The organism is Kribbella sp. NPDC054772 (assembly GCF_053611945.1).
Map to the genome: position 1 here is coordinate 394,898 of NZ_JBSHBJ010000001.1, position 44,629 is coordinate 439,526.

Genomic DNA, 44,629 nt, shown 5'->3' on the forward strand with positions numbered 1-44,629 from the left:
CGCCACCCAGCTGGTCGACGACCTGCGGGACGGCACCGAGGTGAAGTCGCCGCGCGGTGCGACGATCTGCACCTGGCGCGAGGCCGAGCGGGTGCTCGCCGGATACCCGGACGGCCGCGCCGACGAGGGCCCGACCGGTGGCAAGGCCTCGCTGGCCGGCCTCCGCCTGGCCCGCGAGCGCAACTGGTCGGCCCCGAACGGCTCCGAGACCCCGAAGGAGGGCTGACCATGACCGACGTGCTGACCCCGGTGCTGTCCGACAACTGGGACCAGATCAACGCCTGGCAGCTGGCCTCGTACCAGCGCACCGGCGGGTACGACGCCCTGCGCAAGGCGCTCACCATGCAGCCGGCCGATGTCGTTGCCACGGTCAAGGACTCGGGACTGCGCGGCCGTGGCGGCGCGGGCTTCCCGACCGGCATGAAGTGGTCCTTCATCCCGCAGGACAACCCGAAGCCGAAGTACCTGGTCGTGAACGCGGACGAGTCCGAGCCGGGTACCTGCAAGGACATCCCGCTGATGATGGCCTCGCCGCACACGCTGGTCGAGGGCGTCATCATCGCGTCCTACGCGATCCGCGCGTCCGCGGCGTTCATCTATGTCCGCGGTGAGGTCCTGCACGTGATCCGCCGGCTGCAGCAGGCGGTCCAGGAAGCCAAGGACGCCGGCTACATCGGCCAGAACATCCTCGGCAGCGGCTACGACCTGGACGTGATCGTGCACGCCGGCGCCGGCGCCTACATCTGCGGCGAGGAGACGGCGCTGCTGGACTCGCTGGAAGGTCGTCGCGGTCAACCTCGGCTGCGTCCGCCGTTCCCCGCGGTCGCGGGCTTGTACGGCTGCCCCACTGTCATCAACAACGTCGAGTCGATCGCATCCGTTCCCGTGATCATCAAGAACGGTGCGGACTGGTTCGGTTCGATGGGCACCGAGAAGTCCAAGGGCATGACGCTGTACTCGCTGTCCGGGCACGTCACCCGCCCGGGGCAGTACGAGGCCCCGATGGGTATCACGCTGCGCGAGCTGATCGATCTGGCCGGCGGTGTCCGCGCGGGCCACGAGCTGAAGTTCTGGACGCCTGGTGGTTCGTCGACGCCGCTGCTGACCGCGGAGCACCTCGACGTACCGCTGGACTACGAGGGTGTCGGCTCGGTCGGTTCGATGCTCGGGACGAAGGCGCTGCAGATCTTCGACGACACGGTCTGCGTCGTGCGTTCGGTGCTGCGCTGGACCGAGTTCTACAAGCACGAGTCCTGCGGCAAGTGCACCCCGTGCCGTGAGGGCACCTGGTGGCTGGTGCAGATCCTCGAGCGCCTCGAGCGCGGTCAGGGCACCGAAGAGGACCTGGCCACCCTGCTGGACCTGTGCGAGAACATCACCGGCCGCTCGTTCTGCGCGCTGGCCGACGGTGCGACCGCGCCGATCAGCAGCTCGATCCGGCACTTCAAGGACGAGTACCTGGCGCACTTCGAGAACGGCGGCTGCCCGTTCGACCCGATGGCAAGCACTGTCTTCGCGACTGCTGGAGCTAGCGCATGACGATCCAAGCGAACCCGCCGGCCTCCACGGAGGTGGAGCGCACCGACCTGGTGACCGTGACCATCGACGACATCGAGGTCAAGGTTCCGAAGGGCACCCTGCTGATCCGCGCCGCGGAGCAGATCGGGACCCAGATCCCGCGGTTCTGCGACCACCCGCTGCTCGACCCGGTCGGCGCCTGCCGGCAGTGCCTGGTCGAGATCACCGACGCCGGGAACGGCCGCGGGATGCCGAAACCGCAGGCCTCCTGCACGATCACCGTCGCCGACGGCATGGTGGTCCGGACCCAGGTGAGCTCGCCGGTGGCCGAGAAGGCTCAGCGCGGGCAGATGGAATTCCTGCTGATCAACCACCCGCTGGACTGCCCGGTCTGCGACAAGGGCGGCGAGTGCCCGCTGCAGAACCAGGCGATGACCAACGGCGGCGGCGAGTCCCGGTTCCACGAGTCGCACGGCATCAAGCGGACCTACCCGAAGCCGATCAACATCTCGGCCGAGGTGCTGCTGGACCGCGAGCGCTGCATCCTCTGCGCGCGCTGCACCCGCTTCTCCGAGCAGATCGCCGGTGACCCGTTCATCGCGCTGATCGAGCGGGGCGCGCTGCAGCAGGTCGGCATCTACGAGAAGGAGCCCTTCGAGAGCTACTTCTCCGGCAACACCATCCAGATCTGCCCGGTCGGTGCGCTGACGAGTGCGGCGTACCGCTTCCGCTCGCGGCCGTTCGACCTGGTGTCGGTGCCGTCGGTGGCCGAGCACGACTCGTCCGGTGCGGCGATCCGGGTCGACTACCGGCGCGGCAAGGTCATGCGCCGGCTGTCCGGTGACGACCCGCAGGTCAACGAGGAGTGGATCTCCGACAAGGACCGCTTCGCGTTCCAGTACGCGACCACCGGTGACCGGCTGACGCACCCGATGATCCGCGAGAACGGCGAGCTGCGGCCGGCGTCCTGGCCGGAGGCGCTGACCTTCACGGCGGAGAAGCTGACCGCGGCCCGCGGCAACGCGGCGGTGCTGACCGGTGGCCGGCTGCCGCTCGAGGACGCCTACGCGTACTCGAAGTTCGCCCGGGTCGCCCTGGGCAGCAACGACATCGACTTCCGGGCCCGCCCGCACTCCGCGGAGGAGGCGGACTTCCTCGCCGCCGCGGTGGCCGGCGCCGGCCTGGGTACGACGTTCGCGGATCTCGAGAAGGCCGACTCGGTGCTGTTCGCCGGGTTCGAGCCCGAGGAGGAGTCGCCGTCGGTGTTCCTCCGGGTCCGCAAGGGCGTGAAGAACCACGGCACCAAGGTGTTCACGATCGCGGCGTACGCGTCCCGCGGTGTGGAGAAGCTGGACGGCGTCGTCGTCCACACTTCGCCGGGCACCGAGGCTGCCGTACTCGGTGATCTGGGGAACGCCGGTGAGGCTGGGGCTGCTGCCCGGGCCGCGCTCGGTGCGGACTCGGTGATCGTCGTCGGCGAGCGGCTCGCGTCGGTGCCGGGTGGGTACTCGGCCGCGCTGCGGCTGGCGCTCGACACCGGTTCTCAGCTGGCCTGGATCCCGCGGCGCGCGGGTGACCGGGCCGCGCTCGAGGCCGGTTGCCTGCCGGGCCTGCTGCCCGGTGGCCGGCTGGTCAGCGACGCGCACGCGCGGGTCGACCTGCAGGCCGCGTGGGGTATCGACAACCTCCCGGGCGAGAACGGCAAGGACCTGACCGAGATTCTGGCGGGTGCCGGTGCGCTGGGTGCGCTGGTCGTCGCGGGTGTCGAGATCGACGACCTGCCGGACCCGGCGGCGGCGCTGGCCGCACTGGCGGCGGCACCGTTCGTGGTCAGCCTGGAGGTCCGCAACTCGCAGGTGACCGAGTACGCCGATGTCGTCTTCCCGGTCGTTCCGACGGTGGAGAAGTCCGGCACCTTCGTGAACTGGGAGGGCCGCGAGCGGCCGTTCCCGGTGGTGCTCAAGGTGCCGACCGCGATGCCGGACGTCCGTGCGCTGGCCGCGCTGGCGCAGGAGATGGGCCACTCGCTCGGCTTCAGCACGCCGGCCGGCGCGAAGCAGGAGTTCGACGAGCTCGGGCGCTGGGACGGCGACCGCGCGCAGGAGCCGACGTACCAGGCTGCTCCGGCGCTCGGGGCGTTCGACTCGACCCGGCTCGCGACCTGGCGGATGCTGATCGACGACAGCCGCGCCTGCGACGGTGAGCCACACCTGACCGCGACCGCGCGCAAGCCGGTCGCCCGGATCTCGCTCACCACCGCGCACCGCGCCGGTGTCGTCGACGGGGACGAGCTGGTGGTCAGCACCGACGCCGGGAGCATCCGGCTGCCGGTGGTGGTCACCCCGATGACCGACAACGTGGTCTGGCTGCCGACCAACTCGGCCGACTCCCACGTCCGCCGGTCGCTGCACGCAGACCATGGCTCGATCGTGACGATCGCCGGAGGGAACTCATGAACGAGCGTAGCGAGTTCATCATCCAAGCCAGCATGCCCGCATCATGCGCGCCCGCAGCGAAGCGAGGACGGGCATGATGGCTTTGGCGGTACCCGACGCAGGGGTCGGTCACGACCCCTGGTGGGTGATCCTCATCAAGGTCCTCTTCATCTTCGTCTTCCTCGTGGTGCTGACACTGTTCAACATCTGGTGGGAGCGCCGGGTGGTCGCGCGGATGCAGCAGCGGATCGGCCCGAACGTGCACGGCCCGCAGGGTCTGCTGCAGTCGCTGGCCGACGGTGTGAAGCTGATGCTGAAGGAAGACCTGATGCCGAAGGGTGTCGACCGGCTGGTCTTCATCCTGGCGCCGGCGATCGTCGCCATCCCGGCCTTCCTCACCTTCGCGGTGATCCCGTTCGGCCCGACGGTGCGGATCCCGTTCACCGACACCTACACCCGGCTGCAGCTCACCGACCTGCCGGTCTCGGTGCTGTACGTGATGGCGGTCGCCTCGATCGGTATCTACGGCATCGTCCTCGGTGGCTGGTCGTCGAACTCGACGTACTCGCTGCTCGGTGGTCTGCGGTCCAGCGCGCAGATGATCTCGTACGAGGTCGCCATGGGCCTGGCCCTGGTGACCGTGTTCCTGTTCGCCGGCTCGATGTCCACCTCGGAGATCGTGGCGGCGCAGTCGCACCAGACCGTGCACTGGTTCGGGGCGTCGATCCCGCTGCCCGGGTGGTACGCGTTCCTGCTCTTCCCGTCGTTCGTGATCTACGTGGTCTCGATGGTCGGCGAGACGAACCGCGCGCCGTTCGACCTGCCCGAGGCCGAGGGCGAGCTGGTGGCCGGCTTCCTGACCGAGTACTCCTCGATCAAGTACGCGATGTTCTTCCTGGCGGAGTACATCAACATGGCGACCGTGTCGGCCCTGGCCACCACGCTGTTCCTGGGCGGCTGGCGGGCTCCGTGGCCGATCTCCCTGTGGGACGGCGCGAACTCGGGCTACTGGCCGGTGCTGTGGTTCATGGGCAAGCTGATGTGCTTCATCTTCTTCTACATCTGGCTGCGCGGAACGCTGCCGCGACTGCGCTACGACCAGTTCATGAAGCTCGGCTGGAAGATCCTGATCCCGATCTCGCTGGCCTGGATCCTGCTGGTCGCCACCGTGCGCGCGGTCGGCCGGGAGACGAACTTCAGCCGGACGACGCTGCTGGTCGCCGCCGCGGTGGTGCTGGTGATCGCGATCGTCACGATGTTCATCCCGCAGAAGCCGAAGGAAGACAACACCGAGGTCGCGGACGGCGAGGAGTTCGACGCCTTCGCCGGCGGCTTCCCGGTGCCCCCACCGCTCGAGAACGTCCCGAGCCGAAGCGAGACCGACAGCCGGAGCAAGGAAGGCAGCCGTGGCTAGTGTCAAAGAGTCCCTCTGGGACCCGGTAGCCGGGTTCGGGGTCACCTTCCGGACGATGTTCCGGAAGGTGTTCACCGAGGAGTACCCGTTCGAGAAGAAGCCGACCGCCCCACGCTTCCACGGCCGGCACCAGCTGAACCGCTGGCCGGACGGGCTCGAGAAGTGTGTCGGCTGCGAGCTGTGCGCGTGGGCCTGCCCCGCGGACGCGATCTACGTCGAGGGCGCGGACAACACCGAGGGCGGCCGGTTCTCGCCGGGCGAGCGGTACGGGCGGGTCTACCAGATCAACTACCTGCGCTGCATCCTCTGCGGTCTGTGCATCGAGGCCTGCCCGACCCGGGCGCTCACCATGACCAACGAGTACGAGCTGGCCGACACCAGCCGCGAGTCCCTCATCTACGAGAAGAAGGACCTGCTGGCGCCGATGCTCCCGGGCATGCAGGAGCCGCCGCACGAGATGCAGCTCGGCGCGACCGAGAAGGACTACTACCTCGGTCTCACCGGCGCGGCCGCACCGGCCGAGGGGAGTGACGCCAAATGATGCCGTTGGTCACCGGCCCGCAGGTCGCGTTCTGGATGCTGGCTCCGGTCATGATCCTGGCCGCGATCGGCATGGTGCTGGTCCGTAAGGCGGTGCACTCGGCACTGCTGCTGGCGACGGTGATGATCTGCCTGGCGGTGCAGTACGCCGCCCAGGACGCACCGTTCCTGTTCGCGGTGCAGATCATCGTCTACACCGGCGCGATCCTGATGCTGTTCCTGTTCGTGCTGATGCTGGTCGGCGTCGACGCGTCCGACTCGCTGGTCGAGACGATCCGCGGGCAGCGACTGCTCGCCGGCATCGCCTTCCTGGGCTTCGGCATCCTGCTGGTCGCCGCGGTCGGCAGCGCGGTCTACGGCAACCCGCTGGGGCTGACCGACGCGCAGCCGGACGGCAACCCGAAGGCGATCGCGGCACTGCTGTTCGGCAAGTACGTCTGGGCGTTCGAGGTCACCTCGGCGCTGCTGATCACCGCGGCGATGGGCGCCATGATGCTGGCCCACCGCGAGCGGCTGACCAAGAAGAAGACGCAGCGCGACCACGCCGAGGAGCGGATCCGCAAGTACGCCGACCAGGGGATCCACCCCGGTCCGCTGCCGACTCCCGGCGTACTGGCCCGGCACAACGCCGTCGACACGCCGGCCCTGCTGCCGGACGGGTCGATCGCGCCGACCTCGGTTTCGCGCGTGCTCCAGGCACGTGGCACCGTGTTCCCCGAAGCCGAAGAGCGTGCGGACGTCGACGAGGTGCGCGAGCTCACCAACGACGGCGAGTACCCGGTTGAGGAGGACGACAAGTGAGTACCGAGCCGTACATCGTGCTCTCGGCGATCCTGTTCAGTATCGGCGCGCTCGGCGTGCTGGTCCGCCGGAACGCGATCGTCGTCTTCATGTGTGTCGAGTTGATGCTGAACGCGACCAACCTCGCGTTCGTCAGCTTCGCCCGCCAGCACGGCAACCTCGACGGCCAGATCGCCGCCTTCTTCGTGATGGTGGTGGCCGCGGCCGAGGTCGTGATCGGGCTGGCGATCATCATGGCCATCTTCCGCACCCGTCGCTCGGCCTCGGTCGACGACGCCAACCTGCTCAAGTACTGAGGTAAGCACCGATGAGTCATGAGCTGACGTGGCTGCTGGTCGCGGTACCGGCGGTGTCCGCGGCGATCCTGCTGCTCGGTGGCAAGGCCACCAACGCGTGGGGTCACCTGCTGGGCACCCTGGCGCCGTTGATCTCCTTCGCCTGCGGCGTCGTGCTGTTCTTCCAGATGCGCGGCCTGTCCGGTGACGAGCGGTCCGAGACGGTCAACCTGTTCGAGTGGTTCTCGGTCGGCCACATCAAGGTCGAGTTCAGTCTGCTGATCGACCCGCTGTCGATCCTGTTCGTGCTGCTGATCACCGGTGTGGGTTCGCTGATCCACATCTACTCGATCGGCTACATGGAGCACGACCCGCGGCGGCGGCGGTTCTTCGGGTACCTGAACCTGTTCGTCGCGGCGATGCTGCTGCTGGTGCTCGCGGCCGACTACCTGCTGGTGTTCGTCGGCTGGGAGGGCGTCGGTCTGGCGTCGTACCTGCTGATCGGGTTCTGGCAGCACAAGAACTCGGCCGCGGTCGCCGCGAAGAAGGCGTTCGTGGTGAACCGGGTCGGTGACATCGGCCTCTCGCTCGCGGTGATGAGCATGTGGGTCGTCTTCGGCTCCTCGGCCTTCAGCACCGTGTTCGCGGGTGCCGACCAGCTGACCAAGACCTGGGCCACGCTGCTCGGCCTGATGCTGCTGCTGGCGGCCTGCGGTAAGTCCGCGCAGGTGCCGCTGCAGTCCTGGCTGCTGGACGCGATGGAAGGCCCGACCCCGGTGTCGGCGCTGATCCACGCGGCGACCATGGTCACCGCCGGCGTCTACCTGGTGGTGCGCTCGGGCGCGATCTACCAGCAGACCGAAGCGGCCTCGACCGCGGTGGTCATCGTCGGTACGGTCACCGCGCTCGCCGGTGCGATCATCGGTTGCGCCAAGGACGACATCAAGAAGGCGCTGGCCGGTTCGACGATGAGCCAGATCGGCTACATGATGCTCGCCGCGGGCCTCGGCCCGGCCGGGTACGTGTTCGCGATCTTCCACCTGCTCACGCACGGTTTCTTCAAGGCGAACATGTTCCTCGGTGCCGGCTCGGTGATGCACGGCACGAACGACGACGTGAACATGCGCCACTACGGTGCCCTGCGGACGCCGATGAAGATCACCTTCGTCACGTTCGCGTTCGGTTACCTGGCGATCCTCGGCATCCCGCCGTGGGCCGGCTTCTTCAGCAAGGACAAGATCATCGAGGCCGCGTTCGCGGACAACACGGTGATCGGTCTGTGCGCGCTGCTCGGCGCCGGTATCACCGCGTTCTACATGACGCGGGTGATGATCATGACGTTCTTCGGCAAGAAGCGCTGGGACGAGGACGTGCACCCGCACGAGTCGCCGAAGCTGATGACCTGGCCGCTGATCATCCTGGCCGCGCTGTCGCTGGCCGGCGGTGCGCTGTACTTCGCCGGGCACTGGATCGTGAACTGGCTCGAGCCGGTGGTCGGCCACGAAGAGGCGCACGCGCCGGTGAGCGCCGTGGTGATGACGATCATCACCCTCGCGGTGGTCGCCGTCGGAATCGCGATCTCGGTGCTGATGTACCGCCGGGAGGTGCCGCGCGAGGCGCCGGCCGGTTCGCCGATCACCAAGTTCGCCCGTCGTGACCTGTACGGCGACGCGCTGAACGAGGCGGTCTTCATGCGCCCGGGGCAGTACCTGACCCGGACGCTGGTCTGGCTCGACAACCGGGGCATCGACGGCCTGGTCAACGGGCTGGCCGCACTGTTCGGCGGTCTGTCCGGCCGGCTCCGCCGGGTCCAGACGGGCTTCGTCCGTTCGTACGCACTCAGCATGGTCTTCGGCGCCGCATTCGTGGTCGTCGCCCTCCTCGCGGTGAGGTTGTCGTGAACATCGGTTGGCTGACCCTGTTACTGCTCCTGCCGTTCGTCGGGGCCATCGCGACGATGCTGGTGCCGAAGGCGAAGGCGCTGACGGCCAAGCAGGTCGCGCTCGGGTTCTCGCTCGTGACGCTGGTGCTGGCCGCGATCATCGCGATCGGCTACCACCGCAACGGTCCCGAGGACTACTCGGTGACGCACACCTGGATCAAGGCCTTCGGCGCGCACTACGCGCTCGGCCTCGACGGTGTCGGTGTGGTCCTGGTGGTGCTCACCGCGCTGCTGTCGCCGATCGTGATCATCGCGTCCTGGAACGACGCGCAGCACGGCCGCTGGTCGGAGAAGTCCTTCTTCGCCTGGATCCTCGGCCTCGAGGCGCTGTCGATCGGCGTGTTCTCCGCGACCGACGTGTTCCTGTTCTACGTGCTGTTCGAGGCCACGCTGATCCCGATGTACTTCCTGATCGGTGGATTCGGCGGCCCGCAGCGTTCGTACGCCGCGGTGAAGTTCCTGCTGTACTCGCTGCTCGGCGGTCTGCTGATGCTGGCCTCGGTCGTCGGCCTGTACGTCGTCTCGGCCAAGCAGGGCGCACCGTCGTACCTGCTGAGCGACATGATGAAGCTGGACATGAGCCAGAACACCGAGCGCTGGCTGTTCCTCGGGTTCATGTTCGCGTTCGCGGTGAAGGCGCCGATGGTGCCGTTCCACACCTGGCTGCCGGACGCGGCCGGTGAGGCGACGCCGGGGACGTCGGTGCTGCTGGTCGGCATCCTGGACAAGATCGGCACCTTCGGGATGATCCGGTTCTGCCTGGGCCTGTTCCCGAACGCGTCCCAGTGGGCCACCCCGGTGGTCCTGGTGCTGGCGCTGATCTCGGTCCTGTACGGCGCCCTGCTGGCGATCGGCCAGACCGACATCAAGCGGCTGATCGCGTACACCTCGATCTCGCACTTCGGCTTCATCGTGATGGGTATCTTCGCGCTGACGTCGCAGGGCCTGACCGGGTCGACGCTGTACATGTTCAACCACGGTCTCTCCACCGCGGCACTGTTCCTGGTGGCCGGCTACCTGGTCTCCCGGCGCGGGTCCGCGCGGATCGCCGACTACGGCGGGGTGGAGAAAGTCGCACCGGTGCTCGCCGGGACGTTCCTGTTCGCCGGCCTGTCCAGCCTGGCGCTGCCGGGGCTGTCGCCGTTCATCTCCGAGTTCATGGTGCTGGCCGGGACGTTCAGCAAGCACCGGGTGATCGCGGTGATCGCGGTGCTCGGTATCGTGCTGGCCGCGCTGTACATCCTGCTGATGTACCAACGCACGATGACCGGCCCGGTCCGCGACGGGATCGAGAAGCTCAAGGACCTGAACAAGCGTGAGATCTTCGCGATCGCACCGCTGGTCGTCCTGATCATCGGGCTCGGGATCTTCCCGAAGCCGATCGTCGACATCATCAAGCCGGCGGTCGACGCGACCATGCAGCATGTGGGCGTCACCGACCCGGCCCCGGAGATCCCCGCGACGGAGGGACAGAAGTGAGCGCGTTGTTGCTGCCGTTGGCGGATTTCACAGCGCCGAAGATCGAGTACAACGAGCTGTCGCCGTTGCTCGTGCTCTTCGCGGCGGCGTGTATCGGCGTGCTGGTCGAGGCGTTCCTGCCGCGGCAGCTGCGGCACCTGGTGCAGCTGGCGATCGCCGTGGTCGCGATCGTCGCGGCCGGCATCCTGACCGGCATCCTGATCGACGGTAAGAAGGAACTGATCGCCGCCCAGGGTGCGATCGCGGTCGACGGACCGGCGCTGTTCACCTGGATCATCCTGCTGGCGCTGACGCTGATCAGCGTGCTGCTGTTCGCCGAGCGTTCGGTCGACGGTGGCCTGTCGGCGTTCGCCGGCCAGGCGGCCGCCGTACCGGGCTCCGAGGCCGAGCGCGAGGGTACGGCGGCGCGCATCGAGCACACCGAGATCTTCCCGCTGACGCTGTTCGCGGTCGGCGGCATGATGCTGTTCGCGGCGTCGAACGACCTGCTGGTGCTGTTCGTCGCGCTCGAGGTCTTCTCGCTGCCGCTGTACCTGCTCTGCGGGCTGGCGCGCCGCCGCCGGCTGATCTCGCAGGAAGCCGCGATGAAGTACTTCCTGCTCGGCGCCTTCTCCTCGGCGTTCCTGCTGTTCGGCATCGCGCTGCTCTACGGGTACTCCGGCACGATGTCGCTGGGCGGGATCTCGGACGCGCTGGCCACGCAGACCGGTGGCGACACGATCCTGCTGGCCGGAACCGGTCTGCTGGGTGTCGGCCTGCTGTTCAAGGTGGGCGCCGTACCGTTCCACTCCTGGACGCCGGACGTGTACCAGGGTGCGCCGACGCCGGTCACCGGGTTCATGGCGGCCTGCACCAAGATCGCCGCGTTCGTCGGTCTGATGCGGGTCTTCTACGTCGCCCTCGGCGGCACCCGCTGGGACTGGGCGCCGATGATGTGGATCGTCGCGATCCTCACCATGGTGGTCGGTTCGATCGTGGCGATCACCCAGTCGGACGTGAAGCGGATGCTGGCCTACTCGTCGATCGCGCACGCGGGCTTCCTGCTGACCGCGTTCGTCGGCCTGTCGCAGGTGAGCAGCGGCAACCACAACGGGATCACCTCGACCCAGGCGGTGCTGTTCTACCTGGTCTCGTACGGCTTCCCGACGATCGGCGCGTTCGCGGTCGTGACGCTGGTCCGCGACGCGGGTGGCGAGGCGACGCACCTGTCCCGCTGGGCGGGTCTGGGCAAGAAGTCGCCGCTGCTGGCGGGGATCTTCGCGTTCTTCCTGCTGTCCTTCGCCGGCATCCCGCTGACCGCGGGCTTCACCGGCAAGTGGGCGGTCTTCAGCGCGGCCTGGTCGGGTGGCGCGTGGCCGCTGGTCGTGGTCGCGGTGCTGTCCAGCCTGGTCGCCGCGTTCTTCTACGTCCGCGTGATCGTGCTGATGTTCTTCTCCGACCTGCCGGCCGACTCGCCGGACGTGGCCCTGCCGGGATGGCAGACCACGAGCGCCGTGGCGCTGGGTCTCGCCGCCACTGTCGTCCTCGGTCTGGTCCCCGGACCGGTGCTGGACCTGGCGGCCCGAGCTGGTGAGTTCATCCGTTGAGTCCGACCCCGCTGCCGGCCGAGAGCCTGGGATTCGAGTTCGCCGATGCGGCGCTCGAGTCCCGGGTTCGTGCTGGGCTGGAGGCCGTCGAGCAGGCGCTGCGTGACTCCACCCAGTCCGAGGCACCGTTCGTCACGGCCGCCGCCCAGAACGTCATGTTCGTCGGTGGCAAGCGGTTCCGGCCGATGCTGGTGATGCTGGCGGCCGAGTTCGGTCCGGAGCCGGCCTCTCCGGAGGTCGTGACGGCCGCGGCGGTCGTCGAGCTGACGCACGTCGCGACGCTGCACCACGACGACGTGATGGACGAGGCGGCGCTGCGCCGTGGCTCGGCGACGGCGAACGCCCGCTGGGACAACTCGATCGCGATCCTGTCCGGCGACTGGCTGTTCGCCCGCGCCTCGGACCTGGTCGCCGATCTCGGCCCGGAGGCGGTCCGGATCCAGGCCCGCACGTTCGGCCGGCTGGTCGAGGGTCAGATCCGCGAGACCCTCGGCGTCGGCGAAGGCCAGGACCCGCTCGAGCACTACCTGTCGGTGATCGCCGACAAGACCGGTTCGCTGTTCGCGACGTCCGTCCACTTCGGTGCCCGCTTCGCCGGTGCCTCGGTGGAGATCCAGGAGTCGCTGCGGACGTTCGCCGAGGAGATCGGCGTGGCCTTCCAGCTCGCCGACGACATCCTCGACATCGCCTCGGAGTCCGACCAGTCCGGCAAGACCCCGGGCACCGACCTCCGCGAGGGCGTACCGACACTTCCGGTGCTGATCTTCCGCGCCCAGGCGGACCCGGCGGACCCCGCCGACGCCCGTCTGCTGGAGCTGCTGGACTCCGATCTGTCCGACGACGCCCGGTTGTCCGAGACACTGGAGCTGCTCCGCTCGCACGCCGCGTTCCGCCAGGCCGAGGACGACGTACGCCGCCGCGCGGCCGACGCCCGCAAGCTCCTGGCCAGCCTGCCCGACGGCCCCGGCCGCCAGGCCCTCGACGCCCTCTGCGATCTGGTGGCTGCCCGCAGCGTCTGACGCGAGGTCTGTCCGGCACGGCAACGGTGTGCGATGCTGTGCCGACTATGAGTAAGGCTGCGGGTCAGGACGTCGCGCTGCCGGTGACGTCACTGACGGTGGAGTCGCTGGCCGAGAGCGTGCTGCTGCACCTGCCCGCGCTGACCGATGCGCTGGTCGAGACGATCTACGAGCAGAACCCGGCGTACCGCGAGCTGGATTCGGTGCCGCAGCAGGATCTGTGGCGGTCGTGTCATGACAACGTGGCCCGGGTCGTGCAGATGGTTGCCGCGGGGGATCGCCCCAGCGTGCACCTGTTCGACGCCGCGCTCGCGACTGGGCGGCGCCGTGCCGAGCAGCGGATGCCGTTGGACGACGTACTGAAGTCGTTCCGGCTCGGTGGGCGGTTGGTGTGGGAGGCGTTGATCGACGAGGCCCGCGCTCAGGGTGTGGTCGATTCCGAGGCGTTGCTCGAGGTTGCGAGCAAGGTCTGGGAGGTCGTCGACCGTACGTCGTCGCAGGTCGCGGCCGCCTATCACGCTGCTGAACGGCATGCGGTGCGTGCGGACGAGCGGCGGCGGTCGACGCTCTGGGAGGGATTGCTGCACGGGCGGGCGAAGGATCGCGCGTTCGTGCAGGAGGCGGCCACGGTGCTCGACGTACCGGTGGCCGGTCCGTACCTGGTGGTTGCGATCGACAACCTGGTCGACGACGAGTGCACGACGGCTTCACTGCAGCGCCGGCTCGCTGGAGTCCGCGTTGGTTCGGCGTGGCAGGTGCGACCGCAGACAGTCGTCGGTCTGCTTGCTCTGGGCACGGAATCCGCGGAAACGGTACTGCGGAACCTGCGCGACGCCGTACATGCGCCTGCGGGGCTGTCCGGTGTCGTCTCCGGCCTGGCCGAGGTGGAAGTCGGGTACCGGCAGGCGATGCTCGCGCGGCGGACGCTGCCGGCCGGTCAGGTCGACGTGGTGACCTTGACCGAGCGGCTGCCCGAGGCGTTGTTGCTCAGCGCACCGGAACTCGCCGAGCAACTGGTCCATACCTGGTTGGTGCCGCTGACAACGATCGCCGCGGCCGAACGTGAGCTACTGCTCGACACCCTGGACAAGTGGGTGACGGCGGCCGGATCCGTCCGTCGTACGGCGGAGCTCGCGCACTGCCACCGCAACACGGTGCTGAACCGGCTGCACCGGATTCATCAGATCACCGGACGCGACCTGACCGACGACGGCTTCCACCTGGAGCTCGGCCTGGCGTTACGCGCGGTCCGGCTGTTCCCGCTCGGCTGACCGAAGCCTGTGCGTTGTGCACAGCGAAGCAGGAGAAAACGTGGGCATCTTGGCCATGCCGCCGCGGCGCCGGCGCTGCCAGACTGCGTTCCCAGCATTGCTCGAGCAGAGGAACCTTCATGGCCGAACATCGTCGTTGGTCGCACCCATCAAGCGAGACGCCGGCCGACAGACGCGGTTTGCTGGGCCGGCGGCGCGTCCTCGGCTACCTGATCGCCGCGCCGACGCTCGCGGTCGGCGTGAGCTGGCTCGCCGATTCGCACGACCCGCGCCCGGCCGACGCCGCGGTGCCCTCGATTCCGCAGCCGGTGGACGCTTTCGACCTCGGTGACCTGCAGAACCTCGCGGCCGCACCGACCTCCGGCCTGATCACGGTCGAGCTGCGCACCGACGGTACGGCGTACTTCGCGGTACCCCGGGCCGAAGTCGGTCAGGGCATCACGACCGCGTTCGCGATGATGGTCTCCGAGGAGCTCGACCTGCCGATCGAGAAGGTCGAGATCGGTCTCGCGGACGCCCGGCCCGAACTGTTGATGAACCAGCTGACCGGCGGCTCCAACTCGATGCGCAGCATGTACCTCCCGGTGCGTACGGCGGCTGCGATCACGCGGCAGCGCCTGGTCGACACGGCCGCCGCGCGGTGGGGTGTCGGGGCCGCTCAGGTGACCACCCGCAACGGCGTACTGAGTGGCCCGGGCGGGCGAACCGCGACGTACGGATCATTGGCCAAGGCGGCCGCGAGTGCCACGACGATCACGGTTTCCGCGGAGCTCAAGTCCGCTTCCGAGTTCACCGTTCTGGGGAAGCCACGAAGCCGGGTCGACGCGCACGACATCGTCACCGGGCGCAAGCAGTTCGCGATGGACATGCAGGTCCCGCACGCGAAGCCGACGATGGTGGCCCGGCCGCCGACGATCAACGGCACGCTGCGTTCGGTCAACAACCTTGCGGCGCTGCGGGCGCTGCCCGGCATCACCGACGTGGTCGCGATCGCGCACGGTGTCGCGATCCGCGGCGAGACCTTCGGTCAGTGCATCGACGCGATCCAGAAGGTCGACGCGACCTGGGGACCGGGCACCGTGGACGACGAGTCGGATGCGACCGTGCTGGCGAAGCTGCGCGCGGCCCAGCTGCCGATGGCCGTGCCGCCGTTGCTGTCCAAGACGATCGATGCCGAGTTCGTCTTCGCCTTCGCCAGCAACAGCCCGCTGGAGCCGGACTGCGCGATCGCGGACGTCCGCGCGGACAGCGCCGAGATCTGGGCGAGCCTCAAGGTCCCGATCGTGGCCCAGGAGGACATCGCGAAACAGCTCGGTCTGCCGATCGACGCGGTCACGGTGCACGTCGTCCAGGGCGGCGGTTCGTTCGGCCGGCACCTGTTCCACGACGTGGCGGCGGAGGCAGCGGAGATCTCGCAGAAGATGGGCAAGCCGGTGAAGCTGTCCTGGTCCCGGACCGACAACTTCCGCCAGGGCCGCACGCACCCGATGAGCACGTCCAGGGTCCGGGTGAACTATCTGGCCGGCAACGTGCTCACCTACGAGCAGCGGCATACGAGCGTGCAGACCGACTTCGGTCACGGTCTCGGCGAGATGATCACGGCGTTCGCCGCGGACCTGCCGGTCGGGGGCAACCTGTCGTTCGCCGAGACGATCTTCGAGCTGACGCAGTCGTCGCCGTACAACTTCGGTGTCACGACGCAGCTGCTCAACGAGGTGCCGCTGAAGTTCAACACCGGCAGCATGCGCAACATCTACTCGCCGAACGTGGTGTGCGCCGAGGAGTTGGTGGTCGACCAGTTGGCCGCGAAGCTCGGCCAGGACCCGGTGCGGTTCCGTCGCAACTTCCTCAAGGACAAGCGGTTGCTCGCGGTGCTGAACAAGGCGGCCGAGGTCGGCAACTGGGGCAAGACGATGCCGAAGGGGATGGCGCAGGGTGTCGGCGTGCACTCGGAGTACCGGGCCGCGGTCGCGACGCTGGTCGAGATCGACTGCCGGCCCGAGACGGTGAACCGGCCGGTCGAGGGCGAGGGGGTGACCGGACCGCGGGTGACCAAGGCGGTGATCGTGGTCGACCCGGGGTTCTGCATCAACCCGCGCGGTCTGGAGGCGCAGATGTTCGGCGGCCTGCAGGACGCGATCGCCCTCGCGCTCACGTCGAGCCTGCACATCAAGAACGGCATCCCGCTCGAAGGCAGCTGGGACAACTACTTCTACACCCGCGAATGGAACTCTCCGCTGGACGTCGAGGTGGTGATCATGCCGAACACGAGCGACAGCCCGGGCGGTGCCGGTGAGCTCTCGGTGGCTCCGGCGTTCGCCGCCGTCGCGTGTGCCTACGCGCGGGCGACCGGCACGATGCCGACGTACTTCCCGATCAACCACGGCAAGCTCGGGTTCGAGCCGTTGCCGGTGCAGCCGTCCACTCCGCAGTCGCCGACCGACGGCCTCGACCACACGTTCTGAGGAACCCATGCCCACTCACACTTTCAAGCTCAACGGCAAACAGATCAGTGTCGACGCCGAGGACTCCGTGCGGCTGCTGTGGGTTCTTCGCGACCTGCTCGGCGTCACCGGGCCGAAGTACGGCTGCGCGCTGAACGTCTGCAAGTCCTGTACTTCGCACATCAACGGCAAGGCGTTCAACCCGTGCTCGGTGCCGGTGAAGGACATCGCGGCGACCGACGAGATCACCACGATCGAAGGACTGCCGGACACCGTCGGCAAGGACCTGCACCCGATGCAGGAGGCGTGGCTCGAGTACGACGTCGCGCAGTGCGGGTACTGCCAGCCGGGCCAGATCATGGCGGCGGTCGCGAAGGTGAAGCAGGCCCGCGCGGAGGGTCGCGACATCACCGAGGCGGACCTCGACGAGCTGCGCAACATCTGCCGCTGCGGCACGTACTCGCGGATTCGTGACGCCGTCAAGGCCGGCGCGGAGAACATGCGTGCGTGACGTTCTCCCGCACGTCCGCCAGTGGTACGCCGACGGCGCGCGGTTCGCGATCGCCACGGTGATCGACACGTTCCGCTCGGCGCCGCGTCAACCAGGTGCCGCGATGGCGGTGTCCGGTACCGGTGTCGCGGTCGGCAGCGTGTCCGGCGGTTGCGTCGAGGCGGACGTGTACGAGGTCGCTCGGGAAGTCATCCGGACCGGCGTACCGGCGGTCCGCAGGTACGGCGTCTCGGACGAGGACATGTTCGCGATCGGCCTGACCTGTGGCGGAATCATCGAGGTGCTGGTCGAGCCGGTGGACCGGGCTTCGTTCGCGGACTTCGAGGCGGTGACCGCCGCGGTCGACTCGGGGCGACCGGTGGCGGTGGCGACAGTGGTGCGTGCGGACGACGGCCTGGGTCGGCGTCTCGTGGTCGGGCCGGACGGAGTCGCCGGGAGTCTCGGGAATCCCGGGCTCGACGCGGCCGTGGCCGAGGACGTCGTCGGCCTGCTCGACACCGGCACCACGGCGATCCGCGAGTACGGCGCGCACGGCGAATGCCGGCGTACCGAGGTCGCGGTGTTCGTGCAGTCGTTCACCCCACCGCCACGGATGTTCGTGTTCGGGGCGATCGACTTCGCGGCGGCCGTGGCGCGGGTCGGCAAGTTCCTCGGGTACCACGTGACGGTGTGCGACGCGCGCGGCGTGTTCGCCACCCGAGCGCGGTTCCCCGAGGCCGACGAGGTCGTCGTCGACTGGCCGCACCGGTTCCTCGCCGGTGCGCTCGACTCGGTGGATCGCCGTACGGCGCTGTGTGTGCTGACGCATGACCCGAAGTTCGACGTACCGCTGCTGGAGTTGGCGTTGCGGACCGACGCCGGGTACATCGGCGCGATGGGGTCGCGTCGCACCCACCACGACCGGCTGTCCCGGCTGCGCGCCGCCGGCCTGACCGAGGGCGAGCTGGCCCGGATGTCGTCCCCGACCGGCCTCGACCTCGGCGCCCGCACCCCGGAGGAAACCGCGATCTCGATCGCCGCCGAGATCATCGCCACCCGAGCCGCCGCCACCGCCCGCCCGCTGTCCACCACCACCGGCCGGATCCACGGCGCCCCGGTCTGAAAGCGATCTGAAAGTCCGCGTCGGTTTACTGCTCCGATGAACACAGCAGGGGTACGGCGGCCGTGGATCGTGCGGCGGTGGCCGGCGGGGGCCGGGGCGGCGATGGCTGCCTTCACGTCGGTGGGGCTGGCGAGTGGGGCCGACGTGGCCGCGGTCGTGACGGCGTCCGGATTCGTGTACCTCGGGGCCGCGGCGCTACGGAGGCGGGGTGCGGCGTGGCCGGTGTTCGCGGTCAGCTTCGTGCTGGTGGGGATCGGCTCCCGGGTCGAGACCGTCAACGCGAGCTGGCTGATGCTGGCGCTGGCCGCTGTCCTCGCGGCGTACGGGGTGATTCGCGGGGCACTGCGGCCGGCCTGGGGGTTGCCAGTGCAGTCCGTGGCCATGATCGTTCTGGCCGCGGCTGCATTGGTAGCGCTCGAGGTGAACCAGACAGTGGCGGGGCTGCTGGTCGCCGGTGGGCTACTGGTGCACGCCGGGTGGGACGTGTACCACCATCGCGTCGACCGGGTCGTCGTCCGGTCGATGTCGGAGTTCTGCTGCGTGCTGGACACCGTCCTGGCCGCGACCGTCCTCATCGTGACATTCGCTGACCGTTAGCTGCTGCTCCGCCCCGCGTGGCACCCCGTCACGGCTAGGGTCGATCCGGTGACCGACCGCACCCTCGCCAACGGCCGATACGTCCTCAACGAACCACCGCTCGGTGTCGGCGGGATGGGGACGGTGTGGAAGGCGTTCGACACCGTCCTGCACCGCGAGGTCGCGGTGAAGGAGCTCCGGATCCCGGACGGGCTGAACCCCGAGGAGCAGGAGAAGCTGCGGATGCGCGCCGTACGCGAGGCGCGGGCGGCGGCCGGGCTGGACCATCCGGCGATCGTGACGATTCACGACGTCGTGGACGAAGCGGGTAGCCCGTGGATCGTGATGCGGCTGCTGCCGGGCCGGACGCTCGACCAGGCGGTGCGAACGAACGGTCCGCTCAACCCACGCCGGGCGGCCGAGCTCGGCGTACGGCTCATCGAGGCGCTGACGGCCGCGCACGCGAACGGCGTACTGCACCGTGATGTGAAGCCGCAGAACGTGATGCTCGGCGGCGACGACCGCTGGATGCTGACCGACTTCGGGATCGCCTCGGTCGCCGGCGCCACTCGGACACTGACCGGGACCGGGCTCGTCACGGGGACGCTGGGGTACGTCGCCCCCGAGCGACTGTCCGGCGCCGAGCCCGGGGCACCCGCCGACCTCTGGGCGCTCGGGGCGACGTTGTACTACGCGGTCGAGGGGCGGCACGCGTACGACTTCGACGACCTGCCTGCGATGATCGGGGCGGTCCTCACCCGCGACCCCGAACCGATGCGCCTGGCCGGCCGGCTCGCACCGGTGATCGTCGGCCTGATGCAACGCGACCCGGCCCGCCGCCTGGACGCTCGCACGGCCCGGGAACAGCTACTCGCGATCGCCGGCGGCTACCCGACGTTCGAGAACCCGACGGTCGTTGCCGACAACAACAAATCCACCGACAAGGTCCGCAGCGGCACCAAGCTGATGAACGAACCTCCTGAGCGGGTCGTCCCGGAAGACTTCCCCCAACTCGACTCGGGCGTACGGGTACTGCGAGCACTCCGTGCGCTGCTGTTCGCGTTGAACGCTGCGGTAGGAGCGTTCACGGCCCTTCTCGTCTACTCGTTGAGTGACGGGATGCCGGTCTGGATCTTGGCCGCTCTGGGCCTCGTGTGCGCCGCGGGCGCTGCACTCGGCGCTCAAGTGACGCCCCGTCTCGCCCGCTGGATCGGACTACCCACCGCCTTGTCGGGAACTGCGCTCGTGACCGGCGAGGCGATGGCCGGCGGCGGTCTGGTGGTGGTTCCCCAGCTCCCGATCGCAACGATCATCCTGTTCGGCATCGCCTTGTTGGCCTTCGCGATCTGCCAACGGCTCTGCAAGGCGGCCCGCCGTCGGCTGGTCCCGGCCGAGGAGCTCAAACGGGCGACCAGGAAGGTCCGGTGGCTCGGTTTCGCCGCTTTCCTGTTCGGCGCGCTCGCGGCGGGCGGGTTCCTCGGGTTCATCGAGGAGAACCGCCACGATTTCCGCGACTTCAATTACGTCGAGGCCATCCTCGCCGCCGGCGGCGTACTCATCGTCCTGACGGCGTTGCTGACGATCCCGGCGATCCGCGGCGCGCAGACCCCGAACGACCGGCGGCCTCCGCCCGCGGTACTCGTCCCCGCCGCGGTGGTGATCCCGGTCGTCGTGGCGATCGTCTGGGGGATCGGGTTCGTCGCCCGCCTGAACGACTTCACGTCGACGCCGGACACGTGCGGCTCGGCGATCCTGTCGGACAAGCGCGTCCAGGCAGTGCTGGGTGGCTCGGGCGGCGAAGACGGGTATGACGGCGACGACTACGTCCGCTGCAGCTGGGAGAACCTGGACGGTGACAGCTCGACCGAACTCGAGGTCGATGTCGACCGGTACGACGGGGTGGCGGAGGCCAAGCAGGTGATGCAGCGGCACCGGACGCGGACGACAGTGGACGGAAAGAGCCACGCCGAGCTGCAGCTCGGCGACGAGTCCTTCCGCCGGGGCTACGCGGGTTCCATCGCGTCCCACGACTCGACCGGTCTCTCGGTGGAGGTTCGGATCGAGAACGTCGTCCTCGAGGTGACGCTCGAACACGGCGAGGATCTCGACTCTCCCGACCCGGCCAAGGTCGAGGCGCTGGCGGACGAGTTGAGCCGCGAGATCAAGAGTCAGCAGCCGTAGCCGTCCTCATCGTGACATCCGGATGACCGCAAGCTGCTGGTCCGCGTTCGGTGGTACCGCGCGCGGCTAGGGTCCTCTGGTGACCGACCGCACACTCGCCAACGGCAGGTATGTCCTGGGAGATCAACCGCTCGCCGTCGGCGGGATGGGGACGGTCTGGAAGGCGTTCGACACGGTCCTGCAGCGTGAGGTCGCCGTGAAGGAGCTGCGGATCCCGGACGGGCTGATCCCGGACGAGCGCGCGAAGCTGCGGTCGCGGGCGCTGCGTGAGGCGCGGGCCGCGGCCGGCCTGGATCATCCGGCGATCGTGACGATCCACGATGTGGTGGACGACGGCGAGCGGCCGTGGATCGTGATGCGGCTGCTGCCCGGCCGAACGCTCGACCAGGCCGTGCGCGCGAACGGTCCGCTCAGCCCGCGCCGTACGGCGGAGCTCGGGGTGCGGTTGCTCGAGGGACTGGCCGCGGCGCACGCGAACGGCGTACTCCATCGGGACGTGAAACCGCAGAACGTGATGCTCGGTGGTGACGAGCGCTGGATGCTGACCGACTTCGGGATCGCCTCGGTCGCCGGCGCCACGCGCACCCTGACCGGTACCGGCATCGTGACCGGCACCCTCGGGTACGTCGCCCCCGAGCGACTGTCCGGCGCCGAACCCGGCGCACCCGCTGACCTCTGGGCCCTCGGCGCGACGCTGTACTTCGCTGTCGAAGGACGGCACGCGTACGACTTCGACGACCTTCCCGCGATGATCGGTGCGGTCCTCACCCGCGACCCCGACCCGGTGCGCCTGGCCGGCCCGCTCGCCCCGATCATCGCCGGCTTGATGCACCGCGACCCGGCCCACCGCCTCGACGCGAGGACCGCCCGCGAGCAACTCCTCGCCGTCGCCGGCGGCTACCCCACCTTCGAGAACCCCACCGTCGTTGCCGATCACAACCGCCAGACCGAGAAGCTCCGCAACGGCACAAAGCTGATGCCGCCCGCCGGCGGACCCGGCCCGGGGACTCCGGGCGCTGCTGCCCATGAGAACGCGGACGGATCGGCTGGGGGCGGGCGGGTACTGCGTGCGCTCGGCGTGCTGCTGTTCGCGTCGAATGCCGCGCTCGGGGGGGTCCTGGCGCTCCTGGGGAACTCCGTCATTTACGGGATGCCGCTCTGGATCCTCGCCGCACTGGCAGTGGTCTGTGCTGCCGGCGCCGCGCTCGGTGCACGGTTGGCTCCGCGACTCGTGCGATGGATCGGCCTGCCCGCCGCGCTCTCGGGAGCAGCAGTGGTGACGGGCGAGGCGATCGCCGGGGCCGGTCTGGTGGTGAATCCTCGACTCCCGATCTCGACGATCGTCCTGGTCGGCCTCGCGCTGTTGACCTTCGCGATCTGCCAGCGGCTCTCGCGAGCAGCGCGCGGTCGGGTGGTCCCGCCGGAGCTGCTCAAACGTGTGACCATGACCTTCCGGCTGATCGGTTTCGCCGGTTTCCTGTTCGGCGCTCTGCTGGCGGTCATCTTCTTCTGGGGCGTCTACGACCACCGCATCCGCCTCCACGACCTCAACTACGTCCAAGTCATCCTCACCGCCGGTGGCGCGATCGTCGTCGTAGCTGCCCTGCTGACGATCTCCGCCATCCGTTCTGCGCGGTCGGCGGAGGACGCGCGACCGCCAGGTGTCCTGACCTCGGTTCTCTTCGTGATCCCGGTCGTCGTCGCCATCGTGTTCGGCATCGGCTACGTCGCGCGGATGAACGACTTCACCACCCTGCCGGACATCTGCGGCTGGGACACCCTCTCCGAGGACCAGGTCAGGGAACTGACAGGCGGCTCGCCGGAAGCGGACAACGACGCCTCCGACAGCTGGGTCGACTGCGACTGGAAACGGGTCGGCGACGACGACTCCGCGGAGCTCGAAGTCGAGCTCACGAAGTACGAGGACGTGAGCTCCGCGAAGCGCACCCTGCAGCAAAGCCGGGAGACGGCGGCTGAGCTCGGCAAGACCGTCGCCGAGCTCTCACTCGGCGACGAGTCCTTCAGCCGGCCGTACGACGGCTCGATCGACAGCGAGGACACGCTCGGCCGATCCGTGTACGTCCGGATCGAGAACATCGTCCTGGAGGTCGCGCTCGACCAGTCGGAGTCTCGCGGCGCTCCCTCCACCAGCGACATCGAGTCTGTGGCCGATGAGCTGACCAGCAAGCTCGAGAACGTGCAGCCGCACCGCTAGTGTCCTGAGTCGATCCATCAGAAGGTGTTCTGACGGCGGGCTGTGCGGGAGCGGGCGTCGGGGTCGTAGAGGTGCTTGGCCAGTCGGCCTGCCCAGAGGGACTCCAGCCGGGTGAGGGGCTGCGGGTGGTGGGCACGGATCCGGCCGGATGGTCGTGGCCCATGGCAACCATTGGCGTGCCAGTCGTCCAGGACCGCGGCCGTCGTACGCCACTGGGCGATGTCGTCGAGGTCGGGATCGGGACGGCCGAGGTGCTCCGACCAGAGCTCGGCCCGCAACGACCGGGCCAGGTCGGGGGAGTCGATCGCGCAGGTCAGTTCGCTGTCGTTCGTCCAGGACCGGCGGTTGAAGTTGTCGGATCCGCAGGTCATCCAGGCGTCGTCGACGATGCAGATCTTCGCGTGTACGTAGATCGGTACGCCGGCCTCGTTCTCCAGGTTGCAGACGGTCACCCGGTCCGTGTCCAGCAGTCGTAGAGCCTCGAGCTGGGCGTAGCGAGCCGGCGGTCCGCTGAGTCGGCCGTCCTGATCGGGGTACCGCGGTACGACGGCGACGATCCGCAGCTCGGGTGAGCGGACCAATGCCGCACGCAGGCTCCTGACCACCGCGGCCGACCACAGGTACTGGTCCTCCACGTAGATCAGCGACTGCGCCCGCGCGAACGCCTTCAGATAGCCGCGGGCCACGCTGCGTTCGCCCTGCGGCGCGAACGGGAACCCCGGGTGCTTCGCGGCGTACGTCCGCAACACCTGGACCGCGTGCGGCCCGGCGGGTGGTGGGTCGGGCATCGCCTCCGGCAGTTTCTCGGGGTGCCGCGGCATCCGGGCCAGCCGTTGCCGGACCATCCGGTACGGCGTCCGCCGGTCCAGCGGATGCGGATCGTCCCAGCGTTCGACGAACGTCCGCAGCAGGTCGCCCACGACCGGTCCACGGAGTTCGAGCATCACGTCGTGCCACGGTGCCCGCGGCCCGTACCGCGAATCCATCGGCGCGGTCTGCGGATCGCCCTGGTGCCGTACGTCGTCGCGCCGGCCGTGACACAGGTCAATACCGCCGGCGAAGGCGACGTCGGCGGCCGGGTCGTCGCGATGCCTGATCACGAACAGCTTCTGATGATGCGACGCAATAAAACGGACCCGCTGATCCAGCAGGACCTCGCCGCCGGCCTCGTTCAGCTCGGTGCCGAAATGCCGGTTCTGCTTCGCGTTGAAGTTCAGAAAATCGGAGTGCGAGCGCCACAGCAGCGCCCGGACCTCGACGCCGGCCCGGGCGAGATCGCACAGTACGTCGCCGATCGCCGGGCCGTCGTCGCGCAGCTTCTCGTCCGGGTCACCGCGCCAGTCGGTGAAGTAGACCCGATCTCCGGGCCGCAGGGTGCACAGTTCGTCGTACAAACGCTGGAAGTACGTCGCACCGTGCACCAGCGGCCGGACCAGGTTTCCTTCGGACCAGGGCCCGTCGGAGTCGATGCCGGTCGAAGGGTTGCCCCTTTCGCCCGGGCCGAGGAACCAATCGTGCTGCATCTGTCCATGATGCCCAGAAAACGGTCAGGTCATGAGTCGCGCGTCTGCCAGACCTCGCTCTCGACGTAGTGGTTGTCGTAGAGATCGCTGGTCGCGGCGACCTCGGACCAGTCGGTCTCGCCGCGGTACGCGCCTTCGAGCAGGCGGTAGTAACCGAAGCGCGGCTTGGCCTGGGTGAGGACGAAGAGCACCTCGGCGGGCTCGTCACCGGCTGCCTCGAAGGCGTGCGGCGTGTTCGGCGGGACGAGGAGGAAATCGCCCTGGTGCAGGGTGACGAGCTCCTCGCTGACGAGCACGCGCAGTGAGCCCTTGAGGACGAAGAACAGCTCGGCGGACTCGCGGTGCTGGTGCGGGGGAGCACCTTCCTTGCCGGCCTGGAAGACCGAGCGGTGGCTGGTCAGGTGCCCACCGGTCTCGGGTACGTCGGCCAGCAACGTCACGCCACTCGCGGACAGCACCTCGGCCTCGGCGGCCCGGATCAGAACAGTCATCGGAAACTCCTTGTCTTGGACGTTCAATGTCCAGAATCAACACCGCAGGAAACGGTGTCGGAAAACGGTTTCGGAAACGGTGGTGGCGGTCAGGTCTTCAGGTTCGCGAAATGGTTCCGGGTGTTTTCCGGCGCCTTCGGTGTCTGGCGCAGGACCCGTCCGGCGATGTCCGCGATGCTCTGGCCGGCGAGTTCGCGGCGGTACGCGAGTTCCGCCGTACGCATCGCCTGGGAGATCAAGCAGGCCTTCGTGTAGTCGGCCTTCTGGTCAGCGCCGGGGCCGGCCTTGAGGATCTCCGTGCAGCGGAACGCCTCATCCGGCCCGTCGATCGCGACCACGATGTCCAGCAGCGAGATGTTGCGCGGATCGCGAGCGAGCTGGAAGCCACCCTTCGGCCCGGAGACCGACGTGAGGATGCCGGCCCGGGTGAGCGCCTGGAGCTGCTTGTTCAGGTACGCCGTCGGCAGGTCGTAGAAGGCGGCGAGGCGCTTGGCGGTGACCGCCGCACCGGGCATCCAGCTGAGATTCACGCAGCTGTGCAGTGCCCACTCGACCCCCTCGTTCATCTTCATAACCTGGATACTAGATGTCCTGAATAGCTGCCGTCAAGAGGAATCGTGGTGCGCTGCCGAGGTGGACTCAGACGGCCGAAGCGGTGACCGCGGCGCGCTCGAGGGCGATCGTCCGGCGCCGGTTGTGCATGCCGTCGAAGGTGAACAGCGCCAGCGCGACCCACACCAGCCCGAAGCCCGCCCAGCGCATCGGCGTCATCTGCTCGTGGAAGATCACCAGACCACAGATGAACTGCATGATCGGCGCGATGTAGTTCAGCAGCCCGAGCGTCGTCAGCGACACCCGCGTCGCCGCCGCCCCGAACAGCAGCAGCGGTACGGCGGTGATCGGACCGGTGAGCAGCACCAGCACGAGGTACGCCGTGCCGTGGTGCGTGACCGTGGCGTCGCCCTGCATCCCGAGGATGACGATCGCCGCGAGCGCCAGCGGTGCGACGGTGCCGGACTCGATCGCCATACCCTCGATTGCGCCGGCGCCGGCCTGCTTCTTGGTGAGCCCGTAGAACCCGAACGAGAACGTCAGGATGATCGCGACCCACGGCGGCTTCCCGTTCTCGATCGCCAGGCCGATGACCGCGACGAACGCGATCGCCAACGCGGTCCACTGGACCGGGCGCAGGCGCTCCTTCAGGACGAACACGCCGAGCAGGACGGTGAACAGCGGCGTGATGAAGTACCCGAGCGAGGTCTCCACGACATGCCCGTGACCGACGGCCCAGATGTAGGTGCCCCAGTTCGCCGAGATCAGGAACGCCGCCGCGATCAACGGCCAGCGCCGCCGCGGCTCCGCGAGCAGCGCCTTCACTCGCCCGAACTTCCGCAGTACGGCGACCAGGATCACGATCGTGACGAGTGACCAGAGCACTCGGTGGGCCAGCAGCTCAATCGCGCCGGAGTGGTCGAGAAGCTTCCAGTACAGCGGGAAAAGACCCCAGATCAGGTACGCGGCGAATCCGTAGGTGAATCCTTTTCGCTGTTCTGGCACGGCAGCCAGCGTAAGCCTGCGCGACAGTCGCATCCAAACGGTTTGCTCATGACGTGAGACACCCTGCCGCGCCCTCCTCCGTCGCTACGCTGTCCGGCAACCTGTAGGAGGTGCTGGATGGTGGAGTCGTCGGCGTCCCGCCGCGAGTTGCTCGACACCCTGGTCGCGCAGATCAGCCGGGAGACGGCCGGATCGGCCGGTCTCACGCCCGAGGACCGGGCGCTTGCCGGCCAACGGATGCAGAAGGCGATCAAGGACGCGGTGGGGCAGGCACGCGTAGATGTGGCCGCGCTGGCGTCCGACCATCCTGAGGGGCCTGCTGCGGACCGGTTCGTCGACTACCTGGACAACACCTATCGGGAGCAGGACGCACAGGACCAGGCCCGACCGGCTGGCGAAACCTCGGCGGCGCGCAGGATGGCTGCCGAGATCGTCGCCTCAGACGACGCGATGAACAGGTACGCCCCGGAGCTGAAACGGCGGGCCGAGTTCTACATCGCGCATGCGGCGACTGTCGCGGCCGAGGCCCAGGTGCGGAAGAGCCCGGGGGGCCCGTCCCAGGCGCCCGCGGCGGCCGCTGGCCCGGCGTCCGCACCGGTGGTCGCTGCGGCCTCCGGGTCGACGTCTCCGGCGCGGCGCGGACCGGCCATTGGCTGAGTGCTGTCCCACGATGTCTCGCCGGTGTGGAGTGGCTGGTGCGATGCGGTTGGATAGAGGGGTGCAGACGAGGAGGCCCGCGTGGGTGTGAGGACCGGTCTGGTCTCGGTGACGTTCCGCCAGTTGCCGGTCGACCAGGTGGTGGAGGTAGCGGCGAAGTCCGGGCTCTCGGCGATCGAGTGGGGCGGTGACATCCACGTCCCGCTCGGCAACCTGGTGAACGCGAAGCGCGTCCGGAACCTGACCGAGGTGCACGGGCTCCAGGTCGCGGCGTACGGCTCGTACCTGCGGGCCGGCAACGTCGACCGCGAGGAGATGCGGTCCGCGGTCGCCACCGCCCAGGCGCTCGGTGCGCCCCGGATCCGCGTCTGGGCCGGCAACGTCGGTACGGCGGAAGCGGGCGTCGGCGACCGGATGGCCGTGACCCGCGGGCTCAGCGAACTGGCCGACATGGCAGCCGGTGCGGGGATCGAGATCGCGATGGAGTTCCACCGCAACACGCTCACCGATGAGGTCGACTCGACGATCACTCTGCTGCTTGACGTGGGCGCGCCGAACCTCACGACGTACTGGCAGCCGCCGGTGGACCTCGACGACGCGCAGTGCCTGCAGCAACTGGAGTCACTGATGCCCTGGCTGAGCACGGTGCACGTGTTCTCCTGGTGGCCGTCGAACAACCGGCTGCCGCTCGCGGCCCGGGAGTCGCTGTGGCGCCCGGTCCTCGACCGCCTCGCCGCCGAGCCGCGCGACATCAACGCCCTGCTCGAGTTCGTCGCGGACGACTCACCCGAACAGTTCACCAAGGACGCCGCCGACCTGCACAGCTGGGTCTAAGCAGGTAGGTAAACAGCCAGGATCAGCCGGCCCTTGGTCGGTTCTCCCGTCGTGACGATCAGAGTGGCGTGGTCGGCCGGGCCGGCGGCGTGTGTTTCGTAGCTGGTCCCCAAGCTCCCGCCGCTGTCAGATCCGGAGCCGCTCGCGCTCTCGGTTCTGCCGACCTGCAGGGTGCCGATGAGCTCGCCGGAGTCACCGAGCGGCGAGCTGCTGTACGCGACGACGTACGGGGTGCCGGCGGGGGTGTTCATGGTCAGTCGCTTGGTCGGGCCGGCCGCCGTTCGGACGTCCGTGAGGCGGTAGTCGTACCCGCCGCGCTCGATCCGCTCCGGCAGTTGTACGCCGTCGACTGTCCGCTGAGCGCCCTGGAAGTAGACCCCGAGACCTAGTCGGACATCGGGCGGGACGGCGGGTCCGTTCGGTTTGGCCTGCACGACCTGCGCGACCACGTCGACCTGCTGCCCGGCCGGCACTGGAGTGGCGACCGTCAGGCTGCTGCCGGCACCTGCATCGGTCGAGTTCGCCTCGCACGTGGACTGGTGCGGTGCCCCCGGGCCGACGCGGATCGACACGGAGTACGGCTGGTCCTGGCCGTCGGAGCCCGCGTTCGCCGTACAGAAGTCATGCAGGACGAGTGGGCGGCCGGTGGAGGTGAAGCTGAAGCGGACCTCGTTCCGGCCGGGGTCGGCGACCGTCGCGGCGGCCAGCGTGTCGCCGCCGATTTGGTGCCGGTAGACGACGCCGTCCTTGGTGTAGTCCTCCGGTCCGCCCACCGGCCAGCGGGTCGGTGCGCCGTTGGCCGCGGGCGCCATGGCCGGCGTGGAGTAGAGGCCGAACGCGATCCGGGCGTGCGGCGTGACCACCTTGCGCGTCGCCAGATCGATCAGGTCGGCGGACACCTGAGCCGGTTTCCCGACCGGGGAGGTCAGCCAGAAGGGCGAGTCCGGAAGAAGCGACACGCTGCTCCCAAACGTCCAGGAGTCGGGCCCGCTGAGGCAGCTCGCGTCACCGACGTACCAGCCGTTGATCTTGAAGCGGATGGCGTACTCGCCGCCGTCCGTCGTGCAGTTGGCGTGCACGGTGAGCGAGTTCGTGGTCGGTGTCCAGGAGAACGCGGCGCTGTCCTGGCCGCGGTCGCCGATCCATGCCTTGAGCAACTTGTCGCTGCCGACCGTACCGGGAACCGTGAGGCCGTCGCGGGTGTAGTCCTGCGGCGAGTCGTCAGCGGGGGCCGTCTGCGTCGAGCGCAGTGTCGGCACGAGGCCGACGGCGACGGCGGCGAGTACGGCGACCACGCCGAGAGCCCCAGCGGTACGGCGCTGCTTGGTGCGGCGGATCCGCTGCTGGACACCCGGGAGTACGTCGACTGGGCGCTGATCGGTGGCGCGGGTGCTGAGTTCGTCGCGCAGGTCTTGGAGGTTCATCGCGGGGTCTCCAGGTCTGCCGGAGTACTCGGGGTCAGGGACGGGTCGACGCGGAGCTTCGCGAGGGCCTTGGCGGTCTGGCTCTTCACGGTGCCGACGCTGCTGCCCATCAACCGAGCGGTTTCGGACTCGCTGAGGTCCTCGTAGAAGCGCAGTACGACGACCGAGCGTTGCCGGCGGGGGAGCCGGCCGATCGCGTCCCACAGGTCGAGGCGGTCCGCGCCGTCCGGGGCGGGCCCCTCGGGCAGGTCCTCGGTCGGGATCTCGTGGTTCCACTTCCGTCGCCACCAGGACGAGTACGTCGTGACGAGGATCCGCCGGACGTACGGCTCGGGGTTGTCCTCGCGGATCCGCGACCAGTGGAACCACGCCTTCGCCAGCGCGGTCTGCACCAGGTCCTCGGCGAGCGCGTGGTCCCGGGTCAGCAGGTACGCGGTCCGGAGCAGGGCGGGGGAGCGTGCGGCGACGAACGCGTCGAAGCTGTCCACGGTCGCCACGGCCGCCACCTCTCGCACTGTCAACACACCGTCGTCGATGCTCACATCCTGCAGGACCGGCTGGGTCCCGCGAATGGTTGCCTCGCCCCGCGATCGGAGCGTGTCGGCTGACGGCAGCGGCCGATGCAGGTGGCGGGTCAGGTGGCGCGTTCGGAGGTGCTGCGGCGGCCGGTGAGGCGGTCGGGTGGCGGTAGGTTGACGACGCGGTTGAGCTGGCCCATGTCCTGGATGTGCGTGTGGGACGCGGCTGCGGCCGCGGCGCCCGGCTGGAAGCCCGCCGCGAATCCGACGGCCTTGAACATGTCCACGTCGTTGCTGCCGTCCCCGATCGCGATGGTCCGTTCGCGCGGGATCCCGAGCTCCTCGTTCCACCGGCGGATGGCGGTCGCCTTGCCCGGCCCGTCGACGAGCCCGCTCACTTCACCGGTCAGTACGCCGCGTTCGTGATCGATCCCGAGCGTGCCCGCGGCGTACCGCTCGACACCGAGGCGTTCCGCGAGCGGTCCGACGATCGCGTCGAAACCACCACTGGCGATCGCCACCTCGTGGCCGGCCGCCTTCAGGCCGTGGATCAGTTCCTCGACACCCTCGTTGAGCTGGATCGAGTCCGCGACCTCGCGCACCAGCGACGCGTCGACCCCGCGGAGCGCGGCGACCTTGGCCCGGATCGACGTCTCGTAATCGGGATCCCGGGCCGCGTCGACCTCGGCCAGCCGCCCCGCCCGCTCGGCCAACGTGTGCAGCGTGTCGTGCTTGCTGATCGTCTGATCGACGTCGAACACGAACAGGTGCTTCTGCATCGGCACGATCGGCTCGTGCGCGGTGTCGGCCTCGCGGTTCGCCGGTGCCAGCGCGTGCCCGATCGCCGACTCGACCTCGCTGCGCACCGACGGCGCCCACTGGCCACGGCTCGGGTCCCACACCCCGTTCGACCGATCGGCCGCACCGTCCAGGAAGGTGTTGATCGTGGCCGTCATCTCCGCGAACTCCGGATAGTCCTGGAGCTGCGTGATCCGCTCCCGCAACTGCGCGAAGCCTTGGTCCCAGAGGATCTCGGTCTCGTCGTCCCGCGCCGGCGCCTGCCCGTAGAACCGATAGGGGTACGGCGGTCCGCTGCGGCCCGCCTCGGGCCAGTGCCAGTTCTCGGCGAGCGCCTTGCGCAGCTTGTCGCCGTCCATGGGGCAGGTCCGCGCGATGTAGTACAGATCCGCGATGTCCTTGAAGCGCGGCGCGGCGATCCCGTCGCCGACGCCCGGCTTGCAGGCGAGGGCCGCCATCTTGTCGGCCGTCAGGTCCTCGACCGGCCGCTGCAACGGCGTGATCGGCCGCAGGCCCGCGAGCTTGGCGCCGACGACCGATCGCCGGGCCCGCTGGGACTCGCTGGTTCGCTGGATCATCGTCGGCATCTTCACGTCGAGCTCGATCGAGAACCGGTCGCCGTCGGGCCGGATGCCGAGTGGCCCCCGGCTGTCGTCGACCGGTTGGACGTCGATGGTGAAGACAAGATGCCCGCTGCCCGCGACCTCGACCGAGCGGGTCGTGTACCGCACCAGCCCGCCGAGTCCCACGCCACCGTCGAGCGGGTCGCGCCCGGCGGGAGCGACCGCGAGTACGGCGTCGCGCACCCGGGCCACGTACTCGTCGTCGGGCAGGTGCCCGAACGCGCTGTTGTAGACGTCGAGATCGTTGGCCGTGCGCGCCAGCTCGTACACGGCGTCGATCTCGCCCGTGGACTCGCCGGCACCGGCCCATTCCTCGGCGTACCCAGGGAGCGGGAACGAACCTGTTGGCTCCCAGGCGTCGCCGCCCTGGTTCAGCTGGCAGAGGAGGTCACCGGCGGCCACCTGCCGTCTGCCGCGGTCGGCCGGAAACCGTGGCGTGCTGATCCGCGCGAGTTCGGCCGTGAGGTGACGCCACCGGCGGAACGCACCGCGGAACAGTCTGATGTCGAGGTGCCCGACGTACCCGCTCATGCGGTCAGCCCTCATGCCGTCAGCCCTCATGCCGTCAGCCCTTGGCGGCGGCGTCGAGGGCGGCTTCGAGCCAGGCGGGCCCGTCGTGTGCGGGATCGCGGTCGGCGAACTGCTCGGTGAGCTCGGCGCCGAGGCTCTCGTCGGTCGCCCAGCCCTGGCCGATGAACGACCGGGCCAGCCGGCCGAGGTCGGACAGGTCGAAGCCCTGGCCGTCGGCGAGGTCGGCCAGCGTCCGCGCCGGACCGGTGACCGGCATGCCCTCGACGACGTTGCACTCCGCTTCGGGGACCGAGCGCGGATGCACCGTGACCCCGCTGGGCAGGGTGTTCCGGGCCCGGCCGGAGAACTCGATCCCGGTGGGGGCCGCCGTGCCGGCGCCGTACAGCAGGGCTGCGGACTGGTGGGAGACCACCAGGGTGGTCAGGGACCGTTCCCACGCGGGCGTGGGTTCGGCGAGCAGCCAGGTCGCGTAGAGGGCCGGGTGCGGGTGGCTCGCGCCGGCGCGGACCCGGATCACGCCGTCGATGACCGGCTCGACGACGTCGGCTTCCTCCCACTGCGCGAGGATCTGCTCGGTCACCTCCCCGCGGAGTTGGGCGATGGCCACGAGTCCGTGCTGGCCCTCGGCCAGCGTGCAGACCCGCACGAACGCGTCCAGCATGTTCGGGCGCGCGAAGCCCTTCATCGTCATCCCCGCAGCCGTGGTCGGTGGCAGTTCCGATCAACATCATGCAGGTCCGCGGGATCGTGAAGATGAACAGCGGGTTGTCGGAAAGTTTCGCCGAGTACTGGCCAAGCGGCGGAATATCCCGGAATGCTGGGCCGGGACAGGTTCCCTTCACCGCCCCGGAGGTTGTTCCGATGTCCATCACTCGACCGTTTCCGCGGCTGCTCGCCGTACTGCTGTTGTTCTCCGCAACCCTGACCGCTTCGCAGGTCGTCGCCACGACGGTGGCGCATGCGGACGGTTGCTACACGTGGGGCCGCACGCTCAGCCAGGGCGCGAGCGGCGAGGACGTCCGGCAACTCCAGATCCGCGTCGCCGGGTACCCCGGGTACGGCGCTCATCTCGCGACCGACGGCGCGTTCGGGCCGGCGACCAAGGCCGCGGTGCAGCGGTTCCAGTCGGCGTACGGACTGGCGGCGGACGGGATCGCCGGGCAGGCCACGTTCAGCAAGATCTACGCCCTGCAGGACGACGACTGCACCCCGATCCACTTCACGTACGCCGAGTTGGACGACGGCTGCGGCGGTTCCGGGTACGACGGTGGTCCGTTGTCAGCGGCCGCGACCAAGGCGAACGCGCTGCAGACGATGTGGCAGCTGGAGGCGCTGCGCCACGCGCTCGGTGACCAGCCGCTCAGTATTTCCAGCGGTTTCCGCAGCATTCCGTGTAACCGCGCGGTCGGTGGCGCCAGCAACAGCGAGCACCTCTACGGCCGCTCGGCCGACCTCACCGGCGTGCACTCGTTCTGCACGATGGCCAAGGAAGCCCGCAACCACGGCTTCGGCGGCATCTTCGGGCCCGGGTACCCGGACCACAACGACCACACCCACGTGGACATCCGCACCTCCAACACGTGGAGCGCCCCGAACTGCGGCGTCTAGCCCAAGGTCTTAGCCCAGCGGACGATCCGCGAAGTCGGTCAGCGGCGGTAGCCCAAGCGCTACCGCCGCGGCCAACTGCTCCCACCCGGCGCGGCCGAACGGCTCGGCCCCGGTCCGGAACGCGTGTTCCAACATTTCCGCCGCGTCCACAGCCGCCGCACGCTCGTCCTCGGTGACGAGCGAGTGCGCGGGTGTGTAGAACCAGGTGCCGAAGGCATCCGTGTCCATCAGGTACGACGGCCACAGGCCGCAGCCTGCCGGGCGTTTCCGTTTCCGGATGTACGTCGGAGTCACAGGAGCTGGCTCAAGGTGTGGATCGCGAGACCGACGAGGGCGCCGACGACGGTGCCGTTGATGCGGATGAACTGGAGGTCGCGGCCGACGTGCAGCTCGATCCGGGCAGCGGCCTCGTGGCCGTCCCAGCGTTCGATCGTGTCGGAAATGACGGAAACGATCTCGGTTCCGTACGTGCGCACGACGTACCCGACGGCCTCGGCGGCGCGGGCGTCGACCTTGTCGCGCAGCGCCTCGTCGTCCTGGAGACGGTGGCCGAGATCGTGCAGGAACTTGATGCCGCGGACCCGCAGCGTGCTGGTCGGGTCGTTGATCGAGTCGATGAGCGCCGTCCGCATCGCGTCCCAGACCGCGGTCAGGCTGTTGCCCATGTCCGGATGCGTGAGCATCCGCGCCTTCCACGCCTCGAACCGTTCCATCGTTTCCGGGTCGTGCTGCAGATCGTCCGCGAGCTGCGCCAGCAGCCGGTCAACCGCTTTCCGCGCCGGGTGCGACTGGTTGTCCCGTACCTCGCCCAGCCAGGTCAGCGCCTCGCGGTGGATCCGGTCGATCACCAACCGGTCCACCCACTGCGGTGACCAGCGCGGCGCCCGCGGTCCGACCACGTCCGCGAGCAGTTCGCGGTTGTTCGCCAGCCAGTCGTACGCCTCCACCATCAGCAGGTCGAACAACGCGTGATGGGCGCCGTCCTCGACCACCGACTGGACGAAGTGTCCGGCGATCGGGCTCAACGGTTCCTTCACGAACCGCGGCAGCAACGACCCGCGCACGAACGCCGCCACGTCCTCGTCGCCGAGCCGCGGCAACGCCGCCCCGACGGTGCGCGCGCCCTCCGCGACGATCCGCTCGGCATGGTTGCCGTCGGCAAGCCACTCACCGACCCGGCGGCTGACCTGCGCGGTGTGCATCTTCTCCGCGACCACGTCCTCGGACAGGAAATTCTCGGTGACGAACTGCTCGAGACTTTCCGCCAGACTGTCTTTCCGGGTCGGAACGATCGCGGTGTGCGGAATCGGCAGTCCGAGCGGGTGCCGGAACAGCGCGGTGACCGCGAACCAGTCCGCCAGCGCACCCACCATTGCTGCCTCGGCCGCCGCGTTCAGGTACGCCCAGCCGCCCTCCCGGTGCAGCGTCGCCACGTAGATCACGGCGGCGAGCACCAGGAGGCCCAGTGCCACCGACCGCATCCGCCGCAGCCCACGCCGCCGTACCAGATCGGCCGCGCCCAACGTCAAGGTCGCCATACCCCGATCTAACCAAGTCGGCGGTGATCACACCCTCAGGCAAGCACCTGAGTCGACCCCCGGCGTTCCATCAGACCGGAAATCGCCGCCAGGACCAGACCGGCCACGGCGAGCCCGGCGCCGAGGCGGCTCGGCCACTCGTAGCCGTACCCCGCGGCCAGGACGACGCCGCCGAGCCAGGCTCCGAGCGCGTTGGCGATGTTGAGTGTGGAGTGGTTCAGCGACGCGGCCAGCGACTGGCCCTCGTGCGCGACGTCCATCAGGCGGGTCTGCAGCGCCGGTACGAGGATGCTCGCGGAGCAGCCCATCGCGAACACCGCGATCAGCGCGCCGGTCCGCGTCTGCGCGAGCCAGCCGAACGTCCCGAGGACGACGGCCACCGCGACGAGTCCGCCGTACACGCTTCCCATCAATGCACGGTCGGCGAGCCGGCCGCCGAGAACGGTTCCGACCGTCATGCCCACGCCGTACACGGCGAGCACGATCGTGACGGCGGATTCCGAGAAACCGGCCAGTTCAGTCATCGTCGGGGTGATGTAGGAGTAGGTCGCGAACATGCCGCCGAAGCCGACCATCCCGACCAGCAGGGCCATCCACACCTGCGGCCGGGCCAGCGCGCTCAGCTCGCTCCGGACGTTCACGTCGTTGCCGACTGGCTGCGGCGGCACCCAGAACCAGACCGCGACCAGCGTGAGCAGGCCGAGGACGGCGACCGCGAGGAACGGGATCTGCCATCCGAGCCGTTGCCCGAGCAGCGTCGTCAGCGGTACGCCGATGATGTTCGCGACCGGCAGCCCGACCATCGTCATCGACACCGCCCACGCCCGCCGGCCGGTCGGCACCATCGAGGCACCGACGACCGCGCCGATCCCGAAGAACGCGCCGTGCGGCACGCCGGACAGAAACCGCGCGGCCATCAGGAACTCGTAACTGGAGGCCATCGCCGACAGCACGTTTCCGACCACGAACACGGCCATCAGCCCGAGCAGCAACCGTTTCCGTCCGGTCCGCGCGCCGAGCGCCGCGATCACCGGAGCGCCGACCACGACACCCAGCGCGTACGCCGAGATGACGTGACCGGCCGTCGGGATCGAGATCCGGACGCCGTCCGCGATCTGCGGCAGCAGCCCCATCGTGACGAACTCGGTCGTCCCGATCGCGAAACCACCGGTCGCCAGTGCGAACAACGCCAGGTTGACGTGCCGCGCGCTCACGGTCGTGTCAGGAGTCACCGAACTTTTCACACCTGATTGTCGCAGAGATCAGGACGGCCACCGCGACGAGGGCGAACACCGCGTTCCCGATCAGATCGACGGTCCGGGAGGTGTCGAAGACCGGTGATTCCGGGAAGGCGTGCCACGCGTAGGTGAGCAGCGCGCCACCCGCGGCCGCGAGTGAGTGCAGCCGGGTCCAGCCGGTCCGCCGGGACCAGGTCACGAAGACGAGGACCGCGAGGATCTGGAGTGCCAGCATGACGACGGCGTCGAGCCAGCCGTTCTTGATCTGGTCGTTGACGACCATCCAGGCCGAGCTCAGCACCAGCGCGGTCACACCGACGATCCACGCCGACGGAACATTTCCAGCCGGCGCGTTTCCGGCCGTCCGCAGAGATTTCCGGCCGACCCGGACGGCCAGCGCCACAAGGACGACGATCGCGACCCCGACGCCGATGTTCTGGCCGGCGGACGCGCGGAACGGGTCCTGCCCGTAGCCGAACGCGGTCGTCGCGATGACGCCGACGACGAAGAGTGCGCCGTACACACTGAGGCCGATCTTGCCGAGCCAGGGTTCGCGGGGGCGGCGGGACAGCGACTCCATCAGCACGATCGGGACGGTGATGCTCCAGACCGTGTGCAGGCTGAGGACGAGCAGGGTCCACGGGGCGCCCATGCCGAGGGCCGAGAGGTGGCCGGGATCGAGCAGTCGCAGGTGCGCGTAGTTCGGGTTGAACAGGGACTGGGTGGTGATGCCTTCCTCGATCACGCCGTACGCGAGGGCGAGGATCAGCACGCTGGGGTAGCCCCAGCCCTGCCGGCGGACGATCTCGCGGATCAGGACCGCGCCACCGCCGTACAGCGGGGCCAGGGTCAGGAGCGCGAAGAGCGCGTTGATCGGGATGTTCCCGAGCAGGAACTCGCCGACCAGTGGGGACAGGAAGAACAGGCCGAGGGCGGGCAGGCTCCGCCGCACGCCGTACTGCGTGGGGGCGGTCGCCACGTTCGTGTTCGTCATGCCCATCACTCTGGCCGCGAACGGACGCTCGTACGGATGCGATCCGTCCGGTTCCCGCGCTGACGGACGTCGGGCCCGCACGCTGACGGACGTCGGGCCCGCACGCTGACGGACGTCGGGCCCGCACGCTGACGGATGTCATGGCTTGCCGTTAGCATCCGGCATGGCCAACTTCGGGGACTACCAGTTGCAGATCTACCTGCAGGGCATGCTGCAGGGGACGACACCGGAGATCACCACCGACCTGGCGCGGCTGGAGTCGCAGGCGGCCGGCAAGCTGCCGGTCGAGGCGATGGGGTACATCGTGCCGAGCGCCGGCGGCGGCGCGACCGCGCGCGCCAACCAGGCGGCGTTCGACCGCTGGCGCCTCGTGCCGCGGATGCTGCGTGGCAGCACCGACCGGGACCTGTCCTGCACCATCCTCGGTACGGCGATGCCCGCCCCGGTCCTGGTCGCACCGATCGGTGTCCAGACCCTCGCGCACCCGGACGGCGAGTTGGCCACCGCCCGCGCCGCGAGCACCCTCGGCCTGACCTACACGCACTCGACCCAGGCGAGCCACGCGATCGAGCAGATCGAGGCCACCAGCAAGTGGTTCCAGCTGTACTACCCGACCGACAAGGACGTCTGCCTGAGCTTCCTGCAGCGCGCCAAAGCCGCCGGGTACGCCGTCCTCGTCGTCACCCTCGACACGGGAACGATCGGCTGGCGACCGGCCGACCTGGACCGCGGGTTCCTCCCGTTCCTGAAGGGCGAAGGGCTCGCGAACTACTTCAGCGACCCGGCGTTCCAGGCGAAGCTCGCGAAGCCGATCGCCGAGGACCCGGGCGCCGCGGTCATGCACTGGGCGCAGATGTTCCCGAACGTCGGCCTGTCGTGGGACGACCTCTCGTTCCTGCGCGACAACTGGGACGGCCCGATCGTGCTCAAGGGCATCACACACGTCGAGGACGCCAAGCTCGCCGCCGAGCACGGCGTGGACGGCCTCGTGGTCTCGAACCACGGCGGCCGTCAGGTCGACGGTGCCGTCGCCGCGCTGGACGCGCTCCCGGCGATCTCCGACGCGGTCGGTGAACAGCTGACGGTCCTGTTCGACTCCGGCGTACGCACGGGATCCGACGCAGCCAAGGCGCTGTCGCTCGGCGCGAAGGCGGTCCTGCTCGGCCGCCCGCTGCTCTACGGCCTCGCACTCGCCGGCCAGGCAGGTGTCGAGCACGTACTGCGCTGCTTTCTCGCCGAACTCGACCTGACGCTGGCGCTGTCGGGGTACGCCAACCACCGCGAACTCAATCGCGACTCGGTGGTGCGGAGCTGATCGCTGTACCGAAGCACGGGTAGTGGTGGGCATGCCAGCTGCGTCGGCAGGCGGACTGCGGCTGTCCGCGGTGGCAATGGACAGACCACTACCCGTTGTTCGGTACGCCGGGAGAGGATGGCGCCCATGAAGGCCATTGTTTTCGACCTCGACAACACGTTGTTCGACCACAGCGGCGCCGCGGAGCTCGGGCTCCGGAGTTGGCTCACGGACCTCGGGGTCCTGCCGACGGAGGCGTTGGTCGCCGAGTGGTTTGTGATCGAGGAGGACTGCTTCGGCCGGTTCCTGGCGGGGGAGCTCACGCACCAGGGGCAGCGCAGGTGCCGGCTCCAGGCGTTCCTCCCGCTACTCGGGCGCGAGGTTCCGGAGACCGACGCCGAGCTGGACGAGATCTTCGAGGGCTATCTGAAGAACTACCTGAACAACTGGATCGCCTACCCGGACGCCCGGCCGGCGCTCGAAGTTGCGAAGGGCAACGGCTGGCGGATCGGAATCCTCACCAACGGCAGCACCAGGCAGCAGAACCTGAAGCTCCAGGCGATCGGACTGGCCGATCTCGTCGACGCCGTGTGCTGCTCGGAGGAGTTGGGCGCGAGCAAGCCGGACCCGTCGGTCTACCTGCGCACCTGCGAAGCGCTCGGAGCCCAGCCGGCCGAGACCCTGATGATCGGCGACAACCTCGAACTGGACGTCATCGCAGCCCAAGCAGCCGGCCTGACCGCGCGTCATCTCGACCGCGCGGCCGGCCAAACCCTTTTGGACCTGCTCTAGTCGATCGTCCAGGTGTCGGCGCCGGTGACCAGGGACTGCAGGTCGCCGGTGCCCTGGGCCTCTTGCGCCGTGGTGATCTGCTGGCGCACCAGGTCGTCATACGCCGGGCGCTCGACCGACCGGAAGACGCCGACCGGAGCCCGGTGCAGGACGCCGCCGTCGGTGAGCCGGGAGAGCGCGAACGCGTACGCCGGGTCCTCGGTGTGGGCGTCGTGGACCACGAGGTCCGCCTCGCCACCCGGCAGGTCCGCGATCTCGCGCACGGCGAGCGACGCGAAACCGTCCCGGACGACGCCGAGGCGGCCGTCCGTGCCGAAACGGATCGGCTCGCCGTGGACGAGCGGGATGATCGCGTCGTCCCGGGTCTCCGGGTCCTTGAACGCCTCGAACGCGTTGTCGTTGAAGATCGGGCAGTTCTGGTAGATCTCCACGAACGCCGTACCGCGGTGTTCGGCCGCGGCCCGCAGTACCGAGGTCAGGTGCTTGCGGTCGGAGTCGACCGTCCGGGCCACGAACGTCGCCTCCGCGCCGAGCGCCAGCGAGACCGGGTTGAACGGGTTGTCCACCGAGCCCATCGGCGTCGACTTCGTCACCTTGCCCGGCTCCGACGTCGGCGAGTACTGACCCTTGGTGAGGCCGTAGATCCGGTTGTTGAACAGCAGGATCTTCAGGTTCACGTTCCGCCGCAGCGTGTGGATCAGGTGGTTGCCGCCGATCGACAGCGCGTCGCCGTCACCGGTGATCACCCAGACGCTCAGGTCCGGCCGCGCGGTCGCCAGACCGGTCGCGATCGCCGGCGCGCGGCCGTGGATCGAGTGCATGCCGTACGTCGACAGGTAGTACGGGAAGCGGGACGAGCAGCCGATGCCGGAGACGATCGCCACGTTCTCGCGCTTGATCCCCAGGTCGGGCAGGAACCCCTGGAAGGCCGCGAGTACCGCGTAGTCACCGCAGCCGGGGCACCAGCGGACCTCCTGGTCCGACACGTACTCCTTGCGGTTCTGCGGCTCGGTCGCGGCCGGGACGCCCTGCAGACCGTTGGGCAGGCTCGGCATGCCGAGCTCCACGGTGCTCATCGTGCTCCCTCCTTCAGGTGGCCGTTCTGGTCGGCCAGTGCCTCGCCGTGCTTCAGGGCGGCCGCGGCCGTCCCGAGGTGGCGGGCGTCGTCGTCGATGCCGGCTGTCTCCTCGACCAGGTTGCCGATCACCTCGGCGAGCTCCGCGGCGCCCAGCGGCATCCCGCGGACCTGCGCGTAGGAGACGACGTCGACCAGGTACTTCGAGCGCAGCAGCATCGCCAGCTGGCCCAGGTTCATCTCGGGGACCAGGACCTTGTCGTAGCTGCGAAGCACGTCCCCGAGGTTCGACGGGAACGGGTTCAGGTGCCGCAGGTGCGCCTGCGCGACCTTGCCGCCGACCTTGCGGACCCGGCGGACACCGGCCCCGATCGGGCCGTACGTCGAGCCCCACCCGAGCACCAGCACCTTCGCCGTACCGTCCGGGTCGTCGACCTCGACCGGCGGGATCGACCGGGCGACCGCGTCCACCTTGGCCTGGCGGGTGCGGATCATCAGGTCGTGGTTGGCCGGGTCGTAGGAGATGTTGCCGGTTTTGTCCTCCTTCTCCAGGCCACCGATCCGGTGGTCCAGGCCCGCCGTACCGGGGATCGCCCAGGCGCGGGCGAGGGTCTCCGGGTCACGCAGGTACGGGAGGTACTTCGCGGCGCCGTTGTCGTCGGTCGCGTTCGGCTCGACGGTGAAGTTCGGCTCGATCGTCGGCAGTTCGTCGACGACCGGGATCTGCCACGGCTCGGACCCGTTCGCCAGGTAGCCGTCGGACAGCACGATCACCGGCGTGCGGTAGGTGATGGCGATCCGCGCCGCCTCGATCGCGATCGCGAAGCAGTCCGCGGGGGACTGGGCGGCGAGCACCGGCAGCGGCGCCTCACCGTTGCGCCCGAACATCACCTGCAGCAGGTCGGCCTGCTCGGTCTTGGTCGGCATACCTGTCGACGGACCGGCGCGCTGGATGTCGCAGACCACCAGCGGCAGCTCGAGCATCACGCCGAGGCCGATGGTCTCGGACTTCAGGCTGATGCCCGGGCCGGACGACGTGGTGACCCCGAGCGCACCGCCGAACGACGCACCGAGCGCGGCGCCGACACCGGCGATCTCGTCCTCGGCCTGGATCGTGGTGACGTTGAACCGCTTGAGCTTGGACAGCTCGTGCAGTACGTCGGACGCCGGGGTGATCGGGTACGCGCCGAGGACCAGCGGCAGGCCGGCCCGCTGGGCGCCCGCGACCAGGCCGTAGGCCAGCGCGAGGTTGCCCGAGATGTTCCGGTACGTACCGCTGGCCATGCTGGCCGGCTTCACCTCGTAGCGGACCGAGAACTCCTCGGCGGTCTCGCCGAAGTTGTAGCCCGCCCGGAAGGCCGCGATGTTCGCGTCCCGGATGTCCGGCTTGCTCGCGAACTTGGTCTCCAGGAACGTGATCGTCGAGTCGACCGGCCGCTGGAACAGCCAGGACACCAGACCGAGGGCGTACATGTTCTTCGCCCGGGACGCGTCCTTGCGGCTGAGTCCGAACTCCTTGACCGACTCCACCGTCATGCCGGTCAGGTTCAGCGGTACGACGTGGTACGCGTCCAGCTCGCCGGTCTCCAGCGGGTTCGCGTCGTACCCGATCCGCTTCAGGTTGCGCGCGGTGAAGTCGGCGGTGTCGACGATCAGGGTCCGGCCGCGCGGCACGTCCTTGAGGTTCGCCTTCAGCGCCGCCGGGTTCATCGCGATCAGCACGTCGGGCGCGTCACCCGGCGTGAGGATGTCGTGATCGGCGAAGTGGAGCTGGAAGGACGACACCCCGGGCAGGGTCCCGGCAGGTGCCCGGATCTCTGCGGGGAAGTTGGGTAACGTCGACAGGTCGTTGCCGAACGATGCCGTTTCCGCTGTGAACCTGTCCCCCGTGAGTTGCATCCCGTCGCCGGAGTCGCCGGCGAAGCGGATCACCACGCGGTCGAGCTGCTTGACCTCGATGGTCACTGTTCTGTTCATCTCCAAGTCGAAGCTTGGGTCGTCCCTGCCGCGTCGTGGGCAACAGGTCGATCCCCCCGTCAGGGTGATAACCCCAATATTAGTTCGCCCTTAGAACGGAACCATGCGGAAGCCCCGGTGGTCCACAGCCTGGGACGGGGTGTTAGAAGCCGATCTGTTCCGGTAAGGGCGAAACCTCCCAGTGTCACACTGCGCAAGCGCTCGCTTGCGATCAGCAGGGAGAACCGGCAGGGTGTCGTCATCAAGCTGTGACACTCGGGGTCCTCAGGGAGTTGTTTCATGCGCCGTGTGCGTTTACTGGTCGGTCTGCTGACGTTGACGATGGTGGGGTGCGCGGCCCCGGCGGCGCCGGCGAACAGCGCCCTCAGTCTCGGCAGTACGGCGGCCGCCGCGCCGGCGTCGGTGACGACTCCCACCCGGACCGCGACGATCGCGAGCATCCGGACGACCGACGCGACCAAGGGTGTGATCACGGTGGTCGGGACGCTGTCGCCGGCGCCCGCGGCCGGGAGCCGGATCCCGCTGCACCAGTGGATCCCGTCGCAGAAGCGCTGGCAGGAGATCGCGCACGGGTACTCGACGGGCAGCAGCGTGACGATCACCACGGTCCAGCCCGGGTCGGTCCGGACGTACCGGATCGCGGTCGCGGCGCAGGCGCCGTACACCGCGGGGATCTCGCCGATGATCAGCTTCAAGCACTACGTGTGGCGCGGGATCTTCAAGAAGGGACTGCTCGCGAGCGGTGGCGTGGGGCAGCCGCAGTTCACCGTCGTACCGCCGAATGAAGGGCCGCGGCGGGCCGAGGCCGACCTGCTGGCGAACCAGGGTGGGTATGTCTGGGGCGACGTCGACTCGACCGGCTGCCGCTACTCGCGGAACTGGCTGGGCAACCTGACGGACGGCACGGTGCGGGTCTCGCTGCACAACGGGACGACGGCGCTGACGTCGGTCCGGATGAAGCAGGAGACCGAGACCTGGCTGAACCAGGACATCACCGGCGTGACGCGGCTCCGGCTCCAGGTCGCCGACATCCAGTCCGGCTACGGCCCGTACGTCTCGATCGACTCTTTGCTGCTCTGCACCAATTAGACTGCTGCCCGTGTCGGACAGCTATGGCGTCGTCGCCGCGGTGGTCGCGCTCGGCCTCGTGGGGCTGATCGGCGCGTTCGCGCTGAACAAGGCGCTGACGGTCACGTATCCGACCGAGGGCAAGCTCAAGACCTACGAGTCCGGCGTCGACCCGGTCGGCGAGGGCTGGGCGCAGGTCCACATCCGGTACTACCTGTTCGCGTACCTGTACGTGATCTTCGCGGTCGACGCGATCTACCTCTTCCCGTGGGCCACGATCTTCGCGACGCTCGGCTTCGCGACCCTGATCGAGATGTTCGTCTTCCTCGCCTTCGTCGCGGTAGGCCTCCTCTACGCCTACCGCAAGGGCGTCCTCCGCTGGACCTGAGTCGCTGAAAGCCCTTTGAAAGTCCGGTTTCCTACGGTCGTGGGCGACGGGGGCGGTTCGACGCTCCCGCAGTCCACACTCAGGAGGGAACCATGGGGACAGCACGATCGACGGTGGTCCGGCGGGTCGGGGCAGCACTGGTCGCGACGGGGGCGCTCGCGGGTGGCGCCCTGGTGGCGGCAGAGCCGGCGGCGGCGGGGACGAACGTGTGTGCGCAGCTGTGGCGGCACAAGCCGGGCGGCGGCTACGACAGCTGGGGCCTGCCGTGCGACACGATGTGAGCGACTGACAATCGGGGTGCCGTTACCACCGGGGGGGGGAGGAACACGCCACGTTGGCGGGGTTGGCGCACTCGGGGGGGAGGGCGACCGCCGTCATGTTTTAGTATCGGG

40 protein-coding genes (1 of these 40 only partly in view) are annotated in these 44,629 nt (G+C 69.0%); 26 read left to right on the forward strand and 14 right to left on the reverse strand.

Annotation, left to right across the window (positions count from 1 at the left end; all coding sequences use genetic code 11):
• From nuoE to ACWGID_RS02075, 18 genes are all read left to right on the forward strand, one after another.
• Positions 1 to 226, forward strand: partial view of an NADH-quinone oxidoreductase subunit NuoE gene (nuoE, locus tag ACWGID_RS01990; protein WP_452193515.1) — the final stretch only. It extends 494 nt beyond the left edge of the window; 226 of the gene's 720 nt are visible here — the last part of the coding sequence; its start codon lies off the left edge, out of view; its stop codon occupies positions 224 to 226.
• 2 nt (positions 227 to 228) lie between these two features.
• Positions 229 to 1,539: an NADH-quinone oxidoreductase subunit NuoF gene (nuoF, locus tag ACWGID_RS01995; protein ID WP_452193517.1), complete on the forward strand. Its 1,311-nt coding sequence runs from the start codon at positions 229 to 231 to the stop codon at positions 1,537 to 1,539.
• Positions 1,536 to 3,974 carry an NADH-quinone oxidoreductase subunit G gene (locus ACWGID_RS02000; RefSeq protein WP_452193519.1) on the forward strand — a complete coding sequence of 813 codons (2,439 nt, stop codon included), beginning with the start codon at positions 1,536 to 1,538 and terminating at the stop codon, positions 3,972 to 3,974. The genes nuoF and ACWGID_RS02000 overlap by 4 nt, the downstream gene beginning before the upstream one ends.
• A 73-nt stretch (positions 3,975 to 4,047) precedes the next feature.
• Positions 4,048 to 5,367 (forward strand): NADH-quinone oxidoreductase subunit NuoH, encoded by a 1,320-nt coding sequence (gene nuoH, locus ACWGID_RS02005; RefSeq protein WP_452193521.1) that lies wholly within the window; start codon positions 4,048 to 4,050, stop codon positions 5,365 to 5,367.
• Entirely contained in the window at positions 5,360 to 5,908 is a 549-nt protein-coding gene (gene nuoI / locus ACWGID_RS02010) for an NADH-quinone oxidoreductase subunit NuoI (RefSeq protein WP_452193523.1), read from the forward strand. Before nuoH ends, nuoI begins: the two co-directional genes overlap by 8 nt.
• A complete protein-coding gene (locus ACWGID_RS02015) occupies positions 5,905 to 6,708 on the forward strand; it encodes an NADH-quinone oxidoreductase subunit J (RefSeq protein WP_452193525.1) in 804 nt (267 codons plus the stop codon). The genes nuoI and ACWGID_RS02015 overlap by 4 nt, the downstream gene beginning before the upstream one ends.
• Complete coding sequence (gene nuoK / locus ACWGID_RS02020) at positions 6,705 to 7,004, forward strand: NADH-quinone oxidoreductase subunit NuoK (RefSeq protein ID WP_355678169.1); 300 nt, start codon at positions 6,705 to 6,707, stop codon at positions 7,002 to 7,004. The genes ACWGID_RS02015 and nuoK overlap by 4 nt, the downstream gene beginning before the upstream one ends.
• A gap of 11 nt (positions 7,005 to 7,015) precedes the next feature.
• Positions 7,016 to 8,884, forward strand: coding sequence for an NADH-quinone oxidoreductase subunit L (gene nuoL / locus ACWGID_RS02025; protein WP_452193526.1), 1,869 nt, complete (start codon positions 7,016 to 7,018; stop codon positions 8,882 to 8,884).
• Positions 8,881 to 10,404, forward strand: coding sequence for an NADH-quinone oxidoreductase subunit M (locus ACWGID_RS02030; protein ID WP_452193528.1), 1,524 nt, complete (start codon positions 8,881 to 8,883; stop codon positions 10,402 to 10,404). Before nuoL ends, ACWGID_RS02030 begins: the two co-directional genes overlap by 4 nt.
• Complete coding sequence (gene nuoN, locus ACWGID_RS02035) at positions 10,401 to 11,990, forward strand: NADH-quinone oxidoreductase subunit NuoN (RefSeq protein ID WP_452193530.1); 1,590 nt, start codon at positions 10,401 to 10,403, stop codon at positions 11,988 to 11,990. Before ACWGID_RS02030 ends, nuoN begins: the two co-directional genes overlap by 4 nt.
• Positions 11,987 to 13,009: a polyprenyl synthetase family protein gene (locus tag ACWGID_RS02040; protein ID WP_452193532.1), complete on the forward strand. Its 1,023-nt coding sequence runs from the start codon at positions 11,987 to 11,989 to the stop codon at positions 13,007 to 13,009. Before nuoN ends, ACWGID_RS02040 begins: the two co-directional genes overlap by 4 nt.
• A gap of 47 nt (positions 13,010 to 13,056) precedes the next feature.
• The gene (locus tag ACWGID_RS02045) at positions 13,057 to 14,280 is read left to right on the forward strand and encodes a PucR family transcriptional regulator (RefSeq protein ID WP_452193534.1); all 1,224 of its coding nucleotides are present in this window, start codon (positions 13,057 to 13,059) and stop codon (positions 14,278 to 14,280) included.
• Between the two features lie 119 nt (positions 14,281 to 14,399).
• A complete protein-coding gene (locus tag ACWGID_RS02050) occupies positions 14,400 to 16,745 on the forward strand; it encodes a molybdopterin cofactor-binding domain-containing protein (RefSeq protein WP_452193536.1) in 2,346 nt (781 codons plus the stop codon).
• A gap of 7 nt (positions 16,746 to 16,752) precedes the next feature.
• The gene (locus tag ACWGID_RS02055; RefSeq protein WP_452193538.1) at positions 16,753 to 17,235 is read left to right on the forward strand and encodes a (2Fe-2S)-binding protein; all 483 of its coding nucleotides are present in this window, start codon (positions 16,753 to 16,755) and stop codon (positions 17,233 to 17,235) included.
• Positions 17,228 to 18,337: an XdhC family protein gene (locus tag ACWGID_RS02060; RefSeq protein ID WP_452193539.1), complete on the forward strand. Its 1,110-nt coding sequence runs from the start codon at positions 17,228 to 17,230 to the stop codon at positions 18,335 to 18,337. The genes ACWGID_RS02055 and ACWGID_RS02060 overlap by 8 nt, the downstream gene beginning before the upstream one ends.
• A gap of 36 nt (positions 18,338 to 18,373) precedes the next feature.
• Positions 18,374 to 18,934, forward strand: coding sequence for a hypothetical protein (locus ACWGID_RS02065; protein WP_452193541.1), 561 nt, complete (start codon positions 18,374 to 18,376; stop codon positions 18,932 to 18,934).
• A gap of 48 nt (positions 18,935 to 18,982) precedes the next feature.
• Complete coding sequence (locus tag ACWGID_RS02070; protein ID WP_452193543.1) at positions 18,983 to 21,094, forward strand: protein kinase domain-containing protein; 2,112 nt, start codon at positions 18,983 to 18,985, stop codon at positions 21,092 to 21,094.
• A gap of 79 nt (positions 21,095 to 21,173) precedes the next feature.
• Positions 21,174 to 23,309, forward strand: a complete 2,136-nt coding sequence (locus ACWGID_RS02075; RefSeq protein ID WP_452193545.1) for a protein kinase domain-containing protein — start codon at positions 21,174 to 21,176, stop codon at positions 23,307 to 23,309.
• A 17-nt stretch (positions 23,310 to 23,326) separates the two neighbouring features.
• On the opposite strand, the gene ACWGID_RS02080 is transcribed toward ACWGID_RS02075, so the two are convergent.
• From ACWGID_RS02080 to rarD, 4 genes are all read right to left on the reverse strand, one after another.
• Positions 23,327 to 24,832 carry a phospholipase D-like domain-containing protein gene (locus tag ACWGID_RS02080; protein ID WP_452193546.1) on the reverse strand — a complete coding sequence of 502 codons (1,506 nt, stop codon included), beginning with the start codon at positions 24,830 to 24,832 and terminating at the stop codon, positions 23,327 to 23,329.
• A 29-nt stretch (positions 24,833 to 24,861) separates the two neighbouring features.
• Complete coding sequence (locus ACWGID_RS02085; RefSeq protein WP_452193548.1) at positions 24,862 to 25,323, reverse strand: cupin domain-containing protein; 462 nt, start codon at positions 25,321 to 25,323, stop codon at positions 24,862 to 24,864.
• Between the two features lie 89 nt (positions 25,324 to 25,412).
• The gene (locus tag ACWGID_RS02090; protein WP_452193550.1) at positions 25,413 to 25,895 is read right to left on the reverse strand and encodes an RrF2 family transcriptional regulator; all 483 of its coding nucleotides are present in this window, start codon (positions 25,893 to 25,895) and stop codon (positions 25,413 to 25,415) included.
• A 67-nt stretch (positions 25,896 to 25,962) separates the two neighbouring features.
• Positions 25,963 to 26,880 (reverse strand): EamA family transporter RarD, encoded by a 918-nt coding sequence (gene rarD / locus ACWGID_RS02095; RefSeq protein ID WP_452193552.1) that lies wholly within the window; start codon positions 26,878 to 26,880, stop codon positions 25,963 to 25,965.
• 117 nt (positions 26,881 to 26,997) lie between these two features.
• Between rarD and ACWGID_RS02100 the strand changes: the two genes are divergently transcribed.
• Together ACWGID_RS02100 and ACWGID_RS02105 are read left to right on the forward strand one after the other, a co-directional pair.
• Positions 26,998 to 27,537, forward strand: a complete 540-nt coding sequence (locus tag ACWGID_RS02100) for a hypothetical protein (RefSeq protein WP_452193554.1) — start codon at positions 26,998 to 27,000, stop codon at positions 27,535 to 27,537.
• An 81-nt stretch (positions 27,538 to 27,618) separates the two neighbouring features.
• A complete protein-coding gene (locus tag ACWGID_RS02105; RefSeq protein ID WP_452193556.1) occupies positions 27,619 to 28,371 on the forward strand; it encodes a sugar phosphate isomerase/epimerase family protein in 753 nt (250 codons plus the stop codon).
• Here ACWGID_RS02105 and ACWGID_RS02110 read toward each other — a convergent pair.
• The 4 genes from ACWGID_RS02110 to ACWGID_RS02125 form a co-directional block, all read right to left on the reverse strand.
• A complete protein-coding gene (locus ACWGID_RS02110; RefSeq protein ID WP_452193557.1) occupies positions 28,368 to 29,795 on the reverse strand; it encodes a hypothetical protein in 1,428 nt (475 codons plus the stop codon). The genes ACWGID_RS02105 and ACWGID_RS02110 overlap by 4 nt on opposite strands.
• The gene (locus ACWGID_RS02115) at positions 29,792 to 30,292 is read right to left on the reverse strand and encodes a SigE family RNA polymerase sigma factor (RefSeq protein ID WP_452193559.1); all 501 of its coding nucleotides are present in this window, start codon (positions 30,290 to 30,292) and stop codon (positions 29,792 to 29,794) included. Before ACWGID_RS02115 ends, ACWGID_RS02110 begins: the two co-directional genes overlap by 4 nt.
• A gap of 137 nt (positions 30,293 to 30,429) precedes the next feature.
• Complete coding sequence (locus ACWGID_RS02120) at positions 30,430 to 32,280, reverse strand: HAD family hydrolase (RefSeq protein WP_452193560.1); 1,851 nt, start codon at positions 32,278 to 32,280, stop codon at positions 30,430 to 30,432.
• Between the two features lie 19 nt (positions 32,281 to 32,299).
• Entirely contained in the window at positions 32,300 to 32,950 is a 651-nt protein-coding gene (locus tag ACWGID_RS02125; RefSeq protein ID WP_452193562.1) for a hypothetical protein, read from the reverse strand.
• A gap of 176 nt (positions 32,951 to 33,126) precedes the next feature.
• Between ACWGID_RS02125 and ACWGID_RS02130 the strand changes: the two genes are divergently transcribed.
• Positions 33,127 to 33,873, forward strand: coding sequence for a D-Ala-D-Ala carboxypeptidase family metallohydrolase (locus tag ACWGID_RS02130; protein WP_452193564.1), 747 nt, complete (start codon positions 33,127 to 33,129; stop codon positions 33,871 to 33,873).
• Between the two features lie 9 nt (positions 33,874 to 33,882).
• On the opposite strand, the gene ACWGID_RS02135 is transcribed toward ACWGID_RS02130, so the two are convergent.
• The 4 genes from ACWGID_RS02135 to ACWGID_RS02150 are packed head-to-tail and all read right to left on the reverse strand — an operon-like array spanning position 33,883 to position 37,643.
• A complete protein-coding gene (locus ACWGID_RS02135; protein ID WP_452193565.1) occupies positions 33,883 to 34,167 on the reverse strand; it encodes a hypothetical protein in 285 nt (94 codons plus the stop codon).
• A complete protein-coding gene (locus tag ACWGID_RS02140; protein ID WP_452193567.1) occupies positions 34,164 to 35,411 on the reverse strand; it encodes a DUF445 domain-containing protein in 1,248 nt (415 codons plus the stop codon). Before ACWGID_RS02140 ends, ACWGID_RS02135 begins: the two co-directional genes overlap by 4 nt.
• A 35-nt stretch (positions 35,412 to 35,446) precedes the next feature.
• Complete coding sequence (locus tag ACWGID_RS02145; RefSeq protein ID WP_452193569.1) at positions 35,447 to 36,643, reverse strand: MFS transporter; 1,197 nt, start codon at positions 36,641 to 36,643, stop codon at positions 35,447 to 35,449.
• Entirely contained in the window at positions 36,633 to 37,643 is a 1,011-nt protein-coding gene (locus tag ACWGID_RS02150; RefSeq protein ID WP_452193570.1) for a hypothetical protein, read from the reverse strand. The genes ACWGID_RS02145 and ACWGID_RS02150 overlap by 11 nt, the downstream gene beginning before the upstream one ends.
• A gap of 163 nt (positions 37,644 to 37,806) precedes the next feature.
• On the opposite strand from ACWGID_RS02150, the gene ACWGID_RS02155 reads away from it, so the two are divergent.
• Positions 37,807 to 38,958 carry a lactate 2-monooxygenase gene (locus tag ACWGID_RS02155; RefSeq protein WP_452193572.1) on the forward strand — a complete coding sequence of 384 codons (1,152 nt, stop codon included), beginning with the start codon at positions 37,807 to 37,809 and terminating at the stop codon, positions 38,956 to 38,958.
• Between the two features lie 126 nt (positions 38,959 to 39,084).
• Positions 39,085 to 39,729 (forward strand): HAD family hydrolase, encoded by a 645-nt coding sequence (locus tag ACWGID_RS02160; protein ID WP_452193573.1) that lies wholly within the window; start codon positions 39,085 to 39,087, stop codon positions 39,727 to 39,729.
• Here the strand turns inward: ACWGID_RS02160 and ACWGID_RS02165 are convergent.
• Together ACWGID_RS02165 and ACWGID_RS02170 are read right to left on the reverse strand one after the other, a co-directional pair.
• Positions 39,726 to 40,805, reverse strand: coding sequence for a 2-oxoacid:ferredoxin oxidoreductase subunit beta (locus ACWGID_RS02165; protein ID WP_452193575.1), 1,080 nt, complete (start codon positions 40,803 to 40,805; stop codon positions 39,726 to 39,728). The genes ACWGID_RS02160 and ACWGID_RS02165 overlap by 4 nt on opposite strands.
• Positions 40,802 to 42,781 carry a 2-oxoacid:acceptor oxidoreductase subunit alpha gene (locus ACWGID_RS02170; protein ID WP_452193576.1) on the reverse strand — a complete coding sequence of 660 codons (1,980 nt, stop codon included), beginning with the start codon at positions 42,779 to 42,781 and terminating at the stop codon, positions 40,802 to 40,804. Before ACWGID_RS02170 ends, ACWGID_RS02165 begins: the two co-directional genes overlap by 4 nt.
• Before the next feature lie 279 nt (positions 42,782 to 43,060).
• On the opposite strand from ACWGID_RS02170, the gene ACWGID_RS02175 reads away from it, so the two are divergent.
• From ACWGID_RS02175 to ACWGID_RS02185, 3 genes are all read left to right on the forward strand, one after another.
• Entirely contained in the window at positions 43,061 to 43,870 is an 810-nt protein-coding gene (locus ACWGID_RS02175; protein ID WP_452193578.1) for a hypothetical protein, read from the forward strand.
• Between the two features lie 10 nt (positions 43,871 to 43,880).
• Positions 43,881 to 44,237, forward strand: a complete 357-nt coding sequence (locus ACWGID_RS02180; RefSeq protein ID WP_387770854.1) for an NADH-quinone oxidoreductase subunit A — start codon at positions 43,881 to 43,883, stop codon at positions 44,235 to 44,237.
• A 92-nt stretch (positions 44,238 to 44,329) separates the two neighbouring features.
• Positions 44,330 to 44,518: a hypothetical protein gene (locus tag ACWGID_RS02185; protein WP_452193580.1), complete on the forward strand. Its 189-nt coding sequence runs from the start codon at positions 44,330 to 44,332 to the stop codon at positions 44,516 to 44,518.
• Positions 44,519 to 44,629 lie beyond the last annotated feature (111 nt).

Bases quoted from the DNA above. Each gene is read 5' to 3' on its own strand.
- nuoF (WP_452193517.1), top strand. From the start codon at position 229: ATGACCGACGTGCTGACCCCGGTGCTGTCCGACAACTGGGACCAGATC.
- ACWGID_RS02000 (WP_452193519.1), top strand. From the start codon at position 1,536: ATGACGATCCAAGCGAACCCGCCGGCCTCCACGGAGGTGGAGCGCACC.
- nuoH (WP_452193521.1), top strand. From the start codon at position 4,048: ATGATGGCTTTGGCGGTACCCGACGCAGGGGTCGGTCACGACCCCTGG.
- ACWGID_RS02015 (WP_452193525.1), top strand. From the start codon at position 5,905: ATGATGCCGTTGGTCACCGGCCCGCAGGTCGCGTTCTGGATGCTGGCT.
- nuoL (WP_452193526.1), top strand. From the start codon at position 7,016: ATGAGTCATGAGCTGACGTGGCTGCTGGTCGCGGTACCGGCGGTGTCC.
- ACWGID_RS02045 (WP_452193534.1), top strand. From the start codon at position 13,057: ATGAGTAAGGCTGCGGGTCAGGACGTCGCGCTGCCGGTGACGTCACTG.
- ACWGID_RS02050 (WP_452193536.1), top strand. From the start codon at position 14,400: ATGGCCGAACATCGTCGTTGGTCGCACCCATCAAGCGAGACGCCGGCC.
- ACWGID_RS02055 (WP_452193538.1), top strand. From the start codon at position 16,753: ATGCCCACTCACACTTTCAAGCTCAACGGCAAACAGATCAGTGTCGAC.
- ACWGID_RS02065 (WP_452193541.1), top strand. From the start codon at position 18,374: ATGAACACAGCAGGGGTACGGCGGCCGTGGATCGTGCGGCGGTGGCCG.
- ACWGID_RS02080 (WP_452193546.1), bottom strand. From the start codon at position 24,832: ATGCAGCACGATTGGTTCCTCGGCCCGGGCGAAAGGGGCAACCCTTCG.
- ACWGID_RS02085 (WP_452193548.1), bottom strand. From the start codon at position 25,323: ATGACTGTTCTGATCCGGGCCGCCGAGGCCGAGGTGCTGTCCGCGAGT.
- ACWGID_RS02090 (WP_452193550.1), bottom strand. From the start codon at position 25,895: ATGAAGATGAACGAGGGGGTCGAGTGGGCACTGCACAGCTGCGTGAAT.
- ACWGID_RS02100 (WP_452193554.1), top strand. From the start codon at position 26,998: ATGGTGGAGTCGTCGGCGTCCCGCCGCGAGTTGCTCGACACCCTGGTC.
- ACWGID_RS02110 (WP_452193557.1), bottom strand. From the start codon at position 29,795: ATGAACCTCCAAGACCTGCGCGACGAACTCAGCACCCGCGCCACCGAT.
- ACWGID_RS02120 (WP_452193560.1), bottom strand. From the start codon at position 32,280: ATGAGGGCTGACCGCATGAGCGGGTACGTCGGGCACCTCGACATCAGA.
- ACWGID_RS02125 (WP_452193562.1), bottom strand. From the start codon at position 32,950: ATGAAGGGCTTCGCGCGCCCGAACATGCTGGACGCGTTCGTGCGGGTC.
- ACWGID_RS02130 (WP_452193564.1), top strand. From the start codon at position 33,127: ATGTCCATCACTCGACCGTTTCCGCGGCTGCTCGCCGTACTGCTGTTG.
- ACWGID_RS02140 (WP_452193567.1), bottom strand. From the start codon at position 35,411: ATGGCGACCTTGACGTTGGGCGCGGCCGATCTGGTACGGCGGCGTGGG.
- ACWGID_RS02150 (WP_452193570.1), bottom strand. From the start codon at position 37,643: ATGACGAACACGAACGTGGCGACCGCCCCCACGCAGTACGGCGTGCGG.
- ACWGID_RS02155 (WP_452193572.1), top strand. From the start codon at position 37,807: ATGGCCAACTTCGGGGACTACCAGTTGCAGATCTACCTGCAGGGCATG.
- ACWGID_RS02160 (WP_452193573.1), top strand. From the start codon at position 39,085: ATGAAGGCCATTGTTTTCGACCTCGACAACACGTTGTTCGACCACAGC.
- ACWGID_RS02165 (WP_452193575.1), bottom strand. From the start codon at position 40,805: ATGAGCACCGTGGAGCTCGGCATGCCGAGCCTGCCCAACGGTCTGCAG.
- ACWGID_RS02170 (WP_452193576.1), bottom strand. From the start codon at position 42,781: ATGAACAGAACAGTGACCATCGAGGTCAAGCAGCTCGACCGCGTGGTG.
- ACWGID_RS02175 (WP_452193578.1), top strand. From the start codon at position 43,061: ATGCGCCGTGTGCGTTTACTGGTCGGTCTGCTGACGTTGACGATGGTG.
- ACWGID_RS02185 (WP_452193580.1), top strand. From the start codon at position 44,330: ATGGGGACAGCACGATCGACGGTGGTCCGGCGGGTCGGGGCAGCACTG.